Source organism: Endozoicomonas sp. ALB032 (genome assembly GCF_049310125.1).
Lineage (GTDB): Bacteria > Pseudomonadota > Gammaproteobacteria > Pseudomonadales > Endozoicomonadaceae > Endozoicomonas_A.
This window is the reverse complement of sequence record NZ_JBLYNW010000001.1, coordinates 1,672,475-1,715,000: the sequence shown is the minus strand read 5'-3', so window position 1 is coordinate 1,715,000 and position 42,526 is coordinate 1,672,475. Positions and strand designations below refer to the sequence as shown.

33 protein-coding genes and 2 rRNA genes (2 of these 35 cut by a window edge) are annotated in these 42,526 nt (G+C 46.4%); 17 read left to right on the top strand and 18 right to left on the bottom strand.

Going from position 1 to position 42,526, the window contains the following annotated elements:
* Both ACO6VG_RS05725 and rrf read left to right on the top strand, forming a co-directional pair.
* Positions 1-2,953 (top strand): 23S ribosomal RNA (locus ACO6VG_RS05725); it begins 514 nt to the left of the window's first position.
* 191 nt (positions 2,954-3,144) lie between these two features.
* A 5S ribosomal RNA gene (gene rrf, locus ACO6VG_RS05720) occupies positions 3,145-3,260 on the top strand.
* Positions 3,261-3,418: 158 nt separating this feature from the next.
* Here rrf and ACO6VG_RS05715 read toward each other — a convergent pair.
* Together ACO6VG_RS05715 and ACO6VG_RS05710 are read right to left on the bottom strand one after the other, a co-directional pair.
* Complete coding sequence (locus ACO6VG_RS05715) at positions 3,419-3,544, bottom strand: hypothetical protein (RefSeq protein WP_422452094.1); 126 nt, start codon at positions 3,542-3,544, stop codon at positions 3,419-3,421.
* Positions 3,545-3,621: 77 nt separating this feature from the next.
* Positions 3,622-4,392, bottom strand: coding sequence for a siderophore-interacting protein (locus ACO6VG_RS05710; protein ID WP_422473111.1), 771 nt, complete (start codon positions 4,390-4,392; stop codon positions 3,622-3,624).
* 244 nt (positions 4,393-4,636) lie between these two features.
* Here ACO6VG_RS05710 and ACO6VG_RS05705 point away from each other — a divergent pair, with 244 nt between their 5' ends.
* From ACO6VG_RS05705 to ACO6VG_RS05680, 6 genes are all read left to right on the top strand, one after another.
* The gene (locus tag ACO6VG_RS05705; protein WP_422136027.1) at positions 4,637-5,314 is read left to right on the top strand and encodes a hypothetical protein; all 678 of its coding nucleotides are present in this window, start codon (positions 4,637-4,639) and stop codon (positions 5,312-5,314) included.
* Positions 5,315-5,467: 153 nt separating this feature from the next.
* A complete protein-coding gene (locus tag ACO6VG_RS05700) occupies positions 5,468-6,691 on the top strand; it encodes an NAD(P)/FAD-dependent oxidoreductase (RefSeq protein ID WP_422136026.1) in 1,224 nt (407 codons plus the stop codon).
* Positions 6,692-6,855: 164 nt separating this feature from the next.
* The gene (locus tag ACO6VG_RS05695) at positions 6,856-7,206 is read left to right on the top strand and encodes a hypothetical protein (RefSeq protein ID WP_422136025.1); all 351 of its coding nucleotides are present in this window, start codon (positions 6,856-6,858) and stop codon (positions 7,204-7,206) included.
* Positions 7,207-7,315: 109 nt separating this feature from the next.
* Complete coding sequence (locus ACO6VG_RS05690) at positions 7,316-8,188, top strand: SdiA-regulated domain-containing protein (RefSeq protein WP_422136024.1); 873 nt, start codon at positions 7,316-7,318, stop codon at positions 8,186-8,188.
* Between the two features lie 39 nt (positions 8,189-8,227).
* Complete coding sequence (gene truC / locus ACO6VG_RS05685) at positions 8,228-8,986, top strand: tRNA pseudouridine(65) synthase TruC (RefSeq protein ID WP_422136023.1); 759 nt, start codon at positions 8,228-8,230, stop codon at positions 8,984-8,986.
* Positions 8,987-9,058: 72 nt separating this feature from the next.
* Positions 9,059-10,708: a hypothetical protein gene (locus tag ACO6VG_RS05680; protein ID WP_422411245.1), complete on the top strand. Its 1,650-nt coding sequence runs from the start codon at positions 9,059-9,061 to the stop codon at positions 10,706-10,708.
* A 55-nt stretch (positions 10,709-10,763) separates the two neighbouring features.
* Here the strand turns inward: ACO6VG_RS05680 and ACO6VG_RS05675 are convergent, their stop codons facing one another.
* Positions 10,764-11,294 carry a cytochrome b gene (locus ACO6VG_RS05675; RefSeq protein ID WP_422136021.1) on the bottom strand — a complete coding sequence of 177 codons (531 nt, stop codon included), beginning with the start codon at positions 11,292-11,294 and terminating at the stop codon, positions 10,764-10,766.
* 394 nt (positions 11,295-11,688) lie between these two features.
* Between ACO6VG_RS05675 and ACO6VG_RS05670 the strand changes: the two genes are divergently transcribed.
* Positions 11,689-12,000: an RING finger protein gene (locus ACO6VG_RS05670; protein ID WP_422442036.1), complete on the top strand. Its 312-nt coding sequence runs from the start codon at positions 11,689-11,691 to the stop codon at positions 11,998-12,000.
* A 195-nt stretch (positions 12,001-12,195) separates the two neighbouring features.
* Here ACO6VG_RS05670 and can read toward each other — a convergent pair whose 3' ends face one another.
* The 4 genes from can to ACO6VG_RS05650 all read right to left on the bottom strand — a co-directional run bounded on the left by can (position 12,196) and on the right by ACO6VG_RS05650 (position 15,523).
* Positions 12,196-12,855 (bottom strand): carbonate dehydratase, encoded by a 660-nt coding sequence (gene can / locus ACO6VG_RS05665; RefSeq protein WP_422136019.1) that lies wholly within the window; start codon positions 12,853-12,855, stop codon positions 12,196-12,198.
* Between the two features lie 341 nt (positions 12,856-13,196).
* Complete coding sequence (locus ACO6VG_RS05660; protein WP_422136018.1) at positions 13,197-13,703, bottom strand: DUF29 domain-containing protein; 507 nt, start codon at positions 13,701-13,703, stop codon at positions 13,197-13,199.
* A 320-nt stretch (positions 13,704-14,023) separates the two neighbouring features.
* Positions 14,024-14,836 carry an orotidine-5'-phosphate decarboxylase gene (gene pyrF / locus ACO6VG_RS05655; RefSeq protein ID WP_422473109.1) on the bottom strand — a complete coding sequence of 271 codons (813 nt, stop codon included), beginning with the start codon at positions 14,834-14,836 and terminating at the stop codon, positions 14,024-14,026.
* A 183-nt stretch (positions 14,837-15,019) separates the two neighbouring features.
* The gene (locus ACO6VG_RS05650; protein ID WP_422136016.1) at positions 15,020-15,523 is read right to left on the bottom strand and encodes a hypothetical protein; all 504 of its coding nucleotides are present in this window, start codon (positions 15,521-15,523) and stop codon (positions 15,020-15,022) included.
* A 200-nt stretch (positions 15,524-15,723) separates the two neighbouring features.
* Here ACO6VG_RS05650 and ACO6VG_RS05645 point away from each other — a divergent pair, with 200 nt between their 5' ends.
* From ACO6VG_RS05645 to ACO6VG_RS05635, 3 genes are all read left to right on the top strand, one after another.
* Positions 15,724-16,200: a YbjN domain-containing protein gene (locus ACO6VG_RS05645; RefSeq protein ID WP_422139372.1), complete on the top strand. Its 477-nt coding sequence runs from the start codon at positions 15,724-15,726 to the stop codon at positions 16,198-16,200.
* Positions 16,201-16,307: 107 nt separating this feature from the next.
* Entirely contained in the window at positions 16,308-17,207 is a 900-nt protein-coding gene (locus ACO6VG_RS05640; protein ID WP_422136014.1) for a DMT family transporter, read from the top strand.
* 38 nt (positions 17,208-17,245) lie between these two features.
* Entirely contained in the window at positions 17,246-17,707 is a 462-nt protein-coding gene (locus ACO6VG_RS05635; RefSeq protein ID WP_422136013.1) for a nucleoside deaminase, read from the top strand.
* Between the two features lie 63 nt (positions 17,708-17,770).
* On the opposite strand, the gene ACO6VG_RS05630 is transcribed toward ACO6VG_RS05635, so the two are convergent.
* A complete protein-coding gene (locus ACO6VG_RS05630; protein ID WP_422136012.1) occupies positions 17,771-18,721 on the bottom strand; it encodes a LysR substrate-binding domain-containing protein in 951 nt (316 codons plus the stop codon).
* Positions 18,722-19,248: 527 nt separating this feature from the next.
* Here ACO6VG_RS05630 and deoC point away from each other — a divergent pair.
* Positions 19,249-20,007: a deoxyribose-phosphate aldolase gene (gene deoC / locus ACO6VG_RS05625; protein WP_422136011.1), complete on the top strand. Its 759-nt coding sequence runs from the start codon at positions 19,249-19,251 to the stop codon at positions 20,005-20,007.
* 43 nt (positions 20,008-20,050) lie between these two features.
* Here the strand turns inward: deoC and ACO6VG_RS05620 are convergent, their stop codons facing one another.
* The 7 genes from ACO6VG_RS05620 to ACO6VG_RS05590 all read right to left on the bottom strand — a co-directional run bounded on the left by ACO6VG_RS05620 (position 20,051) and on the right by ACO6VG_RS05590 (position 32,628).
* Entirely contained in the window at positions 20,051-22,066 is a 2,016-nt protein-coding gene (locus tag ACO6VG_RS05620) for a hypothetical protein (RefSeq protein ID WP_422473106.1), read from the bottom strand.
* A 163-nt stretch (positions 22,067-22,229) separates the two neighbouring features.
* On the bottom strand, positions 22,230-24,146 hold the full coding sequence (locus ACO6VG_RS05615; RefSeq protein WP_422473104.1) for a hypothetical protein: 1,917 nt from the start codon (positions 24,144-24,146) through the stop codon (positions 22,230-22,232).
* 301 nt (positions 24,147-24,447) lie between these two features.
* Positions 24,448-26,268, bottom strand: coding sequence for a hypothetical protein (locus ACO6VG_RS05610; RefSeq protein WP_422139367.1), 1,821 nt, complete (start codon positions 26,266-26,268; stop codon positions 24,448-24,450).
* A 355-nt stretch (positions 26,269-26,623) separates the two neighbouring features.
* Complete coding sequence (locus ACO6VG_RS05605) at positions 26,624-28,396, bottom strand: hypothetical protein (protein ID WP_422473102.1); 1,773 nt, start codon at positions 28,394-28,396, stop codon at positions 26,624-26,626.
* Complete coding sequence (locus tag ACO6VG_RS05600; protein ID WP_422136005.1) at positions 28,368-28,589, bottom strand: hypothetical protein; 222 nt, start codon at positions 28,587-28,589, stop codon at positions 28,368-28,370. Before ACO6VG_RS05600 ends, ACO6VG_RS05605 begins: the two co-directional genes overlap by 29 nt.
* Before the next feature lie 32 nt (positions 28,590-28,621).
* Positions 28,622-30,427 (bottom strand): hypothetical protein, encoded by a 1,806-nt coding sequence (locus tag ACO6VG_RS05595; RefSeq protein WP_422136004.1) that lies wholly within the window; start codon positions 30,425-30,427, stop codon positions 28,622-28,624.
* A gap of 356 nt (positions 30,428-30,783) precedes the next feature.
* Entirely contained in the window at positions 30,784-32,628 is a 1,845-nt protein-coding gene (locus ACO6VG_RS05590; RefSeq protein WP_422473100.1) for a hypothetical protein, read from the bottom strand.
* Positions 32,629-33,043: 415 nt separating this feature from the next.
* Here ACO6VG_RS05590 and ACO6VG_RS05585 point away from each other — a divergent pair, with 415 nt between their 5' ends.
* On the top strand, positions 33,044-34,261 hold the full coding sequence (locus ACO6VG_RS05585; RefSeq protein WP_422136002.1) for a phosphopentomutase: 1,218 nt from the start codon (positions 33,044-33,046) through the stop codon (positions 34,259-34,261).
* Positions 34,262-34,333: 72 nt separating this feature from the next.
* Complete coding sequence (gene deoD / locus ACO6VG_RS05580) at positions 34,334-35,044, top strand: purine-nucleoside phosphorylase (RefSeq protein ID WP_422411267.1); 711 nt, start codon at positions 34,334-34,336, stop codon at positions 35,042-35,044.
* A gap of 114 nt (positions 35,045-35,158) precedes the next feature.
* On the opposite strand, the gene ACO6VG_RS05575 is transcribed toward deoD, so the two are convergent.
* Together ACO6VG_RS05575 and ACO6VG_RS05570 are read right to left on the bottom strand one after the other, a co-directional pair.
* Positions 35,159-35,560: a hypothetical protein gene (locus ACO6VG_RS05575; protein ID WP_422136000.1), complete on the bottom strand. Its 402-nt coding sequence runs from the start codon at positions 35,558-35,560 to the stop codon at positions 35,159-35,161.
* Between the two features lie 165 nt (positions 35,561-35,725).
* Complete coding sequence (locus tag ACO6VG_RS05570; RefSeq protein WP_422139362.1) at positions 35,726-36,466, bottom strand: TrmB family transcriptional regulator; 741 nt, start codon at positions 36,464-36,466, stop codon at positions 35,726-35,728.
* A 329-nt stretch (positions 36,467-36,795) separates the two neighbouring features.
* Here ACO6VG_RS05570 and glmU point away from each other — a divergent pair, with 329 nt between their 5' ends.
* Both glmU and glmS read left to right on the top strand, forming a co-directional pair.
* Positions 36,796-38,172, top strand: coding sequence for a bifunctional UDP-N-acetylglucosamine diphosphorylase/glucosamine-1-phosphate N-acetyltransferase GlmU (glmU, locus tag ACO6VG_RS05565; protein WP_422473098.1), 1,377 nt, complete (start codon positions 36,796-36,798; stop codon positions 38,170-38,172).
* Positions 38,173-38,207: 35 nt separating this feature from the next.
* Entirely contained in the window at positions 38,208-40,040 is a 1,833-nt protein-coding gene (gene glmS / locus ACO6VG_RS05560) for a glutamine--fructose-6-phosphate transaminase (isomerizing) (RefSeq protein ID WP_422473096.1), read from the top strand.
* Positions 40,041-40,340: 300 nt separating this feature from the next.
* Here the strand turns inward: glmS and ACO6VG_RS05555 are convergent, their stop codons facing one another.
* Positions 40,341-42,526, bottom strand: the 3' portion of a protein-coding gene (locus tag ACO6VG_RS05555; RefSeq protein WP_422473094.1) for a hypothetical protein. Its footprint extends 655 nt past the window's final position; only the last 2,186 of its 2,841 coding nucleotides appear in the window; its start codon lies beyond the right edge, outside the window; it ends in the stop codon at positions 40,341-40,343.

Below are 42,526 nucleotides of genomic sequence, written 5' to 3'. Positions count from 1 at the left end.
GTACAAGCAGTGGGAGTCAGTGGTCAGTTGTCAGTTGTCAGTTGCCAGTAGGCAAGCGACAGCAGATGACTGATTACCAGGTCGTCAAGTTGGAAAATACGGGCAGATTTGCAGAGGTGTTGAAATTGACGCTGAACAAAACTGACCACCGACAACTGACAACTGGCCACTGATGACTGCGTACCTTTTGTATAATGGGTCAGCGACTTATTTTCTGTGGCAAGGTTAACCGTATAGGGAAGCCGTAGCGAAAGCGAGTCTTAACAGGGCGTCCAGTCGCAGTGAATAGACCCGAAACCGGGCGATCTATCCATGAGCAGGTTGAAGATCAGGTAACACTGATTGGAGGACCGAACCCACTGTCGTTGAAAAGCCAGGGGATGACTTGTGGATAGGAGTGAAAGGCTAATCAAGCCCGGAGATAGCTGGTTCTCCTCGAAAGCTATTTAGGTAGCGCCTCGTGTCTCACCATCGGGGGTAGAGCACTGTTTGGGCTAGGGGGCCATCCCGGCTTACCAACCCCATGCAAACTCCGAATACCGATGAGTGCAATCACGGGAGACACACGGCGGGTGCTAACGTCCGTCGTGGAAAGGGAAACAACCCAGACCGTCAGCTAAGGTCCCAAAGTAATAGTTAAGTGGGAAACGATGTGAGAAGGCCCAGACAGCCAGGAGGTTGGCTTAGAAGCAGCCACCCTTTAAAGAAAGCGTAATAGCTCACTGGTCGAGTCGGCTCGCGCGGAAGATGTAACGGGGCTCAAACTATTCACCGAAGCTACGGGGTTCAGTTGTCAGTTTACAGTTGTCAGTTGGCAGTATGAGAAGTAAGTATGCAGCGATTTGAAGATTTAGAAGTATTTCAATGGGCCTATAAGCTTTCTTTGAAAGTTCACAAGCTCTCGCTGGAATTTCCGAGAATTGAACAAATGCATGAACTTGCTGATCAGATGCGCAGAGCCAGTAAAGGAATCTGTGCAAATATTGCTGAAGGACATGGGAAACTGATCATCTCAAAAGCAGAGTTTCGAAGGTTCATATTGATGGCTATCGGATCATCTGACGAAATGAGAGTTTGGTTAAGGTACTGCCTTGATCTCAATTACATTGACGATCAGCAATGGCAAGACCTCAAAACCGAATACAACCAAGTCAGTAAGATGTTGGTTAGTTTGCACAAGAGTTTTAAATAACTCAGTTCAAACTGACAACCGACAACTGCAAACTGACAACTGAACCGGTAGAGGAGCGTTCTGTAAGCCGTAGAAGGTTCACCGGAAGGTGGGCTGGAGGTATCAGAAGTGCGAATGCTGACATGAGTAACGATAAAGGGAGTGAGAGGCTCCCTCGCCGGAAGACCAAGGGTTCCTGCGCAACGCTAATCGGCGCAGGGTGAGTCGGCCCCTAAGGTGAGGTCGAAAGACGTAATCGATGGGAAACAGGTTAATATTCCTGTACCCCTTTTGACTGCGATGGAGTGACGGAGAAGGCTAGGCCAGCAGGGCGATGGTTGTCCCTGTTTAAGGTCGTAGGCTGTGGACTCAGGCAAATCCGGGTTCACAAAGCCGAGAACTGATGACGAACCCACCAAGGTGGGGAAGTGGTTGATGCCAGGCTTCCAGGAAAACCTTCTAAGCATCAGGTCAAAAGGGACCGTACCCGAAACCGACACAGGTGGTCAGGTAGAGAATACCAAGGCGCTTGAGAGAACCTGGGTGAAGGAACTAGGCAAAATGGCACCGTAACTTCGGGAGAAGGTGCGCCGGCTTTGGTGATCGGGCTTGCCCCGTAAGCTGAGGCTGGTCGAAGATACCAGGTGGCTGCGACTGTTTATTAAAAACACAGCACTGTGCTAACACGTAAGTGGACGTATACGGTGTGACGCCTGCCCGGTGCTCGAAGGTTAATTGATGGGGTTATCTTCGGAGAAGCTCTTGATCGAAGCCCGAGTAAACGGCGGCCGTAACTATAACGGTCCTAAGGTAGCGAAATTCCTTGTCGGGTAAGTTCCGACCTGCACGAATGGCGTAACGATGGCCACGCTGTCTCCACCCAGGACTCAGTGAAATTGAAATCGCTGTTAAGATGCAGTGTATCCGCGGCTAGACGGAAAGACCCCGTGAACCTTTACTACAGCTTCACAGTGGATCTTGATGTTGCTTGTGTAGGATAGGTGGGAGGCTTTGAAGTGTGGACGCCAGTCTGCATGGAGCCAACCTTGAAATACCACCCTGGCAATATTGAGGTTCTAACCCAGGTCCTTTAGCAGGATCGGGGACATTGTGTGGTGGGTAGTTTGACTGGGGCGGTCTCCTCCCAAAGAGTAACGGAGGAGCACGAAGGTTGGCTAAGCACGGTCGGACATCGTGCGGTTAGTGTAATGGTAAAAGCCAGCTTGACTGCGAGAGGTACATCTCGAGCAGGTACGAAAGTAGGTCATAGTGATCCGGTGGTTCTGAATGGAAGGGCCATCGCTCAACGGATAAAAGGTACTCCGGGGATAACAGGCTGATACCGCCCAAGAGTTCACATCGACGGCGGTGTTTGGCACCTCGATGTCGGCTCATCACATCCTGGGGCTGAAGCCGGTCCCAAGGGTATGGCTGTTCGCCATTTAAAGTGGTACGCGAGCTGGGTTTAGAACGTCGTGAGACAGTTCGGTCCCTATCTGCCGTGGACGTTGGAAGTTTGAGGAGAGCTGCTCCTAGTACGAGAGGACCGGAGTGGACGAACCACTGGTGTTCGGGTTGTGTCGCCAGACGCATTGCCCGGTAGCTAAGTTCGGACGGGATAACCGCTGAAAGCATCTAAGCGGGAAGCCCCCTTCAAGATGAGACTTCCCTGGCCGCAAGGCCCATAAGAGACGTTAAAGACTATGACGTTGATAGGCGGGGTGTGTAAGCGTTGTGAGGCGTTGAGCTAACCCGTACTAATGACTCGAGAGGCTTGACCATATAACGCCAAAGCGATCTAGCAAGCTTGAAGCTGGAAGCTTAAAGCCGTACACAGTGAACGAGAGTGTTGAGCAAGAATAGACACACAGCTTAAAAGATATTTGGATTCCAGAGCCTTAGTTTTCGAGAAACAGCTTCAAGCCTTCAGCTTAAAGCTTCCAGCTCGAGAGCCAACGGCTCGACCAGTTTTGCCTGGTGACCATAGAGTGTTGGAACCACCCGATCCCATCCCGAACTCGGTAGTGAAACGACGCATCGCCGATGGTAGTGTGGGGTTTCCCCATGTGAGAGTAGGTCATCGCCAGGCATTGAATAAAGCAAAACCCCGGTTGAGAGATTGACCGGGGTTTTTGTTTTGTGGGCAAAGGAGTGTGGCAGAACAGAAGTGAAACGACACATGCCTGGGCGGCCCCACCTAGGCGGCCCCACCGATGATAGTTTGGGGCTTACCCATGTGAGAGTAGTTCATCGCCAGGCATTGAATAAAGCAAAACCCCGGTTGAGAGATCGACTGGGGTTTTTGTATTGTGGCAAAAAAGCGGCAAGAGCACAGGTGTTGATAGTTCTCGGGCGAATTGTCTTCCAGTGCATTCAGACTTTCCTATCCATCAAAGACTGTCCATTAAAGAAAGTGGCTGAACGACAGATCTCTGGCGTGGAGGCCCTTGTCACTCAGTCAGTCTCTCTCTCTTTTGTACCTTATGAGCTTCATCTGGAAGGCCAAGCTGCCAGTAACTGCTGATATAACGTGAAGAGCGGGGGGCCAGGGATTCTCGATTCACCCAGTTTCTGATCTCCAGCACAGAGTTCAGTTCACTGGCAGCCCATAGATAGGGATTTCCTGGCTGGCAAGGCAGGTTGGCCAGAGCGTCTCTTAAAAGCTCCTTTTGTTGGCCTGGATGAGGGTTTATAACCCAGATAATTTCCATGCCTTCAGGGATCGACGATGCTTCAAGGGCCATGGCTTGCTGGTCATCCTGGTGAGGAATTTCCACAACGACGAAGCCTTTTGCATCGGCAGGTAGAATCTCTATGTTTGCACGAATGGCTGGAAGTGCGGTCAGGTCTCCGGTCATAACAAACCAGTCCGCTTCGAGGTCGACCAGTTTGGTAGGTCCCGGTCCAGATACTAAAACTGGATCGCCAATATTGGCACCCTCCAGCCAGCGTGCGGCAGGCCCCTGATCGCGGTCATGGGAATGCACTGCGAAATCAATCGTCAAATGTCGTGCAAGCTGATCAGAGGAAACCACGGTGTAACTTCTCTGGAGTGGCTTCTCGGGCATTGCAGGGTTATCAAATACCAGCTTTACGTAGGCGCTGGCTTGATCCGATGGAAAATCAGAAAGAGATTCTCCGGTCAGGATAACCCGCGTCATATGAGGGCTCAGGGATTCAATACTCTTTACAGATAGCTCTCTTGCAGGAGATCTTGCCATATAACTGTTCAACTGATTTTAGGTTTTTAGTTGAGAATCATTATCAACTCAGCATGGGGTAATTTCAAGTAATGCTTAGCGACTTCTTATATTGCTTGTTTTCAGGTTGAAATGAGCGGGTAAGAGGCGAAGTCGGTACTTAACCTCTGCGCTCAGAAGAAAAAGCATAAAGATCCGCAAATATAAGGATTGATAATTTGTCATTTCCTGAAAAAATAGCTGGATTTTTCTAGAGGTTAAACAATTGATCACCCAAGATTTGTTCCTGAAGGCCCTTAACAATAATAAAGCGGTTCGTCCTCAAGATATTGAACTGCTGGCAGCATGGTTTTCTCTGCCCGGACGCGCTGCCAGTGCTGAGCAGGTGATTACATTGACGGGGGCCAAACGTGCGTCCATGATCGTTAACAACCTGGGCAAGCGTATTGCCGGGTTTCTGGAAGTAGATGCTGGCTCTGGTGCTTCCGTTATTGCCCTGGATGAGGAAAACGGAGCGGGCAAAGCTGTATGGGTTATGCGAGAAGAGCTGTCTCAAGCTTTGGTGGCTCAAGGTTTTGTCACTTCTGAAGACGTTCATGCAGAAGTTGCTGTTGAGTCTGTAAGAACCAAAGAGGCAGTTAAGGTTGAAGTCAAAGTGGCTCCGGTGTTATCAGAGCCAGAAGTGGTTGTTGAAGTGGCCGATAGTCCGTTGGCTGAAGCTCTGGTTGAATTTGATGTTCAATCTATCCGTAAAGCCTACCCAAGTACTCCTGCAAGCCAGCGTTTGCTCAAGCCTGCTATGGTGAATGCTCTGGTGGCTACTCGTCCAGTCAATACCCGCGCGTACCAGCGTATGATTCCTGCTGAGTTGCGTAAGAGTGTCAGTAGCCAGGAAGCCAAAATGTTTCTTAATAATGTGTTGGCCATTCTGAAAACTCATTGAAGCTGTGTCTCAGGCCCGGATTAAAGAAACGAAGGAAAGGGCAAACCGTTGCAGGCAGTCGGTTTATGCTCTCTGGTTTCTTACGGGCCTGTTTAGCTCCCGGCAGGAGCAACGCTAAAGGCTTCCCCTATCTGTTTTTGGGATCTAATAAATATGCCCCTGACCAGAGCTCTGCAGTCTGACTATGATGCCATTATTATCGGTGCCGGTGCATCGGGTCTTATGTGTGCGCTCACAGCTGGCTATCGTGGTCGTAATGTTCTTGTATTGGATCACGCCAACAAAATTGGCAAGAAAATTATTATTTCAGGAGGTGGACGTTGTAATTTCACCAACCTCTATATCGAACCTGCCCATTATCTTTCGCATAACTCGCACTTCTGTAAGTCAGCACTGGCACGCTACACCCAGTGGGATTTTCAGGCGCTTGTAGATAAGTATCAGGTGGCCTGGCATGAAAAAACGCTGGGGCAGCTTTTCTGTGACAATCGTTCAAAGGATATCGTCGATCTTTTGGTCAGCGAGTGTCAGGATGCAGGCGTCACCATTCGAGCCAAAGCCCGTGTTGAATCCATAAAGTCCAATAAAGCTTCGGGTTTCGTGTTGGCAACCAACATCGGCGAACTCTCCTGTCAGTCACTGGTAGTGGCAACCGGTGGTTTATCATTTCCGACAATGGGAGCCACAGGGTTTGGTTACCAGATAGCGGAACAGTTCGGCCATAAACTGATTGAACAAAAGCCTGCACTGGTGCCTTTTACGATGAACCAGGCCTGGCTTAAGCACTTTCTAGAGCTTTCCGGCGTAAGCTCAGAAGTGATCGCCAGCTGCAATGGACGGTCTTTCCGGGAAAATATTCTGTTCACTCATCGTGGTGTCAGCGGGCCGGTCATTTTACAGATTTCATCCTATTGGAATCCGGGAGATACGGTTTCCATTAATTGGATTCCCGGTGCAGATATTCATAGTTGGCTTCAGTCCTGTGCCATGCAGAGACCCAGGGCACAGACGGCAACCATCTTGTCTGAACATATGACTAAAAGGTTGTCTCAAGTCCTATGCGGTCAAGGTCATCTGAGATTATTAACCGACAATGGTCAAAAGCTGATGGCACATTACACAGCGGCTGATCTTGAGGACCTGACCCATGCACTGGAAAACTGGGAATTGAAACCCTCTGGAACAGAAGGTTATAAAAAAGCAGAAGTCACCCTGGGTGGTGTGGACACTGCGAAAGTCTCTTCGAAAACATTTGAGAGCCGAATCCAGCCGGGGCTTTTCTTTATCGGTGAAGTTCTGGATGTTACCGGTCATCTGGGAGGCTTTAACTTCCAATGGGCCTGGGCTTCAGGTCATTGTGCAGGGCAGTATGTTTAGTTTACATGGTTTGATTTTCTCCATCCGCCAAGAGCATAATGCATCGTCCGTGAAGCACTGTTGACGTTAATGCCTCATAAGACATTCTCCTTGGACGGAAATTGCAGCTGACCTTGTCGAAATGGCTCCAGAATCCGATGAAGCTGCATTTTATGGTAAAAGTCATGAAGTTTATCAATCGTTGTGTTGTAACCCTGAAGCCCAGACAGCCTTTTATTGAATGGGCGAAAGGGCTGGGGACAGAATTGCCAGAAGACTGGAGCCTGGAAGGTGGCTCCTACCTGCTGGATGAACAGGAAACAGAGGAGGGCCTGGAAGCAGCAGTAGCCAACCACGCCCGGGACATGATGGAAAATGAGCTCTCCGCCTGGGAAGAAGATCCGGGCCGCTGGCCCTGTCAGAGAGATGCCAACGCCCTGAAAAGCTGGTTTGATGTTCATGTTTCAGTAGCAGGTTTTGATCTGGGTACCGAAGGCCTTATGAGAGCTGACTTGTCTGATCTTGGGGGGATGTGACGGCGCTCTGCCGGTCTCCATAAAGCCCCCTCTGAAATTGACCTATTCCCTCATTATGAAGAACTTCAGAAAACTCTCCCTCGGAATCATTGTCATTTTGATTGTGGCCGTGATTGCTATTAAATATTTCGATATCGATGACAAACTTTACAATGAATACCTGTCACATACGGTATCCAGTGAACAGTGGGCAAATGCCATTGCGTTGAGTGATTATAAATTGGTGGCCGGACCTGTGAAACTCGTTGATGCAGGTGATCAGGTATCCGGAGTGACGTGGAGTCCTGTTACCGATTCCCTTTATGTTGTATCCGGAGGAGGTTCTTCGATCCATGTCCTGGAGTACGACCAAAATGGAAACCTCAAGAGAAAGCTGAAATCCAATCTTAATGCTGATGTAGAAGGTATTGCCTGGGCTGACGGCGATCGTTTTATTGTTGTCAACGAACGTCAGCAGGAATTGTTGCTGGTAGACATTAAACCGGATTCGAATGAGATCGATTTCTCCAGTGCGTCCACTTTTACCTTTGGCATAGGAGAAGGAGGCAACAAAGGCTTTGAAGGTATTGCCTGGGACCCAGAGACAAAATCGATCTATGTCCTCAAAGAGAGAGACCCCATCCGGATTTTTCGTATTAATGGTTTCACCGAGCAGGGTAAAGATAGAAAGCTGGTGATTCGTGAGCAGGAAGAAATGGAAGAAAGCCTGAGGTTTTTCAATCAGGACCTGTCAGGGATGCACTTCGATACGGTTTCAAGGCATTTTGTTGTGCTCAGTGATCAGTCCGATTCTTTGACAGAACTGGACGAAAATGGAGAGGCCGTCAGTGTTATGGTGCTTGAGAAGGGCTGGCATGGATTGAAGAATACGATTGAGCAGCCAGAAGGGGTTACTATGGACAGACAGGGAACGGTGTTTATTGTCGGGGAGCCTGACGACCTTTACATATTCAGGAAGAGTACCTTGTCTGAACGAAAGTAGCCTCCTTTGATATTGAGCTTTGCTGTTGGGATGTCGTGCATGTCAGAAGAGAGCCAGGAAACACTGGAAATCATTTATCAGGATCACTGGCTGGTAGCGGTAAATAAACCGTCGGGTCTGCTGGTGCATCGCTCCATGATTGACCGGAATGAAACCCGGTTCGCTTTGCAGATCGTCAGAAATCAGGTGGGTCAGCATGTTTACCCACTGCATCGTCTGGATAAACCGACTTCCGGTGTTTTAGTGTTTGCCCTGTCGCCTGAGGTTGCCCGGCAGGTTGGAAAACAATTTGAGGAAGGGCTGGTCGAGAAAACCTATCTGGCAGTCGTCAGGGGTTATGCGCCAGAGTCTGGCGTGATTGATCATCCTCTGAAAGAAGAGCTGGATAAAATGACAGACCGCAAGGCCCGGCAGGACAAACCGGCTCAGGAGGCGGTCACTGTTTATGAAAGACTCGCGACCGTTGAGCTGCCTCTTGCCATAGAAAGATACCCAACCAGTCGCTACTCCCTGGTAAGAGCCTGGCCTAAAACGGGCAGGAAACATCAGATTCGTCGGCATATGAAGCATATAGCCCACCCGATCATTGGCGATGCCAAACATGGGAAGGGCGTTCATAATCGATACTTTGCCAAACACTTTTCAGCGGGTAGATTGCTACTGGCCTGTACTGATCTTGAATTAACTCATCCCCTTACCCGTGAACGACTGCTTTTGTCTGCTTCGCTGGATGCTGTCTTCTCTGATCTGATGACTCGCTTTGGTTGGAACAGATCACTTCGTCGGAAAGTTGAGTGAATTTCCTGATTTCCCATGACGAATGTCAATTAACTATCTAGTCTGCCTGAACGGTTTGTTTCAGGAGGCTTTATGCTCAGAGCGGGTTTGAGTATATTTTTTTTTTCATTGTTGTTGTTTGGAGCGTTCTACAGTCACGGATTCGATGACTATAAGAAAGATAGAATAGTAACGGATAAATCAGGTCGCCAAAGGTGCAAGCAGTGCGACCTTAATCTTGATGCCTGTGATTGTCGATGTTATCAGTGTGGCAAGCGGTTCAGGGAAAAAAGGCTGATTGCCCAGGCCGCAATAAGAAAAAAAGGGCAGTCTAATGCCAAGAGTGCCAGAGGCAAAGACCCTAAATCCAGAGAGGTGTATTTATCCACTGAGAATACTTGCCAGTGTGAAAGACCTTTGGTCCGTGAGGCTGCGTCAGCTTCTGTTCCGAGGCTTGGTCCCAGGAAAAGGATGGCTGCTTTTGATGGGCCTTCAACCAGCCAGATGACTCCGGTAGAGCCGTCCTTGAGTGGTTTTTCCAGCGAAATGCTACCTCTTATTGTTGCTGTTAATGTTCCAGATCCTGCTCCTGTATCTGATGAGAAAAATCAGCTTGATTGTGAATGGATGAACCGGCAGTGTGATTTTAGCGTTATCCAGTTGCAGACTTTGCCTGTCGATGAAACTCTCTGTCAGCAGAAAGCCTTTTCAGCTTCATCTTTCAATGTCTGTTATCTGGAGACCGGCATGGATAAGATCGTCCTCGAGAATTCAAATAGCGGGGTACTTAAATTTCAGCAGCTATTGACTCAGGTGAAGGCTGCCATCCAACAGGATGTAATTGCAGGGCTGATCTCTGTTGGTTGGATGAGTGAATACACTCGACCCCTTGGCACAATCGAGGCTTTGAAAGATCGGGGATATTTTCTGACGCTTCCTGATTCTCAGGGAGGCTATTCCTTCGCTCTTATTATTATTGAACAGAGTTTGGCTTTTGTATTTCTTCTGAATCAGGATGGTGAAGTGGTGGGCTATGCCAGTAATAAACACAGTCTCTTTGTTTTTGCGATCAACTGCTATCTGGATAAGTCGAGAGGAGGCCAGCTTTATCAAGTTCACTTGCCTGATGATGATGTGTTCAACCTCATGGTGGAGAATGCCATTAAGGCTTTTAATTGCCTGGATAAAGAAGCTGTGGAAGCCTTGCAGGCATTTGATGATGACGATGAGGTTGAAGTGTTGCTGGTTTCTGATAACTCAACGGGGCATGACGTTGCTATTCGGCAATGTTTCATGAATCAAATGTCTGGAGGTCTGCAAAAGATTCCGTTACCTCGGAAGTTAGACGAATCCCAGCTTCCGGATTTATACCCCTTGTTGAGTTTAATGGAAATGGATCAAGCGATGATGGCCCTTAATATTGACCTCGAGGTTAATGAGCTTAAGGAGTTCAACTCAATTCAAATGATAATGGACAATGCCATCGGAGAGGGCACCTTTGTCATGGTGATTCAGGAGCCCAATGAATCAACATTTGCTGTTTTTATCTCGGTTAATGGTGCCATTATGACACTGAGAATGTTGTGTTTTTCTGACGGTCTTGGAGAGCGAGCCTCGTTGAAAGCTTCCAGTGGCTTGGTTTGTGAATGGAATGAAGCATTACAGGTTCTTATGCATACTCTGAGAACAGGTTATAACCTCAAGTTTTATCGAATAAGGCCATCTGACGACACTAACAGTTAATTTCATTGGCATAGAGTCTGGAAAAGGGCTCCCGAACGAGCCCTTATTGGCAAATTTACAACATTCTGCCCAGCACATCGTGTTCAGGCTTATCCATGAACCGGTGTTTGAATGCTCCCACCACGTGAAGGGCTATGATGGCCAGAAATGCATAGGGAATATAGGAATGGATTGTATGAAGGGTTCCTGCCAGCTCTTTGTTGTCTTCCATAAATTCGGGCAGTTGGATGCCAAAGAAGAAAACATCACGCCCTCCTGCATCCGACATGGTAAGACCGCTCAGAGGTACAAGAATCATCAGGGCATAGAGCGAATAATGGGTGATTTTGGCCAATACCTTCTCACGGTTGGGCAATCCTTTGGGTAGCTCGGGTACTTTGCTGAACAATCGTATCAGAATACGAATCGCAACCAGCAGCAGTACTAGGATGCCGAAAGACTTGTGCCAAGGGTAGATGTCGTATTTATAGCTGACGTCCTTGGATAGACCTGCCATGTACCAGCCACTGGCAATGATACTCAGGATGGTAATGGCCATCAGCCAGTGAAGCAGTCTCATCAGTAACGGATATTTTGCAGGTGTCATAGATTTATCCTCTGGAGTGAAAAGCGCGTGCGGCTTAGAGTTCGTTATCTTATTCAAGGCTGCTATGAGTGAAGAATAAACTTCACCCACAAGGATGCATTTATTCTTACTTTAAACGGTGATCCTGTCACCTGGTTCCGGCAAATTATGTTTTTTCGCACAGATTGTCTGCGCAAAGATCCTCGCGTGACTCCACTCGCCTTAAGCTGGTGGTTGTCATCAACGGGCATCTTTACCGACAGTCAGATGTAGCTTCTTCCACAGGGGATTTACACCCCATTAGCTCATGCCCATGCCGGGCGTAAAAAAAATAAACAAACACAGGGAACTAAATGGATAGACAATGATCCAAGGTCACAATTCATTTGAAAAACAGCAGATAGGAGTAAGAGATATGAACGGAATCACACCACCCGGCAGCCCAAATAATCAGGCACCTTATCAAAAGGAGACCGATAATTGCCCTGTTTGTCTCACACCTTTTGCCGGAAGGGCAGTCACAGTTCTTGAACCATGCAGCCATATGTTTCACGAAGACTGCCTGGAGACTTGGCTATCGCAAAATACAACCTGTCCTTATTGCAGAACCATTGTCAGGGAAAGGGAAGTACAACCCTTTACTGATGTGATAGTAGAAAATTTATCGAGAAGTCGTGGTAGTGTGTTGTTCCATCCAGATGGGCGACCGATAGCGCGGCTCTTGTAAATCGCTGATTCCGTTTTGTTTGAGGGCGCCTCAACATCATCACCTGCTGCCAGAACAAGTGCTCTGGCCCGAGAGATGAAAAAAAACGACAGCAGCAACAGCGGTGCAGTAAAGAGTGTCTGTCTGATAATTCTATCCTTCCGATTTGGTTTTCACAGAGGAAGGATAGATCTAGAAAATGAAAGGGTACCTATATCATCCATCAGCTGCACTGGTGATCTGCCTGATGGCATCGCTGTAAAGTCCATGCAGGCTTTCAGGATCAGAGACACATAATCCCAGGTCCCTCAGAAGACCGTCTTTCAGCCCATAGATCCAGCTATGAACCGTCAGGTCCTGTCCTCGCAGCCAGGCATCCCTGACGATGGGGGTCTGGCAAACATTCAGAGCCTGTTCTACAACATTCAGCTCATACATGCGCTCAAAGACTTCTTCCTGGCTGCCCAGAGTGTCCAGGAAAGTCTGGTGTTTGTGCTGTACATCCTGAATATGACGCAGCCAGTTATCAATCAGGCCGAGTTTGCCGTTCTTTACCGCTGCCTGAACGCCGCCGCAGCCGTAATGGCCGGTCACTATAATGTGCTCAACCTTCAGGTACTCAACGGCGAACTGGATAACAGAGAGACAGTTAAGATCGGTGTGAATGACCTGATTGGCCACATTTCGATGAACAAACAGCTCACCAGGCACCATACCGGTTATCTGATTGGCAGGCACCCGGCTGTCAGAGCAGCCTATCCACAGGTATTTGGGAGCCTGTTGCTGAGAAAGTTGTTCAAAAAAGTCAGGTTCCTTTTCCCGAACAGCATCTGACCATTCACGGTTTTGGTCGAACAGCTTCTTGAGTCTGCGCATGGGAAGCTTCCTCATCAGAAATAACGCACAAGTATACAGCTGAAGAAATAGAAGCCAATAACAGTAGGGTTTTAATGGCGTACCGAACAGCTGCATCTCCGTTGCAATTCCTCGCAACAGCTCTGCTGTTTTAAGGTTACTGTGAAGGCAAGCGGCTGAATAGGCAACTGTCAGGCTCCTAGGAGGCCGACCGAGAATAGACTGCCCTACTGCGGCGGCAGCAAATTGGTCTAAAAATCCGCTTTTGTTCGTCAAATAGCTCGCTATTCTCCTCACAAAACCGAATTTTCATCCTCAATTTTCTGCCGTCCTCGCTACGGGCGCTATTCTCGGTCGGCCTCCTAGCGCTGTGGATGGTCGGGAAGAAAGTCATCAACCATGATGTCATCGAATGTCCACGGGCAACTGTCGGGGAAGCTGGTGTTATCTAATTGATGATTTTCCCGCAGGTACTTATTCATTTCACGAATGGCAGCCTGTTTGGCATCAGGGTAGCTGTCTATTAAGGCATCATCCTGTTCGTGCTTCAGGGACGGGTTTTTACGGATTAACCGGCTGATTGTCATACGTGACTGCGAAATACTCTCGTACCAGCTTCTGAACTCTTTGGGTTCGTATAGGTTGGGGTTAATCACAAAGGTTTGGTATTGATATTTGAGCAGATGCAGCACCAGAATGACCAGATGGGATTCCAGTGTATTGCGCTCGCTTCTGCCCATTTCGTCTACTTCTTCTATAAGGTTATCAAGATCAAGCCGGTCGAACTCACGGTTTTGCAAATGTTGTTTTTGCTGTTTTTTCCAGTGATAGAAGTCGGACTGGTAAAGTGTTTTCTGATCATTATCCATGACATGATTCCCCGTTAATCACAGCCAGTATAGGATAGCTTATACAAGGATTGTTATGTCATTCCCTTCACAGCACTTCAGCGCTAACCTCAGGTGCGAGAAACGCTGAACCTATTGCCGGGACGCACCGGAGCCGCCGGTGATGCCGTTGTCCTGCGTCGTGATCTGGTTCAGTCGGAATTGGCGGGCAGTCAGACCAATACCGGGAACTGCCTGCATCGACCGGCAAGATCAGTGGGCCGTCTTCACAGCCCTGGGTGGGCTTGCTCTTGAAAACTAAAGAAAGATATCCGTTCAGGGTATCTTCGGGTAGTCATTGTTTAACGGTACTGATTCACCTGATCTCTGAGTTCAATGGCAGCAGCTCTGGCTGCTTCGGCAAAGTTTTCATCACTGCCAGCGTAAATGATGCCACGGGAAGAGTTTACAATGATGCCCTCACCCTGACTGTTGAGACCATTTTTAACGGTGGCTTCTACGTCTCCACCCTGGGCGCCCAGACCCGGAACCAGGAATGTCATATCACCGGTAATGGCGCGGATACGCTTGAGTTCTTCAGGGTTGGTAGCACCGACAACCAGCAGCAGGTTGTTATGGCTGTTCCACTCTTCTTTGGCCATACGGGCAATCACTTCGTAAAGGAAGTCGTCACCGACCTTCAGGTTCTGGATCGCCGCAGCTCCGGGGTTAGAGGTTCGACAAAGGATGATGGTGCCCTTGTCTTCATAACGGCTGAAAGGCGCAATGGTGTCGATGCCCATGTAGGGGTTGACAGTGATCGCATCTGCGCCGTAGCGATCAAAGGCTTCTGCCGCATACTGATCAGCCGTGCTGCCAATATCGCCTCGCTTTGAGTCGAGAATGACCGGGATATCCGGGTAATTATCCTTGATGTATTCGATGGTCTGGGCCAGTTCGTCTTCTGCACCACGGGCATGATAATGGGCAGCCTGGGGTTTGTAAGCACACACTAAGTCGGCAGTGGCATCAATAATAAAGCGGTTAAATTCCAGAATAGGTTGCTCAAGCGCCTGAATGTGGGCGGGAAACTTCTCGGGTAGAGGGTCCAGGCCTACGCAGAGTAGAGAGTTGTTCTTACGCATAGCCGCCTGAACCTGATCCAGAAAACGCATAGCAAAGCCTTATGTAGCAGTGATCGATGTCTGGGCGGGCAGTCTAACAGATAACGCTCGGATTTTGTTGCGCCAATTGATGTTGCGGCAATTGACATCCACCCCCGCCCAATGAGGCTGTTTGACGCGAATTGAAGAAAAGAAATTTGCCGGAGGAGCTGAAATGTTCCTCCGTGCCTTCTTTTATCTGGCCTTTTGAAATAGCTGTGCCATCAGACCAGAGTTTATCATCTGTTCTGCAGCACTCTTCAGAGTTCCCGAAGTCCCGTATCTTCTGAACGCCCGGTAAACCGTTGTGCAGGCCATCAGGTGCTTAACGGTTTGTTTGATGGCTGTTGTCAGTAAAGGAACGGTATACAAGGCCATCAATAGAGGGTGAGAGAGTGCCAGCATGATCACCAGGGGAGAGCCAGAAATGGCACCGACAGTTTGAAACCCCCTGACGGTTCGGCGAACGTACTTCCGGGTATCAATCGTGCTCTTCATGGTCCGGTTTTTATTGAGTCTGTGACAACCTGCTTCAACCGCTTTGCTGACCAGTTTTCCCATCAGATAGCCTGCGACAGCACCGGGTGTGGTTACCATGGTGGTCAGCAATTGAACTGCCTCAGCAATGCCTGTGATCGGGCTTGCAGAAGCGTATAAGGCTGTTTGGATACCGGCACTGATTCTTCCTGATCCCTGCATAATCTGTACTCCTTGTGGTGTTATTTCATGTTGTAGGCTCAGTATGCAGGGATTTGCTGCCAAAATGACTGACAGAGCGGTTAGTTATGCTTGCACATTTTCATCCAGTGAAGTTGGAATGCCTCAGAGTCTGGTCAAACTGACCATTTCATAGCTTGACGAGAGTTCATAAAATGGTTGGTAAAACAGAGATAGTGTTGATGCAGAAGTTAGTAATACCAGACCGGCAACAGGTAGAGATCTGGCTTGATCAGGCCGGTCATGAATTCTGGGCGTGCGATCGGTGCGACGGATTGCACATATCATCCCTTCAGTCTCTGGATGGCGTACTTGATAGCCGTTTGTTTATCGAGCCATTTGGTATTCTTTTTTCAACTGAGCTGGATTTGAAAGCCGACTCTGCATTTTTAGTACAGGCCGATATGACGCGTCTCAATCTCGGCTTACCGACGCTCAAACTGTTTCTGGAGATGCTGGAGTCAGGCCATCTTTTGCTGGTGGCTTCCGATGTCCTGATGACCTCCAAAGGTGTCTGTTACAGTCAGTTTTCCGAATTTCTGGCAATGACCCTGGAGGCTAAGAGCTGGTTGTATCGGGAGTGCCAGAGCATGCACTATATTCTGTCTGAACAGGAACATTGTCTTCCCCCGGTAGAAGGAAAGTTTTCGTTCCACTAAACGTTTAGCTGCCTCATATCAGAAAATAAAACGGTCACTGCTCTGGCGAAATGTTCCAATTGGCCTAATGTCATACAGTCAACATTCTGATGCGGGAATTTCAGAACGTGTCCAATGCCACTCTTTTCTGTATCTGCTCTCTGGTGTGGGGCTCGACCTGGTATGCCGTTAGCTGGCAGCTAGGGACCGTAGACTCCATGTGGTCAGTGGCTTACCGGTTTCTCTTGGGCGCTCTGTTGTTATGGCTGATTTGCCGGTTCAGGGGCGGCTTTTCAGGCTTTACCCGCCAACAGCATCTCAGGTTCTTTTTCCAGGGAACCTTCCTTTGCGGTATTTCCTACTGGCTGGTCTACGAAAGTGAAAAGTTCATCAGCAGCGGGCTTTCAGCATTGATTTGTACGGGGATTCTTTATTCAAATGTGGTCATTGCCCGGTTCTGGTTGGGGCACACCGTTAAACGTTCTGTTCTTGTAGGCGGGGCATTGGGTAGTGTCGGTGTGTTCATGGTGTTTTTTCCCCATATCATAAAGATTGACGCAAACTCTGAGGAGCTTAAGGGCCTGGCATTGGCATTGGGTGCAGTAGTGATGTTTTCCTTGGGCAGTGTCTCCTGTGAGGTCAATGAGAAAGACGGCTTGTCAGTCGCACCTATGACAGTGTTTGCCATGTTTTATGGTGGGTTGGAAATGGGTGGGTTGGCCTTGCTCCGCGGCGTACCACCCACGTTTGACTTCAGTCCGGGTTATCTGGTTTCCCTGGTTTATCTGGTGGTTTTTGGTTCGGTTGTGGCCATGACCTCTTATATCGCCCTGATTCAGCGCATAGGTTCTGACCGAACCGCTTATGTCGATATTATCTATCCCATCATAGCCCTCTTGATCTCAACCGTTCTGGAGGGATACCAATGGAAACCGGTTTCTGTGTTGGGCGTAGGGATTATTTTGCTGGGGAATCTTCTGGCCATGGGCAACCGCTTTGACCGGCGCAGAACCGAGACTTCCTGCTAACATAAGAATACTTTTCTCCAACATCTATGGGGTTTCCCATGAGTGAGCACAAGCCTTTCATCTATAGAGCTATAGAGTTATCCACTCAGGCCCTGGACAAAGGGGAAGCGCCTTTTGGTGCGGTGCTGGTGCATAACGGCAAAATCGTTCTGGAGTCTGAATGTACTACCGAAGCAGAAAGTGATCAGACCCGGCACGCAGAATTGAACCTGGTAAGTCATGCCTGCAGACAGATACCGAGAGAACAGTTATGTGAATGCACACTCTACAGCAGCACAGAGCCTTGCCCAATGTGTGCCGGAGCAATATATTGGGCCGGAATCCCAAAAGTGGTATATGGATGCAGCATGGAAGCGCTGGACCAGATTGCCGGTCACTCCACCCAAATGGGTTGCAGAAACATTTTTGATCGTTGCTATGGCAACATAGAAGTCATTGGTCCTATAGAAGAAGAGCTTGCCTGCGAACCACATATGAAATGCTGGCCCCATCCTTCTTGAAAACCTGCTTATTATTGAATTTTGTGCTGGCATTCAAGTACAGAGTTGACTGACATTTCTGACTCAGGGAACGTGATAGCCCATAGGCTTCATAATGTCATACTGAAGCCAGACTTTGTTCAGCCAATTTTCTTCACCCAGCCAGTCCAGAACCCAGCGGATACCATTGCCCATGGCTTCCTTATTCCAGGCAAGATAGCAGCTGTCGTTCATGGGAATATCCAGAACATCCTTGCGAACCAGTAATTCTTGTTCAATGTAGGGCTGAACAAAGTGGCTGGGCATGATGGTGATGCCCAACCCTTTCAGCAGGCACTCAATAGCCATACGGAAACTGGGAACCAGGAGGATTTGCTGATCTTCAAGCAGCAGGTTGTAGCCCTGTCGAAAGACTCTGGAAGTATCCTGAATGCAGATCGAACTATAAGTTTTCAGCATGTCCTGACTAATCGGATCGGAAACATTGGCCAATGGGTGCTCTGGAGACATCACCAGATCCCATGCCAGCGATCCCATAGACTTCCATTCAAAGCGGTCGTTAGTAGCAATATTGTCTGGAATGGTTTTAGGAGCACCAATGACCAGCTGGCAACGGTTGTGGAAGAGAGCATCCCATGAGCCGTTATGAACTTCAGTATTGATCACCAGGTTGGTCTCGGGACGAACTGCCTGAAGATCGCGAATCAGATCGTAAACCATGCCCTGGTTAACAACGTTATCCAGGGCAATCCTGATTTCATGTTCCCAGCCTGAAGCCATCTGGCGGGTTGTTTTTTCCAACTCCTCCAGCTGAGTCAGCAGTTTGCCTGTCTGCTGGATAAAGTGCTCACCTGCCGGAGTCAGCTCGACCCGCTTGCTATCCCTGAGAAAAAGTTGCACATCCAGCCGTTCTTCCAGCTTCCGGACGGTGTAGCTGATGGCTGAAGGCACTTTATGCAGGTGCTTGGCCGCTGCAGTAAAGTTTCTGAAGTGGGCCACGGCCCTGACAATTTCGAGGGATTCCGTTGGGATCATGAGGAGAATACTACTATCTACTGACGTTCAGATGTTAATAGAGTATCTCTAAGGTTGTCAGAAAGGGAGTCTAAATAAGAGTTTTTTATCGTAATGTTCTCGCCTCCAGTGATATAAGATGACTCTCAGGACAGGACTCACCTACATCAGCATTCAAAAAAGCCGAATGCTCGTCCAAAAATACTTGCTGTATCTGTTGGCAGGAATTCTCTAAAATAATTTTCACTTCGAGCAACCTCAGGTTATGAGGAGTCGTGTACTGCACTGTTGCCTGTTCCCGCAGTACAGAAACTCTTGCACGAAGTGTCGAGTGTGCAGTCCACGCTGCAAACTCAGGTGGATGATCAGCAAAAAAACCTCTGCGTCTTTGGTGTAGGGGGTTTTTTGTTTTTGACAGCTTTTCCCACATGGTTCGGTGGTGTTCTTAAGGGAATTGAAGATAAACTACGACTGACGACAGGCTCCATTCAGGCACTTTTCTATTCTTTTTTGTCACCTCCAAAACTCTTTAGCCAGAGGACCGAACCTTGACCGATCTCACTGCTATCAGTCGTCAGGCTCTGCAATTGATGGATCTTACTTCCCTGAACGATAACGATACGCCGGAAGTGATTATTGATCTTTGCCACACAGCTAAAACACCTGCAGGCAATACTGCGGCAGTCTGTGTTTACCCAAGATTTGTTCCCATCGCCAAAAAGACGCTGAAAGAGCTGGGTCTGAACGATGTAACGGTTGCCACTGTCAGCAACTTTCCAAAAGGCAGTGATGATATTGAACTGGCAGTCACTGAAACTAGGGCAGCTGTCGCTTATGGTGCGGATGAAGTGGATGTTGTTTTCCCTTATAGCGCCTTTATGAACGGTGATGAAGCCATTGGAGCTGAGCTGGTTCGCCGCTGCAAAGAAGTCTGTGCAGACAAAGTGATACTCAAGGTGATTATTGAGAGCGGCAAACTGAAGGACCCAGCCCTGATTCGTCGAGGCAGTGAGATCTGCATTGAAGCCGGTGCTGATTTCATCAAAACCTCTACTGGCAAAGTGCCTGTCAATGCTACACCTGAATCTGCCCGTATCATGCTGGAAGCCATTCGTGACAGTGGCAAACAGAACGTAGGGTTTAAACCTGCGGGCGGCATCCGAACTGCACAGGACGCTGCAGAGCACCTGGCTATTGCCGTTGACATTATGGGGAAGGAATGGATCGACCGAAACCACTACCGCTTCGGAGCCAGCAGTTTGCTTGGAAGTCTGCTGGTGACCCTCGGTCTGAAAGAACGGGAATAAGTCTAAAAATAAGTTTCGCCAAGACTACCCTATATCAGCATCGCTACTGCCAGAATCCATTACTGTCAGAGTCACTGCTTTCAGAGTCACTTCTGCCAGAGCCGCTTCTGCCAGAGCCGCTTCTGCGAGAGCCGCTTCTGCCAGAGTCACTGCTGTCAGAGTCACTGCTGTCAGAGTCACTGCTATCGGAGTCACTGCTATCGGAGTCACTGCTATCGGAGTCACTGCTATCGGAGTCACTACTGTCATAGTTAATAGGTGTCTCCATAGCAAAATTATATTTAGAGCTGAGCAAATCGATGAAATCTTGCAAGTATAATATGCGTTCTTCCAGAAGTTTTCTCTGCCTTTTGTCATTGCTGAGCTCTTTTACTTCTTGTTCATTCGCTGCCTTGTCATGTTTGACTACATCAGCCTGCTGATTTGCATGGATGATAATGCTCGCTGAAAGAAATTCCAGCATCTTGTGTGATTGTTTCAGCAGGTTATTAAATTCTGTGTAGAGGTTTATCAAAATGCCGCGATAATCATTTTGATTAACTAATTTTTTTTGTAATTGGTGTTCTATGTAATTTTCTAAGGCTAGAAGCAATTCTTGAAATAATTCAGGGTTTTCATTTTTTGGGTTATCTTTTGCACCGATTAATATTTTTTGGAAAATTTCAAATAATTTATCTTCTTTATCTTCTTTATCTTCTTTATCTTCTTTATCTTCTTTATCTTCTTTATCTTCTTTATCTTCTTTATCTTCTTTATCTTCTTTATCTTCTTTATCTTCTTTGTCTTCAGAGTCAGTAATGGTTCGACCCAAGTCTAGTTTGCCAAAGTAAATCGATATGCTATCAATATTTGCATTTGAGAATTGTCTAACGAGATACTCAAGAACTGAGAATTTTTTAACGAAAGAGTCTAGAATCAGGCTTATGGAGTGAATAAAACTGATGGACTGATCATTCGAGACAACTAATCCGGTTTTTTTTTCACCATATTCATTTGTCAGGTTTAATATTCGTTTAGCTGATTTTATATTACGTCGATAAAACGGTATTTTGTTACGATTAATGCCATCGTTGAGTAGGGTAGTAGCGGCTATTAGCAATAAATTGACTGGTTCCTCGGATTGATCAGCTTTTGAGAGTTGATTCAATTGCCGCAAAAAATTAAGACGCATTTCTCCCAATAATTTCAGACCAGAGAAGACCGAATTAGCTTCTTTAACATTTGCTTTTAAACAACCGTGATTTTCTATGGGTTCTTTTTCGCCTAAAATGTCATCTTTTATGACCTCTATACCAGATAAGCCGATGGCATGAAGCAGGAATGAGCCAAAAAAGAAATGGTCCCCAGGAGGGGGGGAGCTAATGGCTGTATAGTAACTCAATATCAGCACCGCTAAGCACTGTTGATCTTTTGGTTTGGTCATATCGACGAATGATTCGGTATTATGGATTTTGGTTAGAATTGCCAACATTTCAAGCTGTACGAAGTCAACCACAATGTGGTGAGTTTTTATCAATTGCTGAAGCATGCTTAAGATTGTGAGGCTTTCATTGGGGGGGGCTAATGGGACGTAGCTCAACATAGTGTTTAAGATGTCTTCATCAATGCCTGTATTCAATTCATGGATAATGGCGGTAATTTGTGCATGGTTCATTGGTGGCAGCGGAATTTCCATCAAAGGCTGCGGTTGCTGTGCCCCAGCTCCCTCGGATTCTTCTGAATGCTCAGCCATTTTTTCGACTTGCTCATTTTCATGGTTCATTGCGAAGATGAGTTCGGTTGTATTCGAGTTGAGAAAAAAAGGAGAGGTTTTTCCTAAATAAGCATTATGGTTAATCAAATCGTTCAGGTAATTAGAGGTTTTTGTCGTTTTTTCTTCAATAAATCTCTCATCCACGGGTGTGAATAAAGTATGTGCTGCCATCAGTTTTGAATAAGGGCTAACCATAATGATAAAGCTAAGACAAGCAGCAACCGACCGTTTGGCCCTGTCACGATGGAAAAGTATCGGTTTTTTTGCTGTTTCAGGAAATTCAGAAATGAAGTTACTTGTTAACATCTGCTTTCTCTAACTTATAAATTCCCTGATAAAGTAGTCCACGGAATGCAGCATTGGCCAACTTGAGCACTTTTTAATGCTACACCTCAATCTACCTGCATAATGCTGGAAGCTGCAGTCCATAAGGCCATTAGCACTTGGTCTGAAAGAACAGAGAAGAAGATTAAAAATAAACTTCGTCAAGACTTTCAAGAGCACCTCTCTCAGCATCACTACTTTCAGGGTCATCCATGACCGCATCACAACTTTCAGAGTCGCTACTACCCGGGACACTTATGCCAGAGTCAGTTCTGCCAGAGTCACTTCTGTCAGATTCACTTCTGTCAGATTCACTGATGTGAGAATCATTACTGTCAGAGTCATCACTGCCAGAATCATTGCTGTCAGAGTCATTGCTGTAAGAGTTAAGAGGGGTCTTCATAGCAAAATCATACTTAGACCTGAGCATATCGACGAAATCTCGCAAGTATGATATCCGCTCTTCCAGGTGTTTCTTTTGCCTCTCTTTTTGTTCTGTTGCTGCCTTGCCATGGTTGCATTCATCATTATGCCGATTAGCATTGATGAAAATATTGCACTCAAGGCATGTCAGCATTCTGTTTGATTGTACCAGAAGGTGGTCAAATCCTGTGCAGAGCGTTACCATTATGACCTGGTAATCATTTTGATCAGTAAACGTTTTTGGTAATTTTTGTTCTATGTATTTTTCTATGGCCAGAAGCAATTCTTGAAATAATTCAGGATTTTCATTTCCCGGGTTGTCTTTAGCGTCGCTTAGGATCTTTTTGAATATTTCAAATAATTGTTGTTCTTTGCCTTCATTGTCGGTAATGGTTTGATCCCAGTTTGACTGGTAGAAATAATCCGTCATGTTGTTAATACATTCACTTGCAGATTGTATAACGTAAGGATCAAGCATCAGGCTTATGGCATTAATAAAATTGATGAACTGACTATTAGAGGCAACTAATTCGGGTTTTTTTTCACCATATTCTACGATCAGTCTTAACATCCGGATAGCTGATATCATATTACGCTGATAAACCGGCATTCCGTTATCAATCATGCCATAGTTGAGCAGAGTAGAAGCAACTAATAGCCGGTAACTGGCTGGTGTCTCGAATTCTACAATTTTTGAGTTATCTTTCAATTGTTGCAAAAAATCAAAGCGCATTCCTTCCAGCACTCCCTTGCCAATGAAGATCGAAGCTGACTCTTTAACATTTGCTTTTAAAACTTCGTAATCTTTTATGGGTTCTTTTATACCTAAAAGATCACCTTTTATGGCATCGAGTTTCTCGATACCAGACAGGGCGGCAGCGTGAAGCAGGAATGAGTTAAAAAAAATGTTAGCCACTTTAGGGGAAACTGCATTTGAATTGATGGCGGTATAATAAGTCACCAACAATATCGCGAGCCTGAATTTGTCTACTGGCTTGGTAATATCGACAGGTGATTGAGTGCCCTGGATAGAATATAGAACTTCTATTATGTCATCCTGCTTATGGTCCGTCACAACACCGAGAGCTTTTGTCACGTGCTCAATCATGTCTGCAACGGTCAGGCTCTCATTGGGAGGTGTTATCGGTAGGTATCTCAACATAGCGTTCATGATTTGCCTGCGTTCTTCAGTGCTTGTATTCAACGTTTGGATTATGTCGGTAATTTGTGCATGGGTCATTGGTGGCAGCGGAATTTCCATTATAGGCTGCGGCTGCAGTGCTCCAGCCCCCTCCGATTCTTCTGAATGCTCATCCGTTATTTCGACTTGCTCATTTTCATGGTTCATTGCAAAGATGAGTTGGGTGGTATCCGGATTGAGAAAAAAAGGAGTGGTGCTTCCTAAATAAGCGTTATGGTTAATCAAATCGTTCAGGTAATTTGACGCTTTTGTCGTTTTTTCTCTAACAAATCTCTCATCCACTGGTGTCAATAAAGTATGTACTGCCAGCAGTTTTGAATAGGGGTAGACCATAAAGATAAGGCCAAGGCAAGCAACAACCGACCGATAGGCCCTGCCACGATGGAAGAATATCGATTGTTTTGTTGTTTTGGGTAATCGAGAAGTGGAGTTACTCATCAACCTCTGCCTTCTTTGGGTAATGAATGCCCTGATAAAGTAGTCTATAGATTGCAGCAGTACTCAATTTGAGTGCCTGTGAATGTCAAACCTTAATCTGTCTGCATCATACTGGAAGCGATTTGTGACAGTGGCAAAGAGAGCGTAGGATTTAAACTCACGGGCCGGGACGCCGCAGGACACCTGACGATTGCCACTGAGCTTATGAGGCAGGAACGGATCTATACCACCTGCACCTGGGAGCCAGCAATTTGCTGGGAAGGCTTCTGGTAGCAATCGGTTTTAAAGAACAGGAAGAAAATTAAAAATAAAATCCGTCAAGTCTCTCAAGACCGCTTCTGTCAGCATCACTACTTTCATCATCACCTAAGTTAGCATCACTACTTTCAGCATCATTTCTTTCAGAAGCCTCAATGTCGGTATCACTATTTTCAGCGTGACTGTTTTCAGTATCACTGCTTTCAGAGTCACTACTGCCGTAGTCAATACTGGCATAGTCAATATTGCTATAGTTATTATTTTCGTAGTCACTGCTGTCGTAGTCATTGGGAGTAATGATAACAGATTCATATTTAGACCAGAGCAACTCAACGAAATCCTGTAAGAATAATATCCTTTCTTTCAGGTGTTTTCTCTGCCACTCTTGTTTGCTGAGTTCTTCTTGTCTCTTTAGTGCTTTGTCATACTTAGCTTCATTAGTCTGCTGATTGGCATTGATGACAATAGTCGCCTCAAGAAATTCCAGTATCTTGTCTGACTGTTCCAGTAGATCTTCAAATCCTGTGCAGAGGGTTGCCAATATAACCAGGTAATCATTTTGATCCACGAACGTTTTTTGTAATTGTTGCGCCATGTATTTTTCAATGGCCAGAAGCAATTCTTGAAATAAATCAGGACTTTGATTTTCCGGGTTGTTTTTTGCGTCGGCTAATACTTTTTCGAATATTTGAAATAATTCCTGTTCTTTGCCTCTGGAATCAGTAATGGTTTGCCCCCAGTTTGATTGACTAAAATAACTCGAAATCTTGCCAACATGTTCATATGCGGATTGTATAAGGAAAGGATCAAGAATCAGGTTTATGGCATCAATGAGACTCACAAATTGGCTATTTGAGGCAACTAATTCAGGTCTTTTTTTGTAATATTCTTTTACCAGACTGTACATGCGTCTGGCTGATTTGACATTACGCCAATAAATGGGGATTTCGATCTTATTAACGTCATAGTTCAGCAAAGTGGACGCGGCTATTAGCACTGAATCGACTGATGTCCAGGATATTTCAGCTTCTGAGAGATCCTTCATATGTTGCAAAAACTGAAGGTGCATTTCATCCAGCACCTCCAGGCCAACCAGGAACTTGGCAGATTCTTTAGCATTTTCTTGTAAAGCTTTGTGGCCCAGTATTGGTTTTTCTGCACCTAAAAGGTCACCTATTCTGGCATGGAGACTTCTTATACCAGACAAGCCAGCGGCGTGAAGCAGGAATGAGTAAAAGAAGAAATAAGCCGCCTGAGGAGATGCCCCATTTGAATGGATGGCAGTATAGTAACTCACCAACAACATCGCGAGACTCTTTTGATCTTCTGGTTTGGTGATATCGACAGAAGATTCGGTACCCAGGATGTGAGTCAGAACTTTTATCATCACATTCTGGTCGTCGGTCATTATTACATTGAGGCTTTTTATCACTTGCCGAATCATGCTTACAATGGTCAGACTCTCATTGGGGAGGGTTGTCGGGACGTAGCTCAAGATAGTGTTCAGAGTGCCTTCTTCAAGGCCTTCATTTAAACCTTCGATAATGGCAGTAATTTGAGCATGGGTCATGGGCGGAAGGGGAATATGCATTAAAGGCTGCGGCTGCGACGCTACAGCCCCCTCTAATTCTTCTGAATGCTCATCCATTCCTTCGGCTCGCTCATTTGCATAGTTCATGGCAAAGATAAGCTGGGTCGAATTCGGATTTAGAACAGATGGAGGGATTTTTCCTATGTAAGCATTATGGTTAATCAAGTCATCCAGGAAGCCAAAGGATTTTGTTGTTTTGTCTTCGATAAATCTGTCGTCTACTGTCGTTAATAATGTACTTTCTGCCAGCAGTTTTGAACAGGAGCAAGTCATAATGATGAGGCCCAGGAACGCGGTAATTGAGTGATTAGTCTTGTCAGGGTGGAAAAAAATCGATCGCTTTGCTGATCCAGGTAATCGAGAAATTGAGTTGCTCATCAACATCTGATTTCACCAGTTTATTAATGACTTGAAAAAGTAGTCTAAGGATCGCTTCTGCGCCAAATTTTAAGTACCTTCCCCGGAACGTGGCAACTGCTCCTGCGTTGATCTGGTTCCTGCACCTTCATCCTCAATTTTCTGCTGACCTCGCTAAGGGGTCGCCGAGACGGGGTCGCCGAGACGGGGTCGCCGAGACGGGGTCGCCCAGACGGGGTCGCCCAGACGGGCGCTATTCTCGGTCAGGCTTCTAGTGAGGCGTTACCACTCTCAAAATCTTGATTTCAGAGTCATCGCTTTGAGAGTCACTGGTATCAGAATCATAAGGATTCTTCATGGCAAAGTCGTAGTAAAACCTGAACCAATCGACAAAATCAATAAAGTAATCTACGCGTTCTTTCAGGTGTTTTCTCGTCTTCCCATCTTTGTTGAGCTCTATGCCTTTTTTCCCCTTTGCTGCTCCTCTATGCACGGCATCATCAGCCTGTTCATTGGCATTGGTGTCAATAGTTGGCTCAAGCATTGACAGCTTCATGCGTGCATGACCCAGCAGGTCCGCAAATCCTGTGCCGAGGGTTACCATTATGACTTGGTAATCATTTTCATCAGCAAACATGTTTTTCAATTGATGTGATATGTATTTTTTTATGGCTACAAACAATTCTTTAAATAATTCAGGATTCTCATTGCCCGGATTGTCTTTTGCGTCGGTTAATATATTTCTGAATATTTCAAATAATTTCTGTTCTTTGCTCATTATGCCTCTAATCTCAGTAGAGGTTTGATACGACTTTGATTTACTAAGATAACTCGATATATTGTGAATAAGTGCAGTTGCAGATTGTAAAGTGAAAGGATCAAGAGTCAGTCTTATGGCATTAAGCAAATTAATGAACTGACTATTCAAGGCAACCAGTTCAGGTTTATTTTCACCATATTCCTTTATTAATATCAACATTCGTTCTGCTGAATTTATATGGCACTCATAAAGTGATTCTTCGTTCTCATTAACGTCATAGTTGAGTAGACTGGAAGCAGCTATTAGCTGTAAATCGTCGGCTGATGTTCCGAATCTATCAGCTTCCAGAGGGTTCTCCATTTGTTCCAAAAAATCAAAGCGCATCTCTTCCAGCGCCACCAGTGCAGAGAAGATTGAAGCAGACTCTTTGAGTTTGGCTTTTAAAATTTCGTGAGCTTCTATTGGCTCATCTGTACCTAATAGATCACCTTTTTTGGCATCAAGTCTTTCGATACCAGACAACTGAGTGGCGTGAAGCAGGAATGAGTTAAAAAAAACATTAGCTGCTCGAGGGGATGCTCCATTTGAATGGATAGCTGTATAGTAAGCCAGCATCAACGTCGCGAGTCTCCGTCGATCTTGTGGTTTGGTGATATCGACAGGTGATGTGGTACCCTGGATAGAAGATAGAACAGTTACCATGACATTCTGGTTATCCTGAACCGTAATGTTGAGAGTTTTTATCAATTGCTGCAACATAATTAGAATTGTCAGGTCCCCATTGGGAGGGGTCGCCGGAACATAGCTCAACATAGTGTTTAGGGTGGCTTGATTAAAGCCTGTATTCAAGCCCTCGATAATAGTAGCGACTTCTGCAAGGGTCATTGGTGGGAGAGGTATCTGCATTAAATGCTGCGGTTGTTGTGCTCCAGCTCCCTCCGATGCTTCTGAATCCTCATCCATTTTTTCACCTTGCTGATTTTCATGATTCATGGCGAAGATAAGATGAGTTGTATTCGGGCTGAGAGCAGAAGGAGGGTTTTTCCCTATATAAGTATTATGGTTAATCAAATCCTCCAGGAAGCCAGACTCTTTTGTCATTTTTCCTATAATAAATTTCTCCTCCACCGGTGTAGAAAAAGGATTTCCTGCCAGCAATTTTGAACAGGGGCAAGCCATAGCGACGAGGCTGAGGGTAGCTGCAACCCACTGATTGGTGTTGTTACGACGGAAAAGTATCAATCGCTTTACTGTCTCAGGTAATCGAGAAACGGAGTGACTCATCAACATCGGCCTTCTCTATTTTATAAGTGCCCTGATAAAGTAGTCCATGGATTGCAGCAGTACTCAATTTTACGAACAGGTCAGATCCGGTCACGCCGTCTTCAATATAGGTTTGTGCCTGAGCATGGAATGACCGCCTGAAACCAATACCGCTTCCGAGTCGAACGTTCTCCGGGAAACCTGATGGTGGCACTCGGTCTGAAAGCAGGGAAGATGAATAAAAAATTAAACGCCGTCAAGACTTGCTCTGTCGGCATCACTACTTTCAGTATCAAGAATTTCAGTATCACTACTGTCAGTATCACTACTGTCAGAGCTATAAGGGGTCTTCATGATAAAATCATAGTTAAGCCTGAACCAATCAACGAAATTATCCAAGTAATTTATCCGTTCTTTCAGGTGTTTTAACTTCTTCTCTTCTTCGCAGAGTTCATTTCCCTTTTGTGCCTTTGCTGCCCCGTTATATTTGGCTGCATTAGCCTGTTCATTGGCATCGGTGACAATAGTTGCCTCAAAAAATAGCAACATCTTGTGTGATTGTTCCAGCAGGTCCTCAAATCCTGTTCCGAGGGTTACCATCATGGCCTGGTAATCATTTGGATCAATAAAGGTATTTTGTGATTGTTGCGATATGTATTCTGCTACGACCAGAAGCAAGTCTTTAAATAATGCGGGGTTTTCATTCCCCGGGTTGTCTTTTGCGTCGGATAGTACCTTTTTGAATATTTTAAACAATGTCTGCTCTTTGCCTTCTTTGCCTGCAGACTCAGTAATGGTTTGATTCCTATTAGAGTTACTGAGAAAACTCGTCAGGCTGTCAACATACTCACTTGCAGATTGTATATCGAAAGGATCAAGAGTCAGGCTTATGGCATGAATGAAACACAGGATTTGATTATTCGAGGTAATTAATTCAGGTTTTTTTTTATCATATTCTCTTATCAGCCTTAACATTCGTTTATACGATCTTATATTACGCTCACAGATAAACATTTCATTTATATTAACTGCATGATTGAGCAGTGAGAAAGCGGCTATCAGCAGTGGATTAACTGATGTCCCGGGTTCATCAGCTTCTAAGGAATCCTCCAATTCTTGCGAAAACGCAAGGCGCATTTTTTCCAGTGATTTCAGAGCAGTGAAGACTGAAGCAGATTCTTTAATATTCCCGTTTAAGACTTCGTGATCTTCTATGGGTTTTTTTGTGCCTAAAAGGTCATCTTTTTTGGTATAAAGTCTCTCAATACCAGACAAGCAAGCAGCGTGAAGCAGGAATGAGTTAAAAAAAACACGAGCTTCCTGACGGTTAGCTCCACTTGAATTGATGGCCGTATAGTAAGCGACCATCAACATCGCGAGGCTCTGTTGTTGTTGTAGTTTGGTTATATCAACAGGAGATTGGGTGCTCTGGATAGAATATAGAGCATTTATTACCTCATCCTGGTTATAGTTAGGCAAAATGTTGAGTGTTTGTGTGATTTTTTGAATCATGCTTGCAAGGGTCAGGTTCTCATTGGGGAGTGTTACCGGTACGTAGCTCAACATAGTGTTCAGGGGAGGCAGGGAGTCTTCATCAAGGTCTGAATTCAGGACCTGAATCATAGTAGTAATTTGTGCATGGTTCATTAGCGGGAGCGGAATGTGCATTAAAGGCTGTGGTTGCTGTGCTCCGGCTCCTTCTGATTCTTCTGAATGCTCATCCTTTTTTTGGTCTCGTTCATTTTCATGGTTCATGGCAAAGATAAGATGGGTCGAATTTGGATTGAGAACAAAGGGAGTGGTTCTTCCCATGTAGGCATTATGGTTAATCAGGTGATCCAGAAAGCCAGACGATTTTGTGCTTTTATCTTCAAAAAATCTCTCCTCCACTGTCGTTGATAAAGTATTTTCTGCCATCAGTTTTGAATAGGAGAAGACCATAATGATGAGGCCAATGGAAGCAGCAACCGACTGATTAGCCTTGTCACGACGGAAAATTGTCGATTGTTTTGCCGTTTCAGGTAATCGCGAAATCGAGTTAACCATCAACATTTTTCTTCTTCAGATAATGTATGCTCTGACAAAATAGTCCACGGATAGCAGCAGTGCACAATTTCAAGGGTACGATAGTCCAATACTGAACAGCCAGCTCCGTTTTGCAGATACAAGGAATTATGAAGACATAGGGCTTTGTGATTCAATGGCTGTTCATCAAGACTTTTGCATAAGACAAGGCGGCCAGGCCGCAGGCTGGAATTCCGTGGGTGAGGCGATTAGCAAAAATGCTGAAAAACAACAAGCCATTGCCACTGGCATGGCAGAAATTTACCGACCGAAACCGCAGCCACTTCGGAGCTGGCAGAACGCTGGGAAGCCTGGTGGCACTCGGTCAGTATGAGGATTAGAGCTTAACTTCCTTCAAGACTGCCTCTTTCATCACCATTACTACTTTTATCAGCATCATTACTGCTTCCGTCAGCATCATTACTGCTTCCGTCAGCATCATTACTGCTTCCGTCGGCATCATTACTACTTCTGTCAGCATCATTACTCTCAGAGTCTCCAACGTGGGAGTTATTGCTGTGAGAGTCATAAGGCAACGTCATGTCAAAATCATAGTTAGATCTGAGCCAAATGACGAAATCTTGCAAGTAGTTAATCCTTTGCCCCAAATGTTTCCTCTTCTTCTCTACTTCGCTGAGCTTCTGTCCTTCTTGTCCTTCTGCTGCCTTGTCATCTTTGGCTCCATCAATCTGCTTATCAAATATTTCCAACATATCATTTGATTGTTCCAGAAGGTCGGCAAATCCTGTGCCGAGAGTTACCATTACGACTTTGTAATCATTTTCAGTGAACGTTTTTTGTAATTGCTTTTCTATGTATTCTCGCAGGGCGTGAAGTAATTTTTTAAATAATTCAGGCCTTTCATTTCCGGGGTTATCTTTTGCGTCGCCTACTACCTCTTTGAATACTTCAAATATGCTCCGCTCTTTGCCTTCAGAGTCAGTAATAAGATGATCCCAATTTAGTGCAGAAAAATAATGCGACAGGTTGTCAACATGCGAACCTGTGAATTGGATAACGAAAGGATCAAGAAGCATGCTTATAGCATGAATCAAAGTCATAAACTGACTGTTCCAGGCAACCAGCTCAGGGTTGCTTTCACCATGTACCCCTATTAGTTTCAACATTCGCTCGTGTGATTTTTTATTACGTTTATAAAGCGGTATCCCGTTCTTATCAACACGATAGTTGAGTAGACTGGTAGCGGCTGTGAGCTTTGGATCAAGAAGTGCGTCAGTTTTTTCAACCTCTGCGTAATTATCGAGCTGAAGCAAAAAATCACGGCGCGCTTCTTCCAATAATTTAAGGGTAGAAAAGACTGAGCCGGATTCTTTAACATTTGCTTTTAAAACTTCGGAATCCTCTATGGGTTCTTTTGAACCTAAAAGGTCTTCTTTTTTGGCATGGAGTCTCCCGATACAGGACAAGCCGACAGCGTGAAGCAAAAATGAGCTAAAAAAAGCCTGAGTGGTTTGAGGAGATGTTCCATTTGAATTAAGGGCTGTATAGTAACTCACTATCAACATCGCGAGGCTCTGTTGCTGTTGTGGTTTGGTTAAATCAACAGGAGATTCGCTGCCATGGATATCATACAGAGCGCTAATCAAACCATTCTGGACTTCGTTGACATTTATACTGAGTGTTTCTATCAAATGCTGAATCATGTTCGCAATTGTCTGGCCGTGAACGGGAGGGGTCTCCGGGATGCCCTCCAGCATAACGTTCACGGTGTTGACATTAAGGCCTGTATTCATACCTTGAATAATGTTGGAAACTTGGGAAGGGCTCATTAGCGGGAGTGCAATCTCGATTAATGACTGCTGTTGCGGTGCTGCAGCTGCCTCCGGCTCTAACGAGTTCTCATCTTTTTTTTCGTCTTGCTCATTTTCATAGTTCATGGCAAAGACAAGATGGGTCATATCCGTGCTGAGAGCAGCTGGAGGGACTTCCCCCAAAATTGAGTAATGGTTAATGTAGTTGTCCAGCAAGCTGGAATCTTTTGTCGTTTTATGGCCAACAGATATCTCCCCCCCCGGCGTTGGTAGAGGACTGTCTGCCAGCAGTTTTGAACATGGGCAGGCCATAGTGATGAGGCCAAGGACAGCAGCAACCCACTGACTAGCCCTGTCAGGACGGAAATGTACCGATTGTTTTCCTGTTCCGGGAAATCGAGAAATGGAGTTACTCATCAACATCTGCCTTCTTTAATTTATGGATGCCCCTGATAAAGTAGTCTACGAATCGCAGCAGTGCTCAATTTTAACCGACAGGCGGCCCCGGCCTGATCGTCCAGCCAACTCGGTTTTCTGGAAGTTACCGGGAGCGCAGGGCTTCGTGCTCCTCATGATGCACCTCATGACACCCATTTCTGCGTGAGTCACGAGGAGGGGGATTGTCAAATGACTGCGGTTGTTTTGCTCCAGTGCCTTCCGAAGTTTCTGAATGTCCTGATAGAGTAGTCCCCGAATTGCAGTAGCGTATGAAAGTGCATACAGCTCAGTTAATTTCCTGACCTTCAATGGATTAGGTACTAATCACTGTGCTGCTCTGTATTTTTCTGAGTAATAATTAGGGGACTCGCAAGGAGTTGGTAAGGTATCTCATATGAAACGAGCAATTGTCCTGGTGATGGATTCGTTCGGGATTGGCGCCAGTGCTGATGCCGATCAGTTTGGTGATGCAGGCTCCAATACGATTGGCCACATCGCCAGGACCTGCGCACAGGGCGAGGCAGACATTGGTCGACGGGGTATACTTGAATTGCCAATGCTGGCCAGTCTTGGTCTGTTGCACGCGGCTAAAGATTCCTCAGGAGCTTTTCCCGCTGGCATGAACACCAATGTAAAGCTGATCGGTGCCCACGGTTACGCCAGGGAAATTTCCAGTGGCAAGGATACTCCCAGTGGCCATTGGGAAATGATGGGCGCTCCGGTGTTGTTTGACTGGGGCTACTTCAAAGACGTGGAAAACAGCTTTCCACAGGCGCTGCTGGATCAACTGGTCGAGAAAGCCAGCCTGCCCGGTGTTATTGGTAATTGTCACGCCTCAGGAACTACCATTCTGGAAATTCTTGGTGAAGAACACATGCGCACTGGCAAGCCTATTGTTTATACATCGACTGACAGCGTTTTTCAGATTGCCTGCCATGAAGAGACTTTTGGTCTGGAAAGACTCTATGAAGTCTGCAAAATCGCCCGTGAGCTGCTCGACCCTTACAATATTGGCCGTGTCATTGCCCGTCCCTTCACAGGTGATGATGCCGGTGACTTCCAGAGAACAGGAAATCGTCGGGACTACTCGGTTCTGCCTCCGGCTCCCACGCTGCTGGATAAGCTGGTGGGCAGCGGTGGCGAAGTGGTCAGTGTCGGAAAGATAGCGGATATCTTCGCCCATCAGGGCATTACCAGAACCTTGAAAGCGACCGGCATTCCTGCTTTGTTTGAAACCACTATGCAGGCGCTGGAGTCAGCCGGAGATCGCTCCCTGATCTTCACCAACTTCGTCGATTTTGATTCATCCTTTGGCCATCGTCGTGATGTGGCGGGTTATGCCCGGGCTCTGGAGGAGCTGGACGCTATGATACCGAGACTGCTCAACGCCATGCAAAAAGACGATGTGCTGATCATCAGTGCTGACCATGGCTGCGATCCCACCTGGCACGGTACCGACCATACCAGGGAACACATACCGGTACTGGTCTATGGCAAAAAGGTTCCACCGGTTTCTCTGGGTGAACGGGAAACCTTCGCAGATATCGGTCAGAGTCTGGCCAGTTTCTTTGATCTGGAGTCCATGGATTACGGGACCAGCTTTCTGCCATAAACAGAGCTGACTGTTAACAGCTACCCTGCTGCCCCATGGCCCGCTTTTTGAAAAGCCCTCAAGAGGAATAAAATGACCCCTCATATTCATGCCAAACCCGGTGCTTTTGCCGACGTCTGCCTGATGCCCGGTGACCCACTGCGTGCCAGGTATATTGCCGAGAACTTTCTGGAAGGTGCTGAACTGGTAAACGACGTCCGTAATATGTTTGGTTACACCGGAGCATATAAAGGTCGTCGTGTATCCGTGATGGGTTCCGGGATGGGCATTCCTTCGGCCTCCATCTACTACAAGGAACTGATTACTGAGTACGGTGTAGACAAGCTGATTCGTATTGGTTCCTGTGGTGCTATCTCTGCCGATGTGAAGCTGCGCGACATAGTGATTGGTATGGGGGCGTGCACCGATTCCAAAGTGAACCGTATCCGCTTTAATAACCATGACTTTGCAGCTATTGCAGACTTTGGCCTGCTGGAGAATGCGGTTAAGAGTGCCCGTGACAAAAAAATGCCGGTAAAAGTAGGCAACATTTTCACTTCGGATCTTTTCTACAGCCCGGAGACACATATATTCGACATCATGGAAAAGCACGGCATTCTGGGTGTTGAAATGGAAACCGCAGGCCTTTATGGCGTATGTGCTGAGTACGGTGCCAAAGGTCTGGCTATCTGCACTGTCAGCGATCACATTCGCAAGGGTGAGGCCATGTCTCCCGAGGACAGGCAGATATCCTTGAACGAAATGATTGTGTTGGCTCTGGACTCTGTGCTGTCGGGAGACTGATTCTCGTTGTTCCAGTCCGTGTTCCATAAAAAACCATCAGCAACCGTGTGGCTACTGATGGTTTGTTAACAATTCATCCAGGCTCTGGTTTAAGTCGCCAATGGATGCACATCCTCACCTACGGCTGGTATGCCAGCCAGGAAAGCCGCGCAGGAAAGCCTGATGTTCGCTGCAACGCGTTATTGCCTTAATTGTATTCTCCAGATCAAAAACAATGCCCAGTGCAGTGGGTATAGCCAGCATCGGGCCCGTAGAAAGGGCAACGATTGTCTTGGAGGCGAAACCACCCAATACTCTGGCGCGCTCAGCCGATTCTTCAGAGTATTGATTGACAGACTGGGGCTCAAAAGCTGTTCTGAACAACGTGTTGGAGAGCTTGGCTCCGCCAACGATAGCAGAACCACCCACGGCACCCACAGCGCGTCCACCAAAATGGCCAATAACTCTGCCGGGCACACCGGCGAGTCTGGATGTAAGAATACAGATACCTTTTAAAATTTCTCCCGATGTTATCATAGTCATTCCTCCTTGATATATGACCCCGCTGGTGAGCAGGGTTTCGTGAGCATCATAAGGATTCTTCCAGATGGGGTGGAGAATTACACTGACAGGGCTGTCAGGTAGACTAACAGGCAGTGGAACTGCCATACAGAAGCCCAGATATTAATGTTTTCCATACCTTTACAAAGTGTTCCACAGCGTATCAAAGATGATTTGCTGAGTGTTGGCGATCTCAATAGAATCGATCACAACAGCAACGGGGTAGTCCATCGAGGCCAGGGAGATCATGGCGACTTTTGGGGGGTAAATAGCAATATAGCTGGCATCAATTTTACCGGTGGCATTGATCCATTTGCGCTCAGAAAGCTCGGCATCCTCGCCACCTTCACCAATGGCAATGACCCGGACATTAATACCCTTGCGGATACGCTGCTGGGTATAGTTTGGAAATGGGCGATAGAGATGCTGCCGGATCGGTTTGGATGAGAAAATGGAGTAGTTTTTATCATTTTTTTTGGCGACCGTGTTCAGTATATCCTTAAGAACGAACTCGATACCGCTGTCTCCCTCATAAAAGCGGACGTTTCCGGTATTGAAGTCAGGTTTAAGCTGATTCAGTTGCGGGATCAGCTTTTGTTTCATCTCTTCAATGCTCTGTTCCAGAGACTGCTTTTTCTCTTCTGCCAGATCCAGCAGCTTTTCAGGAGGCTCTGCACAGAAAACCCGTCTTTTTCCTTTCGGGAAGTAACTGACAATACCCTTACCCGCCAGGCCTTTCAGGGTCTCATAAGTGGTGCCGCGATTAATATCCGCTTCGGCCGCAATATCACGGATAGAGGCGGTTCCCAGCTTCAACAGGGCCAGATAAAGCTTGATTTCCTTCTGGTCGAGCCCCAGCTGTTTCAATGTGTCCAGGTTCATATTGTCAATTTTCCAATGACAAACACAGTTGTGTTTCAGTCTGTATAGGATAAGCTAAATTGAATACCGCAGAAAAGTGTCACTTTTTCTTATGACATGGGTTGTAGGAAAAGGGCACCTGTTTCTGATGTTTCCTGCTGTTATTTGCCCTGACTGCTGTCTTCATGCGTTCATTGAAAAGTAATGAGCTCAGGCTAAGAGATTCAAAGATTTTTCCGGGGGCGGTGAACCATGTCGTTTTGCCGTGGTTTTTTGCTTTTTATTTTTTCCCCGGCAGGTAACGCAGAGAGAACTCTGAATGATCAAGAGACTATTGTTAAGAGCTAATCATGAGAGCTGATATCGTCATTCTTGCTGCTGGTCAAGGCAGCCGTATGAAATCTAACCTTCCCAAGGTTCTTCATCCCATTGCCGGTAAACCGATGCTGGAGCATGTCATTCTCAGTGCCCTGCAAACCCAGCAAGTGATTGGCAAGGGTGAAATTCATGTCGTGATTGGTCACGGTGCAGACAAGGTAAAAAGTGCCCTGGGACACTATGACCTGAATTGGGTTGAGCAAACAGAGCAGCTTGGGACAGGTCATGCTGTTCAGCAGGTTGTACCAGGTTGCGAAGGTGCTGATGTCGTGCTGGTGCTCTATGGTGATGTGCCGCTGATACATTCCTCTACGCTGCAATCCCTGCTGGCCGCCAGTAACGGTGAGCGTCTGGGTCTGCTGACCATCAATCTGGCTAACCCATCAGGCTATGGTCGTATTGTCCGGGATGATGCTGGCAGTGTGCTGGCTATTGTTGAAGATAAAGACGCAACGCCTGAACAGCTGGCTATAAACGAGGTGAACACCGGTATCATGGCCATTCCCGGCAGCAAGCTGGGTGAGTGGGTCATGGGACTGGATAACAACAATGCCCAGCAGGAATATTATTTGACGGATGTCGTGTCTAAAGCCGTGTCTGAAGAGACCCCCGTGGTGCACGTTCAACCGCAAAAGGCTACCGAAGTCGAGGGAGTCAACAGCCGGGTTCAGCTGACAGAACTGGAGCGGGCTTTCCAGCAACAGCTGGCTAACGCCATGATGACCGGCGGTGTCACCATTATTGACCCTGCCCGGCTGGATATTCGTGGTGATGTCAAAACCGGCAAGGATATCCTGCTGGATGTCAACGTGATTCTGGAAGGAGAAGTCGAGATTGCCGATAACGTAGTCATTGAGGCTGGCTGTATCATCCGCAATTCCAGAATTGGTGAAGGTGCTGTCATCAAAGCGCACTCGATTCTTGAGGATGCAGAGGTAGCCGCTCACTGTGAAGTAGGTCCTTTTGCACGACTGCGTCCGGGTACTCAACTGGCAGAAAATGCCAAAGTGGGCAACTTTGTCGAAATCAAAAAGGCATCCATCGGTGAGGGCAGCAAGGTCAATCATCTGACCTATATAGGCGACGCTGAAATAGGTGCGGGTGTCAACGTCGGAGCGGGTACCGTGACCTGTAACTATGATGGGATTAACAAACACAAAACCGTCATTGAAAATAATGCTTTCATCGGTACCAACAGTTCACTGGTTGCACCGGTTACTGTTGGTAAAGGTGCCACTACAGCGGCGGGTTCAGTGATTACCCGGAACCTGGACGAAGACCAACTTGGGGTAGCCCGGAGTCGTCAGAAAAACATTGACGGCTGGCAGCGTCCCACCAAAAAGAACTGAATATCAGGCAGAACACAAATCAAAGGTAGAAAATTATGTGTGGCATTGTCGGTGCTGTAGCGCAGAGGGATGTGGCGCCCATTCTGTTAGAAGGTTTACGTCGTCTGGAATATCGCGGATATGACTCTGCAGGTGTCGCCATCATCGCTGCCAGTGGCGAACTTCAACGACTTCGCAGAACCGGAAAGGTCTCCGAATTGAGCGAAGCGATCAATGAGTCTCAGGTGCCTGGTGGCACAGGTATTGCGCATACACGCTGGGCGACCCATGGAGAGCCCAATGAGCGCAACGCTCATCCCCATGTCTCTGGCGAAGATATCGCTGTGGTTCATAACGGTATTATTGAGAACCACGAGTTACTGAGGAACTATCTGGAGCAAGAGGGCTACACCTTTGTCTCTGACACAGACACAGAAGTTATTGCCCATCTGGTCAGCCACGAACTGAAAAGTACTGACAGCCTGATCGCCGCCGTTCAGGCAGCTGTGCCCCGGCTGGAAGGTGCTTATGGCATGGTCGTTATGGATCGCAAAGACCCGGAGCGGCTGGTGGTTGCCCGTTCTGGCAGCCCACTGGTCATTGGTCTGGGACTGGGTGAAAACTTCATTGCCTCCGATCAGTTGGCGCTGTTTCCGGTGACTCGTCGTTTTATTTTCCTGGAAGAAGGTGATGTGGCTGAAGTGACCCGTACAGAGGTGTCTGTCTTTGATACGGATGGCAAAAGCATTACCCGTGCCGCCAGAGAAAGTAATCTTGAGCACGATGCCGGTGACAAGGGGCCATACCGGCACTACATGCTCAAAGAAATTCATGAGCAACCCGATGCCATTGCCAACACACTGGAAGGCCGACTGGGTGAGACAAAGTTGAACCTCGACATACTGGGTAAAAACGGTATCGAACTCCTCAATAAAACCAAAGCTATCCAGATTGTTGCCTGTGGCACCAGTTACCATGCCGGCATGGTAGCCCGTTACTGGTTTGAGGAGCTGGCCGGAATCCCCTGTCGTGTAGAAATTGCCTCAGAGTTCCGCTATCGCAAATTCTTTGTGCCTGAAGACTGTCTGTTCGTCACACTTTCCCAGTCAGGAGAAACGGCCGATACTCTGGCAGCTCTGAAACTGGCTAAAGAGATGGGTTACATGGCTTCCCTGAGTATTTGTAATGTTCCGGGTTCGTCCATGGTTCGTGAATCTGATATGGCCTTGATGACCCGGGCCGGAGCTGAGATCGGCGTCGCCTCAACCAAAGCCTTCACGACTCAGCTGGCCGCCCTGCTGATGCTGGTAACGGCCATTGGTCGCCACACCGGAATGACCGAAGAACAGGAGACTGAAGTCGTCAAAGCCCTGAGAGAATTGCCTCATATCATCAGCAGTACGCTGGAAATGAGCAGTGAAATTGAAGCGGTCGCTGAAGATTTTGCCGACAAACATCACAGCCTTTTCCTGGGGCGCGGCACTCAATACCCGATTGCCATGGAAGGTGCGCTGAAGCTGAAAGAAATCTCCTACATCCATGCAGAAGCCTATGCGGCGGGTGAATTGAAACACGGTCCATTGGCTCTGATTGATAACGATATGCCCGTAATTGTGGTGGCACCCAACAACGACCTGTTGGAAAAGCTGAAATCCAATATGGAAGAAGTACGCGCCAGAGGTGGCCAGCTGTTTGTCTTTGCAGACCGCCATGCCCGTCTGGTAGCAGGCGACGGAATTAAGGTATTGCCATTAGAGACAGCACCGGAAGTCGTTGCTCCCATTCTCTACACTGTACCTCTGCAACTGTTGTCCTACTACGTGGCCATTATCAAGGGAACGGATGTCGATCAGCCTCGTAACCTGGCCAAGTCTGTGACGGTGGAGTAATCTGGACTGTTGCCCGTTTTGTTGTTGTCGGTGGACATTAAAGTTTGGTAAATCACATTCCCCCCGTGTCAGAATAGATGTCGCCTCTTTTGATTCATGACTCTCAGTAACCGAGAGTATTGAGAAAGAGGCTGTTATATCGGACTGAGTGTGCTGTTCATGGATCAGCATATTTCACCGGCTGTCTACACCAGCGGTGGTCAGGCCGGTGATTATGTTTATCGGCCCTGACCTGGCTTCTGCTGCCGGTGGGTTAGTATTAGCTGACTTTTCTCCCACCGATACAATTGATGATGAGTCTCAATTTTTAAACAGAACGGCGTAATTCGGATTAGAGTTCAATTTTTTTTCAAACTTGCCAACATCTATAGCAGGTTCATCTTGATTGTCTTTGATATTCACTAACTCACGAAATGTTCCAAGACCAAGTTCATCAATTAACAGATCAACGATTTCATAATTTATTCTATAAAAGGAAAATAATTTGTGCAGAGGTGTGCAGCCATTGTTGTCTTTTAGTTTGAGTAACTCAACCAGATCAATGCGATCTGTTTTTGTCCGGCATAGGCGCTGCAGAATATTTTTTTGTGTTGATCCAGCCCTCGAGCGACGTATTCCTCCTTCTGCATTCAAGAGTACATGTAAAGGGGTTGAGCCATCGTTTTCCGAATGACTTTGCAAAAACGAGGTTAATCCATAGATTTTATCCAGCCATTCAACTGTATCAATCATATTTTTCTTATCTACGTAATTTTCACTAATAAGATTGCTCCTGAAAATAATATGCAATAAATTTTCACCAGTCTTCGGGTCTGTTTTTTCAAGAAAGGCTTTGCCTGAACCCTCCGGTCTTTCCACGATTGGCTCAAGGATATCTTTATAAACAAGCAAGTATAAATTATTACTCCCACCCAGTTCAGGCAAAAGCAACTCTCTTATCTGCTCCAGTGTCATCATTTTAATGATCTTCTGAAATATCGGCCTACTCAACATCATTTCTTTTTTGGCACTTTCACTTTCAAAAAAAAACGTCCCCCAGGGATAACGTTCATCAGGGCTATTGATCTCAAGCCAAGCAGTAGTAAACCGTTCCAGGATCTGAATCAATGGGCTTTGCTCTCCGTTCAACGGACTTAAAGCCCACTTGACAAAAGCATCTTTATCACCCCTATTCTCCTGTACCATAAGTAACGGCAAATGATTTTTCCCGGGGTATTTTTTTGTATAGAAGCTATGTTCAAATATATATGTAATAGCGTCTGTACATTGAGATGGGGTTGTTTTGCTGAAATCAGCTTCTGCAAGCTTCTTACCCTGCTTGTAGAGGTTAGCTAAAAAATATTTATAATGATCTTTAGACACATCCTTTATTAATTGTGAATCCCTGATTTGGCTTAGGTAATAAGAGGCATCTTTCATGCGATCAGCTTTTGATGCAATCTTATATAATTCAGCCGCGAGTAGATCCCGTTCGGTTCCGCTGTCGGTATCTGTCAGCATTTTGTTGAACCATTGCAGACTAACTCCTTTTTCCAAAATGTGCTGGAACAGGTTTTTTTGGTGTTTTGACCTGTAAAGTAAGAGTTTAATTCGTAATTGCGGGTCAGTAATCTGTGTCCAGAGATATTCAGCCAGTGACATATTTTCTTTGTTCAAGGCAACTACTATTGGATTTCGCTCTTGCTGTCTGAGTGCTCGATCGCTACTCACGGCAGATTGCTCCCAAATATTTGCATCACCAATAACCAGTTGATTCCGTTCGCTGGAATGCATATCACGTATTATGTCTTTCACCTCATCACTGTGAAAAATTTGATTGTGGACTAACAGCTGTTGAAATACGGAATCGCCTTTTGCATTGGGCAAAGACAATACTTTAAATCTCAATAATGCAGATTGGATTAACTTGACAATACGCATAACAGTAACTGAATGATTTATTTCAAAGCACTTGTGCAACAGTGACTTGCCCGTTTCCACTTCCCATTTACAAAGTTCAAAAAGCTGGTTATCACTAAGTTTTGCCGCAATTAATTTTAAAAATTCCCAGCTGTGTACGTTTTTACAGGCCGTCAGAAAAACAGACTCATTCTTTTTGCCGGCAAATCTGAGCGCATCCAAAAAATCTTGATCATGCAGAAAATCTGACAGATAATTTAAACGCTCCCAGTATTTCTTATTACTTAGAGCCTTTCCTAGCACGTAATTCCCAAAATTAACAAACATGAACTGTAACAAGCTTTCATCAATATCGGGACCACCCTTCAGGAGTTTTTCTATCAATTCCCTGTTTTGTGTGAGAGCGGTATAAAACAGATATGTACTTTGATTATAAAGGCAGGCATATGCAATAGGAGGAGCATGATTATTTACCTTAAGGGTTACCATTTCCAGAAGTGTTTCCCTACCTAATTTCTGCTCCAGCTGCTTGAATAGTGACTCTTCTATAACGGAGCTGGCATAATGCAATAGTGTCAGACCATTAT

What these genes read in the sequence shown, in the direction of transcription:
- ACO6VG_RS05715 (WP_422452094.1), bottom strand. Translation starts at nt 3,544, where the DNA reads ATGCACTGGAAGACAATTCGCCCGAGAACTATCAACACCTGTGCTCTT.
- ACO6VG_RS05710 (WP_422473111.1), bottom strand. Translation starts at nt 4,392, where the DNA reads ATGGCAAGATCTCCTGCAAGAGAGCTATCTGTAAAGAGTATTGAATCC.
- ACO6VG_RS05700 (WP_422136026.1), top strand. Translation starts at nt 5,468, where the DNA reads ATGCCCCTGACCAGAGCTCTGCAGTCTGACTATGATGCCATTATTATC.
- ACO6VG_RS05695 (WP_422136025.1), top strand. Translation starts at nt 6,856, where the DNA reads ATGAAGTTTATCAATCGTTGTGTTGTAACCCTGAAGCCCAGACAGCCT.
- truC (WP_422136023.1), top strand. Translation starts at nt 8,228, where the DNA reads ATGTCAGAAGAGAGCCAGGAAACACTGGAAATCATTTATCAGGATCAC.
- ACO6VG_RS05680 (WP_422411245.1), top strand. Translation starts at nt 9,059, where the DNA reads ATGCTCAGAGCGGGTTTGAGTATATTTTTTTTTTCATTGTTGTTGTTT.
- ACO6VG_RS05675 (WP_422136021.1), bottom strand. Translation starts at nt 11,294, where the DNA reads ATGACACCTGCAAAATATCCGTTACTGATGAGACTGCTTCACTGGCTG.
- ACO6VG_RS05670 (WP_422442036.1), top strand. Translation starts at nt 11,689, where the DNA reads ATGAACGGAATCACACCACCCGGCAGCCCAAATAATCAGGCACCTTAT.
- can (WP_422136019.1), bottom strand. Translation starts at nt 12,855, where the DNA reads ATGCGCAGACTCAAGAAGCTGTTCGACCAAAACCGTGAATGGTCAGAT.
- ACO6VG_RS05660 (WP_422136018.1), bottom strand. Translation starts at nt 13,703, where the DNA reads ATGGATAATGATCAGAAAACACTTTACCAGTCCGACTTCTATCACTGG.
- pyrF (WP_422473109.1), bottom strand. Translation starts at nt 14,836, where the DNA reads ATGCGTTTTCTGGATCAGGTTCAGGCGGCTATGCGTAAGAACAACTCT.
- ACO6VG_RS05650 (WP_422136016.1), bottom strand. Translation starts at nt 15,523, where the DNA reads ATGCAGGGATCAGGAAGAATCAGTGCCGGTATCCAAACAGCCTTATAC.
- ACO6VG_RS05645 (WP_422139372.1), top strand. Translation starts at nt 15,724, where the DNA reads ATGCAGAAGTTAGTAATACCAGACCGGCAACAGGTAGAGATCTGGCTT.
- ACO6VG_RS05635 (WP_422136013.1), top strand. Translation starts at nt 17,246, where the DNA reads ATGAGTGAGCACAAGCCTTTCATCTATAGAGCTATAGAGTTATCCACT.
- ACO6VG_RS05630 (WP_422136012.1), bottom strand. Translation starts at nt 18,721, where the DNA reads ATGATCCCAACGGAATCCCTCGAAATTGTCAGGGCCGTGGCCCACTTC.
- ACO6VG_RS05620 (WP_422473106.1), bottom strand. Translation starts at nt 22,066, where the DNA reads ATGTTAACAAGTAACTTCATTTCTGAATTTCCTGAAACAGCAAAAAAA.
- ACO6VG_RS05615 (WP_422473104.1), bottom strand. Translation starts at nt 24,146, where the DNA reads ATGAGTAACTCCACTTCTCGATTACCCAAAACAACAAAACAATCGATA.
- ACO6VG_RS05610 (WP_422139367.1), bottom strand. Translation starts at nt 26,268, where the DNA reads ATGACTTGCTCCTGTTCAAAACTGCTGGCAGAAAGTACATTATTAACG.
- ACO6VG_RS05605 (WP_422473102.1), bottom strand. Translation starts at nt 28,396, where the DNA reads ATGAGTCACTCCGTTTCTCGATTACCTGAGACAGTAAAGCGATTGATA.
- ACO6VG_RS05595 (WP_422136004.1), bottom strand. Translation starts at nt 30,427, where the DNA reads ATGTTGATGGTTAACTCGATTTCGCGATTACCTGAAACGGCAAAACAA.
- ACO6VG_RS05590 (WP_422473100.1), bottom strand. Translation starts at nt 32,628, where the DNA reads ATGAGTAACTCCATTTCTCGATTTCCCGGAACAGGAAAACAATCGGTA.
- ACO6VG_RS05585 (WP_422136002.1), top strand. Translation starts at nt 33,044, where the DNA reads ATGAAACGAGCAATTGTCCTGGTGATGGATTCGTTCGGGATTGGCGCC.
- deoD (WP_422411267.1), top strand. Translation starts at nt 34,334, where the DNA reads ATGACCCCTCATATTCATGCCAAACCCGGTGCTTTTGCCGACGTCTGC.
- ACO6VG_RS05575 (WP_422136000.1), bottom strand. Translation starts at nt 35,560, where the DNA reads ATGATAACATCGGGAGAAATTTTAAAAGGTATCTGTATTCTTACATCC.
- ACO6VG_RS05570 (WP_422139362.1), bottom strand. Translation starts at nt 36,466, where the DNA reads ATGAACCTGGACACATTGAAACAGCTGGGGCTCGACCAGAAGGAAATC.
- glmU (WP_422473098.1), top strand. Translation starts at nt 36,796, where the DNA reads ATGAGAGCTGATATCGTCATTCTTGCTGCTGGTCAAGGCAGCCGTATG.
- glmS (WP_422473096.1), top strand. Translation starts at nt 38,208, where the DNA reads ATGTGTGGCATTGTCGGTGCTGTAGCGCAGAGGGATGTGGCGCCCATT.